This window comes from Kocuria sp. UBA5001 (assembly GCF_002398425.1).
GTDB classification, from domain to species: Bacteria; Actinomycetota; Actinomycetes; order Actinomycetales; family Micrococcaceae; genus Kocuria; species Kocuria salsicia.
Window position 1 is genome coordinate 98,509 of the sequence record NZ_DGYR01000001.1, and the last position, 56,976, is coordinate 155,484.

At 70.6% G+C, this 56,976-nt stretch carries 50 protein-coding genes, 1 pseudogene and 1 riboswitch; of the genes and pseudogenes, 24 read left to right on the forward strand and 27 right to left on the reverse strand.

What is annotated here, in order from left to right; genetic code table 11:
- Window positions 1–530 (reverse strand): annotated as a pseudogene (locus B3G12_RS00480) (glycine--tRNA ligase); the annotation flags it as partial.
- A gap of 244 nt (window positions 531–774) precedes the next feature.
- Window positions 775–1,968, reverse strand: coding sequence for an acyl-CoA dehydrogenase family protein (locus tag B3G12_RS00485; protein ID WP_290498567.1), 1,194 nt, complete (start codon window positions 1,966–1,968; stop codon window positions 775–777).
- A gap of 204 nt (window positions 1,969–2,172) precedes the next feature.
- On the opposite strand from B3G12_RS00485, the gene B3G12_RS00490 reads away from it, so the two are divergent.
- Window positions 2,173–2,721, forward strand: coding sequence for a MarR family winged helix-turn-helix transcriptional regulator (locus B3G12_RS00490; RefSeq protein WP_145010501.1), 549 nt, complete (start codon window positions 2,173–2,175; stop codon window positions 2,719–2,721).
- Here B3G12_RS00490 and mmsB read toward each other — a convergent pair.
- Both mmsB and B3G12_RS00500 read right to left on the reverse strand, forming a co-directional pair.
- A complete protein-coding gene (gene mmsB, locus B3G12_RS00495) occupies window positions 2,675–3,619 on the reverse strand; it encodes a 3-hydroxyisobutyrate dehydrogenase (protein WP_144942300.1) in 945 nt (314 codons plus the stop codon). The genes B3G12_RS00490 and mmsB overlap by 47 nt on opposite strands.
- Window positions 3,620–3,715: 96 nt before the next feature.
- Window positions 3,716–5,212, reverse strand: coding sequence for a CoA-acylating methylmalonate-semialdehyde dehydrogenase (locus tag B3G12_RS00500; protein ID WP_144942301.1), 1,497 nt, complete (start codon window positions 5,210–5,212; stop codon window positions 3,716–3,718).
- A 200-nt stretch (window positions 5,213–5,412) separates the two neighbouring features.
- Between B3G12_RS00500 and B3G12_RS00505 the strand changes: the two genes are divergently transcribed.
- Window positions 5,413–5,649, forward strand: a complete 237-nt coding sequence (locus B3G12_RS00505; protein WP_144942302.1) for an RNA-binding S4 domain-containing protein — start codon at window positions 5,413–5,415, stop codon at window positions 5,647–5,649.
- Window positions 5,650–5,714: 65 nt separating this feature from the next.
- Here B3G12_RS00505 and B3G12_RS00510 read toward each other — a convergent pair whose 3' ends face one another.
- Window positions 5,715–6,359 carry an alpha/beta hydrolase gene (locus tag B3G12_RS00510; protein WP_144942303.1) on the reverse strand — a complete coding sequence of 215 codons (645 nt, stop codon included), beginning with the start codon at window positions 6,357–6,359 and terminating at the stop codon, window positions 5,715–5,717.
- 72 nt (window positions 6,360–6,431) lie between these two features.
- On the opposite strand from B3G12_RS00510, the gene B3G12_RS00515 reads away from it, so the two are divergent.
- Window positions 6,432–7,307: an SGNH/GDSL hydrolase family protein gene (locus B3G12_RS00515; RefSeq protein WP_244944766.1), complete on the forward strand. Its 876-nt coding sequence runs from the start codon at window positions 6,432–6,434 to the stop codon at window positions 7,305–7,307.
- A gap of 133 nt (window positions 7,308–7,440) precedes the next feature.
- Here the strand turns inward: B3G12_RS00515 and B3G12_RS00520 are convergent, their stop codons facing one another.
- The 3 genes from B3G12_RS00520 to B3G12_RS00530 form a co-directional block, all read right to left on the reverse strand.
- Window positions 7,441–8,256, reverse strand: coding sequence for a GNAT family N-acetyltransferase (locus B3G12_RS00520; RefSeq protein WP_144942304.1), 816 nt, complete (start codon window positions 8,254–8,256; stop codon window positions 7,441–7,443).
- Between the two features lie 127 nt (window positions 8,257–8,383).
- Entirely contained in the window at window positions 8,384–9,550 is a 1,167-nt protein-coding gene (gene metX, locus B3G12_RS00525; RefSeq protein WP_144942305.1) for a homoserine O-acetyltransferase MetX, read from the reverse strand.
- A complete protein-coding gene (locus B3G12_RS00530; RefSeq protein ID WP_144942306.1) occupies window positions 9,547–10,989 on the reverse strand; it encodes a bifunctional o-acetylhomoserine/o-acetylserine sulfhydrylase in 1,443 nt (480 codons plus the stop codon). The genes metX and B3G12_RS00530 overlap by 4 nt, the downstream gene beginning before the upstream one ends.
- A gap of 74 nt (window positions 10,990–11,063) precedes the next feature.
- Window positions 11,064–11,182: riboswitch (SAM riboswitch) on the reverse strand.
- A gap of 105 nt (window positions 11,183–11,287) precedes the next feature.
- Between B3G12_RS00530 and B3G12_RS00535 the strand changes: the two genes are divergently transcribed.
- Window positions 11,288–11,926: a VOC family protein gene (locus B3G12_RS00535; protein WP_126875036.1), complete on the forward strand. Its 639-nt coding sequence runs from the start codon at window positions 11,288–11,290 to the stop codon at window positions 11,924–11,926.
- A gap of 141 nt (window positions 11,927–12,067) precedes the next feature.
- On the opposite strand, the gene B3G12_RS00540 is transcribed toward B3G12_RS00535, so the two are convergent.
- Window positions 12,068–12,832: a CPBP family intramembrane glutamic endopeptidase gene (locus tag B3G12_RS00540; RefSeq protein WP_144942307.1), complete on the reverse strand. Its 765-nt coding sequence runs from the start codon at window positions 12,830–12,832 to the stop codon at window positions 12,068–12,070.
- 231 nt (window positions 12,833–13,063) lie between these two features.
- Here B3G12_RS00540 and B3G12_RS00545 point away from each other — a divergent pair, with 231 nt between their 5' ends.
- The 5 genes from B3G12_RS00545 to B3G12_RS00565 all read left to right on the forward strand — a co-directional run bounded on the left by B3G12_RS00545 (window position 13,064) and on the right by B3G12_RS00565 (window position 19,895).
- Window positions 13,064–14,335, forward strand: coding sequence for a sensor histidine kinase (locus B3G12_RS00545; RefSeq protein WP_144942308.1), 1,272 nt, complete (start codon window positions 13,064–13,066; stop codon window positions 14,333–14,335).
- On the forward strand, window positions 14,332–15,120 hold the full coding sequence (locus B3G12_RS00550) for a response regulator transcription factor (RefSeq protein ID WP_144942309.1): 789 nt from the start codon (window positions 14,332–14,334) through the stop codon (window positions 15,118–15,120). The genes B3G12_RS00545 and B3G12_RS00550 overlap by 4 nt, the downstream gene beginning before the upstream one ends.
- Window positions 15,121–15,242: 122 nt before the next feature.
- Window positions 15,243–16,127, forward strand: coding sequence for an ABC transporter ATP-binding protein (locus B3G12_RS00555; protein ID WP_144942310.1), 885 nt, complete (start codon window positions 15,243–15,245; stop codon window positions 16,125–16,127).
- A complete protein-coding gene (locus tag B3G12_RS00560) occupies window positions 16,124–17,263 on the forward strand; it encodes an ABC transporter permease (RefSeq protein ID WP_144942311.1) in 1,140 nt (379 codons plus the stop codon). The genes B3G12_RS00555 and B3G12_RS00560 overlap by 4 nt, the downstream gene beginning before the upstream one ends.
- Before the next feature lie 187 nt (window positions 17,264–17,450).
- A complete protein-coding gene (locus B3G12_RS00565; protein WP_144942312.1) occupies window positions 17,451–19,895 on the forward strand; it encodes a S9 family peptidase in 2,445 nt (814 codons plus the stop codon).
- Window positions 19,896–20,078: 183 nt separating this feature from the next.
- On the opposite strand, the gene B3G12_RS00570 is transcribed toward B3G12_RS00565, so the two are convergent.
- From B3G12_RS00570 to B3G12_RS00610, 9 genes are all read right to left on the reverse strand, one after another.
- Window positions 20,079–20,231, reverse strand: coding sequence for a hypothetical protein (locus tag B3G12_RS00570; RefSeq protein WP_153245906.1), 153 nt, complete (start codon window positions 20,229–20,231; stop codon window positions 20,079–20,081).
- A 75-nt stretch (window positions 20,232–20,306) separates the two neighbouring features.
- Window positions 20,307–20,507 carry a hypothetical protein gene (locus B3G12_RS00575; protein ID WP_144942313.1) on the reverse strand — a complete coding sequence of 67 codons (201 nt, stop codon included), beginning with the start codon at window positions 20,505–20,507 and terminating at the stop codon, window positions 20,307–20,309.
- A 288-nt stretch (window positions 20,508–20,795) separates the two neighbouring features.
- Window positions 20,796–21,992 carry an NAD(P)/FAD-dependent oxidoreductase gene (locus B3G12_RS00580; RefSeq protein WP_144942314.1) on the reverse strand — a complete coding sequence of 399 codons (1,197 nt, stop codon included), beginning with the start codon at window positions 21,990–21,992 and terminating at the stop codon, window positions 20,796–20,798.
- Window positions 21,993–22,140: 148 nt separating this feature from the next.
- Entirely contained in the window at window positions 22,141–22,863 is a 723-nt protein-coding gene (locus B3G12_RS00585) for a LysM peptidoglycan-binding domain-containing protein (protein ID WP_144942315.1), read from the reverse strand.
- A 429-nt stretch (window positions 22,864–23,292) separates the two neighbouring features.
- A complete protein-coding gene (locus B3G12_RS00590) occupies window positions 23,293–24,150 on the reverse strand; it encodes an inositol monophosphatase family protein (RefSeq protein WP_144942316.1) in 858 nt (285 codons plus the stop codon).
- Window positions 24,151–24,157: 7 nt separating this feature from the next.
- Entirely contained in the window at window positions 24,158–26,446 is a 2,289-nt protein-coding gene (gene ligA, locus B3G12_RS00595) for an NAD-dependent DNA ligase LigA (protein ID WP_144942317.1), read from the reverse strand.
- A 226-nt stretch (window positions 26,447–26,672) separates the two neighbouring features.
- Window positions 26,673–27,743: a MaoC family dehydratase gene (locus tag B3G12_RS00600; protein ID WP_290498577.1), complete on the reverse strand. Its 1,071-nt coding sequence runs from the start codon at window positions 27,741–27,743 to the stop codon at window positions 26,673–26,675.
- Window positions 27,744–27,747: 4 nt separating this feature from the next.
- Window positions 27,748–29,130 carry a 3-oxoacyl-ACP reductase gene (locus B3G12_RS00605; protein WP_144942319.1) on the reverse strand — a complete coding sequence of 461 codons (1,383 nt, stop codon included), beginning with the start codon at window positions 29,128–29,130 and terminating at the stop codon, window positions 27,748–27,750.
- A 49-nt stretch (window positions 29,131–29,179) separates the two neighbouring features.
- Window positions 29,180–30,544, reverse strand: a complete 1,365-nt coding sequence (locus tag B3G12_RS00610; RefSeq protein WP_290498578.1) for an acetyl-CoA C-acetyltransferase — start codon at window positions 30,542–30,544, stop codon at window positions 29,180–29,182.
- 70 nt (window positions 30,545–30,614) lie between these two features.
- Between B3G12_RS00610 and B3G12_RS00615 the strand changes: the two genes are divergently transcribed.
- Window positions 30,615–31,295 carry a TetR/AcrR family transcriptional regulator gene (locus B3G12_RS00615; protein WP_244944767.1) on the forward strand — a complete coding sequence of 227 codons (681 nt, stop codon included), beginning with the start codon at window positions 30,615–30,617 and terminating at the stop codon, window positions 31,293–31,295.
- A gap of 90 nt (window positions 31,296–31,385) precedes the next feature.
- Complete coding sequence (locus B3G12_RS00620) at window positions 31,386–33,500, forward strand: acyl-CoA dehydrogenase (protein ID WP_145010532.1); 2,115 nt, start codon at window positions 31,386–31,388, stop codon at window positions 33,498–33,500.
- Window positions 33,501–33,575: 75 nt separating this feature from the next.
- On the opposite strand, the gene B3G12_RS00625 is transcribed toward B3G12_RS00620, so the two are convergent.
- The 4 genes from B3G12_RS00625 to B3G12_RS00640 form a co-directional block, all read right to left on the reverse strand.
- A complete protein-coding gene (locus B3G12_RS00625; RefSeq protein WP_144942323.1) occupies window positions 33,576–34,493 on the reverse strand; it encodes a PP2C family protein-serine/threonine phosphatase in 918 nt (305 codons plus the stop codon).
- A complete protein-coding gene (locus B3G12_RS00630) occupies window positions 34,490–35,644 on the reverse strand; it encodes an adenylate/guanylate cyclase domain-containing protein (protein ID WP_144942324.1) in 1,155 nt (384 codons plus the stop codon). The genes B3G12_RS00625 and B3G12_RS00630 overlap by 4 nt, the downstream gene beginning before the upstream one ends.
- A 65-nt stretch (window positions 35,645–35,709) precedes the next feature.
- Entirely contained in the window at window positions 35,710–36,252 is a 543-nt protein-coding gene (locus B3G12_RS00635) for a hypothetical protein (protein ID WP_144942325.1), read from the reverse strand.
- Entirely contained in the window at window positions 36,249–37,283 is a 1,035-nt protein-coding gene (locus B3G12_RS00640; RefSeq protein WP_144942326.1) for a biotin--[acetyl-CoA-carboxylase] ligase, read from the reverse strand. Before B3G12_RS00640 ends, B3G12_RS00635 begins: the two co-directional genes overlap by 4 nt.
- Window positions 37,284–37,527: 244 nt before the next feature.
- Here B3G12_RS00640 and B3G12_RS00645 point away from each other — a divergent pair, with 244 nt between their 5' ends.
- The 3 genes from B3G12_RS00645 (at window position 37,528) to B3G12_RS00655 (ending at window position 39,927) form a co-directional block, all read left to right on the forward strand.
- Complete coding sequence (locus tag B3G12_RS00645; RefSeq protein ID WP_055084542.1) at window positions 37,528–37,821, forward strand: YciI family protein; 294 nt, start codon at window positions 37,528–37,530, stop codon at window positions 37,819–37,821.
- Between the two features lie 229 nt (window positions 37,822–38,050).
- Window positions 38,051–39,634 (forward strand): acyl-CoA carboxylase subunit beta, encoded by a 1,584-nt coding sequence (locus tag B3G12_RS00650; protein ID WP_055084544.1) that lies wholly within the window; start codon window positions 38,051–38,053, stop codon window positions 39,632–39,634.
- Window positions 39,631–39,927, forward strand: a complete 297-nt coding sequence (locus B3G12_RS00655; protein WP_144942327.1) for an acyl-CoA carboxylase subunit epsilon — start codon at window positions 39,631–39,633, stop codon at window positions 39,925–39,927. The genes B3G12_RS00650 and B3G12_RS00655 overlap by 4 nt, the downstream gene beginning before the upstream one ends.
- 13 nt (window positions 39,928–39,940) lie before the next feature.
- Here the strand turns inward: B3G12_RS00655 and B3G12_RS00660 are convergent, their stop codons facing one another.
- A complete protein-coding gene (locus B3G12_RS00660; RefSeq protein WP_153245901.1) occupies window positions 39,941–40,081 on the reverse strand; it encodes a hypothetical protein in 141 nt (46 codons plus the stop codon).
- 356 nt (window positions 40,082–40,437) lie between these two features.
- On the opposite strand from B3G12_RS00660, the gene B3G12_RS00665 reads away from it, so the two are divergent.
- On the forward strand, window positions 40,438–41,568 hold the full coding sequence (locus B3G12_RS00665; RefSeq protein WP_144942328.1) for a MauE/DoxX family redox-associated membrane protein: 1,131 nt from the start codon (window positions 40,438–40,440) through the stop codon (window positions 41,566–41,568).
- Window positions 41,569–41,583: 15 nt separating this feature from the next.
- Here B3G12_RS00665 and B3G12_RS00670 read toward each other — a convergent pair whose 3' ends face one another.
- Genes B3G12_RS00670 through B3G12_RS00680 form a run of 3 tightly spaced genes read right to left on the reverse strand, consistent with a single transcriptional unit; the run spans window position 41,584 to window position 42,743 of the window.
- Entirely contained in the window at window positions 41,584–41,838 is a 255-nt protein-coding gene (locus tag B3G12_RS00670) for a hypothetical protein (protein ID WP_222128305.1), read from the reverse strand.
- A gap of 18 nt (window positions 41,839–41,856) precedes the next feature.
- Window positions 41,857–42,300 (reverse strand): hypothetical protein, encoded by a 444-nt coding sequence (locus B3G12_RS00675; RefSeq protein ID WP_055084550.1) that lies wholly within the window; start codon window positions 42,298–42,300, stop codon window positions 41,857–41,859.
- 50 nt (window positions 42,301–42,350) lie between these two features.
- The gene (locus tag B3G12_RS00680; RefSeq protein WP_186366716.1) at window positions 42,351–42,743 is read right to left on the reverse strand and encodes a hypothetical protein; all 393 of its coding nucleotides are present in this window, start codon (window positions 42,741–42,743) and stop codon (window positions 42,351–42,353) included.
- Here B3G12_RS00680 and B3G12_RS00685 point away from each other — a divergent pair.
- The 6 genes from B3G12_RS00685 to B3G12_RS00710 all read left to right on the forward strand — a co-directional run bounded on the left by B3G12_RS00685 (window position 42,736) and on the right by B3G12_RS00710 (window position 49,940).
- Window positions 42,736–43,470 carry an IclR family transcriptional regulator gene (locus B3G12_RS00685; RefSeq protein WP_244944768.1) on the forward strand — a complete coding sequence of 245 codons (735 nt, stop codon included), beginning with the start codon at window positions 42,736–42,738 and terminating at the stop codon, window positions 43,468–43,470. The two genes, B3G12_RS00680 and B3G12_RS00685, sit on opposite strands and share 8 nt — an antisense overlap.
- Window positions 43,471–43,545: 75 nt before the next feature.
- Entirely contained in the window at window positions 43,546–45,282 is a 1,737-nt protein-coding gene (locus tag B3G12_RS00690) for a DUF885 domain-containing protein (RefSeq protein WP_290498590.1), read from the forward strand.
- A 115-nt stretch (window positions 45,283–45,397) separates the two neighbouring features.
- Complete coding sequence (locus tag B3G12_RS00695) at window positions 45,398–46,834, forward strand: dicarboxylate/amino acid:cation symporter (RefSeq protein ID WP_290498591.1); 1,437 nt, start codon at window positions 45,398–45,400, stop codon at window positions 46,832–46,834.
- Between the two features lie 161 nt (window positions 46,835–46,995).
- Window positions 46,996–48,519: an aldehyde dehydrogenase family protein gene (locus B3G12_RS00700; RefSeq protein ID WP_290498592.1), complete on the forward strand. Its 1,524-nt coding sequence runs from the start codon at window positions 46,996–46,998 to the stop codon at window positions 48,517–48,519.
- Between the two features lie 291 nt (window positions 48,520–48,810).
- Entirely contained in the window at window positions 48,811–49,311 is a 501-nt protein-coding gene (locus B3G12_RS00705; RefSeq protein ID WP_144942332.1) for a DUF779 domain-containing protein, read from the forward strand.
- A 464-nt stretch (window positions 49,312–49,775) separates the two neighbouring features.
- Window positions 49,776–49,940 carry a hypothetical protein gene (locus B3G12_RS00710; protein WP_290498595.1) on the forward strand — a complete coding sequence of 55 codons (165 nt, stop codon included), beginning with the start codon at window positions 49,776–49,778 and terminating at the stop codon, window positions 49,938–49,940.
- A gap of 92 nt (window positions 49,941–50,032) precedes the next feature.
- Here B3G12_RS00710 and B3G12_RS00715 read toward each other — a convergent pair whose 3' ends face one another.
- Entirely contained in the window at window positions 50,033–51,682 is a 1,650-nt protein-coding gene (locus B3G12_RS00715; RefSeq protein WP_290498597.1) for a sugar transferase, read from the reverse strand.
- A gap of 1,148 nt (window positions 51,683–52,830) precedes the next feature.
- Here B3G12_RS00715 and B3G12_RS00720 point away from each other — a divergent pair.
- The 3 genes from B3G12_RS00720 (at window position 52,831) to B3G12_RS00730 (ending at window position 56,942) form a co-directional block, all read left to right on the forward strand.
- Window positions 52,831–53,484 (forward strand): Maf family protein, encoded by a 654-nt coding sequence (locus B3G12_RS00720; RefSeq protein ID WP_144942334.1) that lies wholly within the window; start codon window positions 52,831–52,833, stop codon window positions 53,482–53,484.
- A gap of 104 nt (window positions 53,485–53,588) precedes the next feature.
- Window positions 53,589–55,406, forward strand: a complete 1,818-nt coding sequence (locus B3G12_RS00725; protein WP_144942335.1) for a biotin carboxylase N-terminal domain-containing protein — start codon at window positions 53,589–53,591, stop codon at window positions 55,404–55,406.
- 132 nt (window positions 55,407–55,538) lie between these two features.
- Window positions 55,539–56,942, forward strand: coding sequence for an MFS transporter (locus B3G12_RS00730; RefSeq protein ID WP_144942336.1), 1,404 nt, complete (start codon window positions 55,539–55,541; stop codon window positions 56,940–56,942).
- Window positions 56,943–56,976 lie beyond the last annotated feature (34 nt).

Below are 56,976 nucleotides of genomic sequence, written 5' to 3' on the forward strand. Positions count from 1 at the left end.
GTCACCACGTTGAGGAAGTTCACGAAGATGCCCTGGGCGGTCTCCGGGCGCAGGAAGTGCTTGCCCTCCTCGTTGTCCACGGGGCCCAGGAAGGTCTTCATCAGACCGGAGAACTGCTGCGGCTCGGTCCACTTGCCGTCCTGGCCCGTCTCCGGGTCCTTGACGTCCGCCAACCCGTTGACCGGCGGGTGCCCGTGCTTGGCCTCGTAGGCCTCCAGCAGGTGGTCCGCGCGGTAGCGCTTGTGGGTGTGCAGGGACTCGACCAGCGGATCCGTGAACGTCTCCACGTGCCCGGAGGCCTGCCACACCGCGGACGGCAGGATGATCGAGGAGTCCAGGCCCACCATGTCCGCGCGGCCGCGCACAAAGGTCTGCCACCACTCGCGCTTGATGTTCTCCTTCAGCTCCGCGCCCAGGGGCCCGTAGTCCCACGCGGAGCGCGAACCCCCGTAGATCTCACCCGCCTGGAACACGAAGCCCCGGCGCTTGGCCAGGGAGATGACATTGTCCAGGGTGGATTTCGGGGCCATGCGGTCTCACTTCCGTTTCTCGCGCGGACCTCGCGAGGGCTCGCGCGTGGGGAATCGGTCTGGGGTGCGCTGCCCGTGGGCGCGGGCGCGCGGTTCGGGGACAAGCGTAGCGAGGTGCCGCGACGCTCGCCTAAACACGCTCTGTCCCTGCCGCCGCGCACACGTCCGGCCACGGCGACGTCGCCCGTTCCCCTGCTCGCCGCGGGTCCCGTTCCGCGCCCGCTGCGGGACCGCTACCAGCCCGCTACGAGACGAACGCGGAGATCCCCGTCAGCGCGCGGGCCACGATGAGCGAGTTGATGTGGTAGCTGCCCTCGTAGGTGTGGATGGCCTCGACGTCCGCCATGATCTTGGCGATCCCGTGGTCACTCAGCAGCCCGTTTCCACCCAACGCGTCCCTGGCCTGCGCGGCGGACTGGCGGGATAGTCGCGTGGCCGTGGACTTGGCGAGTGCGGCGTGCATCATCTCCAGCTCGCCGTCGTCCTGCACACGGGTCACCTGTGCCATCAGGCCGGAGCTGGCCGCGAGGTTGCCGGCGACCTCAGCAATCACCTGCTGGATCAGCTGGAAGCTCGCGATGGGCCTGCCGAACTGGACGCGCTCAAGGGTGTAGTCGCGCAGGATGTCGAGCAGCGCCTGCTGCGCGCCCACCGCCTGCCAGCCCACCCACGCGCGCGAGTCCTTGAGCAGGTCGTTGGTGGCCGCGAAGTCCGCGGCACCCGGCAGCAGCGCATCCGCTGGCAGACGCAGGTCGGTTAGCTCCACGTCAGCGTTCTGCATGATCCGCAGCCCGATCTTGTGCTCGATCTTGGTGGCCGAGTACCCCGGCAGAGCGGTGTCCACGGCAAAGCACTTGACGAGTCCGTCGGCGGTGTCCCGGGCCCACACGAGCGCGAGATCCGCCACGGTGCCGAGCCCGATCCACCGCTTGGAGCCGTTGAGCACCCAGCCGTCCCCGTCCCGGGTGGCGGTGGTGGCCAGCCCACCGGCGATGTCCGAGCCGTGCTCCGGCTCGGTGAGGCAGAACGCGCCGAGCTGCCGCAGCTCCTTGAGCCCGGGCAGCCACGTCTGCTTCTGCTCCTCGGAGCCGAACGCCTCCAGGGTTCCCACAATCAGCTCGTTGTGGATGCCCAGCAGCGCGGAGAGGGAGAGGTCCGCCCGGGCGACCTGCACGTGCACGAGGTTCTGGAACAGCCGGGACCCGCCGCTCTCGGCCAGCCGCCCCAGGCTCAGGTCTGCCAGCCCGGGCAGCAGCTCTCGGGCCAGTTCCTCGCGGTTCCAGTAGCCCACGCTCTGGTGACGCACCTGGGTCTGGAGATGATCCGTGATGCCCCGCAACCGTTCGCGCTCCTGCGCGCTGAGCAGGTGCTCCAGGTGGAGGAGGTCAGTGCTGGGAAGGTGGGCGGTGGCGCGCTGGGGTGATGCGGCTGGGCTCATGATCCTGATCCTCGGGGTAGTGGGCAGGTCGAAAGTAGTACGTCCGACTATATCCGAGGAATGCACCTGCTGGTGGTGCGGATCACACTCCCCGGTCGGGTGCGCGGCAGTCGCGGCAGACCCGGCGGACGGAAACCCGCCCGGGGCAGGGTCGACGACGCCGTCCGCCACGGAGTGCCTGCGCCGGGCACGTAGAATGCGGGCATGCCCCAGCACGAGCCCCTCCCCCGCGACCCCGTTGCCGAGGCACGGCGCAACTGGGAGCGCGAGGGCTGGACGCAGGCCGCCGGACCCATGGCCGCGGTGACGTCGATCATGCGGGCGCAACAGCTGCTGCTGGCCCGGGCGGACCGGATCCTCAAGCCGTTCCGACTCACGTTCTCCCGCTACGAGGTGCTGGCCCTGCTGAGCTTCACCCGGGAGCACAGGATGCTCATGAAGAAGGCGAGCGCACTGCTGCAGGTCCACCCCACCTCCATCACCAACGCCGTGGACCGCCTGGAGGGCGCAGGCCTGGTGCGCCGCGAGCCTGTCAGCACGGACCGCCGCGCCGTGAACGTGACCCTCACTCCCGAGGGGCTGGAGGTCGTGGCCCAGGCCACCCGGGCGCTGAACAAGGACCTGTTCCTCACCACGGGCTTCGAGGACCACGAGGTGGAAGCGGTCGTCGGTGCGCTGAACGGTTTTCGCGCGCGCTGCGGGGACTTCACTCCTCCCGAGAGCTCTTCCGACCCCCGTCGCGCAGGGTCGTGATGATCCCGGAGAAGTCCTTGCCCGCGTGGCCGTCCGCGACGAACTGGTTGTAGAGCTCCGCCGCCAGGCGCCCCATCGGTGCCGCGGCCCCGGTCTCGTCCAGTGCGGTGGTGGCGAGGTTGAGGTCCTTGGCCATCAGGGCCCCGGCGAAGCCGGGTTCGAAGTCCTTGTTGGCGGGACTGGTGGGCACGGGGCCGGGAACCGGGCAGTTGGTGGTCAGCGCCCAGCACTGCCCGGAGGCGTTGGAGACGACGTCGTACATCGCCTGGTGCTCCAGCCCCAGCCTCTCGGCCAGCACGAACGCCTCGCTGACCGCCACCATGGACACACCCAGGATCATGTTGTTGCAGATCTTGGCGGCCTGACCCATGCCGCTGCCGCCGCAGTGCACCACGCGCCCGCCCATGATCTCCAGCAGGGGTCGCACGCGCTCGAAGACCTCGGGTTCCGCACCCACCATGAAGGCCAGCGTCCCGGCGGTGGCGCCCACCACACCCCCGGAGACCGGGGCGTCCGCGGCGGTGAACCCCGCCGCCCGTGCCAGCTCCGTGGCCTCCTGCGCCTCCGAGATGTTGATTGTGGAGCAGTCCAGGAACGTGGTACCCGCGGGAGCTGCGGCGAGCAGGCCCACGGCGCCGTCGATCCCCACGTAGGCGTCCACCACGTGCTTGCCGGACGGGAACATGGTGATCACCACGTCTGCGGACCGCGCCGCCTCCTGCGGGGTCTCGACCACCTCGATTCCCTGCTCGAGGGCCGCAGAACACGCCTCAGGGACGATGTCGTAGCCGGTGACCTGCACCCCCGCCGCCGCGAGGTTCGCGGCCATCGGGCCGCCCATGTGGCCCAGGCCCAAGAAGGCGACGGCGGGGAGCTGCTGGCTGGGGGTCTCGGTCATGACGTTCCTTGTTCCAGGGGTGGGCGGCGGCTCCACGGGTCGCGGAGCTGCGGTAGTGCCGGGGCGCTGGGACCCCGCCGGTCGTCGTCGTGCGGCTCAGCTACCGGCGGGCATCACGAAGCTCGCGCCCTCCTTGGTGCCGGAGGGCCAGCGCGTGGTGACCGTCTTGGTCTTGGTGTAGAACTTCAGCCCGTCCGTGCCGTGCTGGTTGAGGTCCCCGAAGCCCGAGGCCTTCCAGCCACCGAAGGTGTAGTACGCGATCGGCACGGGGATGGGGACGTTGACGCCCACCATGCCCACCTCCACGCGGGTGGTGAAGTCCCGGGCCGTGTCCCCGTCCCGGGTGAAGATGGCCACGCCGTTGCCGAACTCGTGCTCGCTGGGCAGGCGCAGGGCCTCCTCGTAGTCCGCGGCGCGGGCAATGCACAGCACCGGGCCGAAGATCTCCTCGCGGTAGATACTCATGTCCGTGGTGACGTGGTCGAACAGGGTGGCACCCACCCAGAACCCGTTGGGGTGGCCGTCCACGGTGGCGCCGCGGCCGTCCACCACCAGTTCCGCACCCTCCTTCTCACCGGCGGTGATGCAGGACTCGATGCGCTGCTTGGCCTGGGCACTGACCACGGGACCGAAGTCCGAGGACTCCTCCAGGGACGGGCCGAGCGTGAGCATGGCGATCCGCTCCTCGAGCAGCGCGCGCAGCCTGTCAGCGGTGGCCTCCCCCACGGGCACGGCCACGGAGATGGCCATGCAACGCTCGCCGGCGGAGCCGAAGGCCGCCCCGATCAGGGCGTCAGCGGCCTGCTCGAGGTCCGCGTCCGGCATGATCACCATGTGGTTCTTGGCGCCACCGAAGCACTGGGCGCGCTTGTTCTGCGCGGCGGCCGCACTGTAGATGGCCTGGGCGATGGGCGAGGAGCCCACGAACCCGATCGCCCGCACGCGCGGGTCCTCGACCAGGGCGTCCACGGCCGTCTTGTCACCGTGGACCACATTCAGCGCACCGGCGGGCATGCCGGCTTCCACGGCCAGCTCCGCGAGCCGCACGGGCACGGAGGGGTCCCGCTCGGAGGGCTTGAGAACGAAGGTGTTGCCGGCGGCGAGCGCGATGCCCGCCTTCCACAGCGGAATCATCGCGGGGAAGTTGAATGGGGTGATACCCGCGACCACGCCGAGCGGCTGGCGCAGCGAGTGGACGTCGATCCCGGTGCCCGCGCCGCTGGAGAACTCGCCCTTGAGCAGGTGCGGTGCTCCGGCCGCAAACTCCACGACCTCCACGCCGCGCTGGATGTCGCCCTTGGCGTCCGGGAAGGTCTTGCCGTGCTCGTTGGAGAGCAGGGTGGCCAGCTCGTCCATGTTCTCGGTGATCAGGTCCACCCACGTGAGCAGGATCCGCGCGCGGCGCTGGGCGTTGAGCCCCGACCACTGCGGGAACGCCTCCTCGGCGGCGGTCACGGCCTGCGCGACCTCCTCCGCCGATGCCAGCGGCACCTGCGCGCTGACCTCCCCCTCCACGGGGTTGAAGACGTCCTGCGTGCGACCGGAGTCGCCCGGGGTCCTCCGGCCTGCGACGAAGTGGGGAACGAGGGTCATGGCTGCTCCTGGGGTGGGGCTCGGGTGTGATGCACGTCTCCCCCGAACGTATCCCCACTTCGTTGGACGTGCAACTACTTGGGGTCACGACGCCGCCCGGATGCGTTTCCGTCCCTCCGCACCCCACCCCGGCCAGGCACGTCCGGGCACCGAGCAGCGTTCCCAGTGATTCGCCCGGGCGCACCTGAGACAATGGACGCATGAGCGACACTGCGTACGAAGAGATGCCCATCCGGGACCAGATGATCCGCCTGGGACAGGCGTTGAAGCTGGCCAACCTGGCCGAGGACGGCCACCACGCGAAGACCCTGGTGTCCGAGGGCGCGGTGCAGGTCAACGGAGAGGCGGAGACCCGCCGGGGCGCGCAGCTGCACCCCGGTGACGTGCTGGAGGTCCCGGCCTCCGGCATGCCGCCCGTGCGCATCGTCAGCGCGTAGTGCGTTCCACTCCCCCGCCGCAGTGGACGCGCCGGAGCGGAGGACGGTGCGGGTGGGCGGTGCGCTCAGTCCGTGAGTGCCCGCAGGTATTCCGAGACGTGTGACAGCTCCTGGGGCGAAACCCCGTGACCGATGCCCCGGTACTGCACCTTGGTGGCCTCCGCGTGCTGCTGGGCCCACTCGGCGGTGAGGTCCACCAGTGCGGGCGGTATCACCGGGTCCTCGGGGTCGCGGCCCCAGAACATCCGCAGGGGATCCTGGCGCAGGGCTGCGTCGTGGAAGAAGTCCGCCTGGGCGTCGTCGTCGGCCACCGGGACCACGAAACCGGACAGCCCCACCACGGCGTCCACCAGATCCGGGGCGTGGCGGGCCACCGTGGTGGCGATCGCCATCCCCTGGGAGAAGCCCAGCAGGATCACGTGAGTGTGCTGCAGTGCCTCGTCCCGCAGCCACGGCACCACGGGCTCGGCGGCGGCCACCACGGCGTCCGTGGTGAAGCCGAGCTCTGAGGACAGCGGGAACCACTGGAAGCCCGCGCCAGCCCGCTGCGGCGCGCGCACGGAGGCGATGCTGAGTCCACCGGGGAGGGACGCGCTGAGGGCCATGAGGTCGCCCTCGTGGGAGCCGTAGCCGTGGAACATGACCACCAGGGGTGTCCCGGCGCGCTCCTCGGCCTCGTTGTTCCAGATGACGTGGGGTGCTGGTTCCATGGCTCCATCCTCACACGCGGCTGTGACGGACAGTGACGACACAGCTCTGCAATACGTGTTAGTAATTTTGGTATGGATGAGAGCACTCCGCCCCTGACGACGCCCCCCGTTCCCGCCGCGGACAGCACCGCGCAGCCGCCGCACCCCTGGCACCGGATGGTGTCCATCGGCGACTCCTTCACGGAGGGTGTGGGCGACCCCGACGACTCCGTCCCGGGCGGGTTCCGGGGCTGGGCCGACCGCGTGGCCGAGGAGCTTGCGCGCAACACGGACGACTTCGCCTACGCGAACCTGGCCATCCGCGGCCGGTTGTTCCAGCCCATTGTGGACGAGCAGCTGGAGCCGGCCCTGGAGCTGCGACCGGACCTCGTGACCATCAGCGCGGGTGGCAACGACATGCTGCGCCCCGCTGCGGATCCCGACGACATCGCCTCCCGCCTGGACGCGGTGATCGAGCAGATCAGGGCCACCGGTGCCACCGTGGCCATGTTCGACGGTCCGGACATCGGCAACACCCCCGTGCTGCGCAGCATCCGCGGGCGCGTGGCCATCTGGAACGAGAACGTGCGCACCGTGGCCGCCCGCCACGACGCCGTGATGGTGGACCTGTGGGGTCTGCACCAGCTGGGCGATCCGCGCATGTGGGCGCCGGACCGGCTGCACTTCTCCCCGCTGGGCCACCAGCTCATCGCGTGCGAGACCCTGGACTGCCTGGGCGTGGACCACGGCCTCACCCCGGGCCACCCCGAGGAGCGCCCCGAGCGCACGTGGCGCGAGGCCCGCCGGGACGACATGGTGTGGGCCCGCAAGTACTTCGTGCCGTGGGTGGGCCGCCGCATCCGCCGCCGCAGCTCCGGCGACTACATCACCGCCAAGCGTCCCGCGTTCGGCCAGGCAACGATCCCCGGAGCGGGCGAGCAGATTCCAGAGCAGACCGAGGGGGCCTGAGCACCCCCGCTCCGCTCAACCGCACGACGACGGCGCCCGCCCCTTTCCGAAGTGCGGGCGCCGTCCTGCACGGACCGCCGCCGAGCCGCCCGCGTGGGAGGGCCACCAGCACGGAGGCGAGGACTCGTCCCCGTCACGGTGAGGCGCACGTGCGCGTGGCCGATCTCACCGTGGTGACGGGCACGAGTCCCACCCGCTGCAGGATGGGCCGCGAGTACTCGCTGCAGTCGACGTGGAGCAGTGTCCGCCCCCGGTCCCGGGCCGAGCGGGCTCTCCGGTCCACCAGGGCCCGGTACAGCCCGCGTCCACGGTGCTCCTCCAGGCACGCGCCGCCCCAGAGCCCGGCGAAGTCAGTGTGCTCGAGGAACTCGATGCGCCCGGAACAGACCACCTGGCCGTCCCCGTCGCGTACCGCCCACATCTCGAACGACTCGGGGGCACTGCGCCACCGCTCGACCAGTTCGTCCTGCTGGAGCCGGATGCGTTCTGGCGAGTCCTCGAAAACCCGTCCTGCCAGGTGCTCCGCCTCCCGCAGCTGCGCCTCCCTGGCTGCCCGCTCCACGGCGTACCCCCGGAGGGGCTCCTGCCCGGCGAGGGCGGCGAGGACTGCATCCGCCTCACCCACCATGACCGTCTCGGGCTCCCCGAGAGCGAAACCGTGGTGCTGGAGTCGGCTCAGCAGGTGGGGCAGCGGGTCGTGCGACCGGGTCTTCCACGAGATGTGGTCCACGCGGGGGTCCGCCTCACATGTTGTGATCACGTGGGCGATCAGGTCGTCCAGTTCTGCCCCGCCCATCGAGAAGGGCGCGGAGGAGACGAAGGCCCGCCGCCGCGCCGGGAACACCCCGGCGAGCAGGGGTCCGAGACGCAGCACGTCGGGTGCGTCGAGCATCTCGGCATCACCTCGCAGCTGCGTGTCGTAGGCGTCGAGCAGTGTTCGGGTCCGCATGCGGGAGAGTGTGACACCGACCACCCCGCGTGGCAAGGCCTCCCCACCCCTGCGCATCCAGGCCACACGGCGGGATGGGACGGATGCTGCGCCGCCCGTCCCGCGCCGATCTCACGTCATCCGGGCCTCAGTCCGGCAGCACCGTCCGCAGCAGCCGACCCACCTGCGGGGTCTCCAGCAGGAAGCCGTCGTGCCCGCTCGGTGACGTGATGGTGCGCGCCTCGTGCTCACCGGGCAGTGAGGCCGCGAGCTCGGCGGACTCCTCGGGCAGGAACAGCCGGTCGGAGTCCACCGCGGCCACGAGCCACTCGCACCGGGTTCGCGCGAGGGCCTGCCGGAGGCTGCCGCGGCCGCGGGCGACGTCGTGGGACATCAGCGTCTCGTTGACGCTGAGGTACGCGTTCGCGTCGAAGCGCGCGGCAAGCTTCCCCGCCTGGTGGTCCAGGTAGCCCTCCACCCGGTAGCGGCCCCGGGTGCCCGGGTGCGTGCCCGCAGGGTCCTCCCGCGGCTGGGCCTCCCGGTCGAAGCGGGCGGCGAGCTCGTGGGCGCTGCGGTAGGTGATGTGCGCGATCCGGCGTGCCAGCCCAAGCCCCTCGACGGGGTGCGGGCCCGCGTAGTAGTTGCCGTGGCAGAACCGAGGGTCCTGCCGGATGGCGAGCGCCTGCGCGTGACCCCACGCGAGCTGCTCCGCACTCACGCGGGCGTTGGCGGCGATCACCGCGCACGCCGCCACCCGCTCGGGGTGGCACACGGCCCACTCCAGCGCGCGGGCACCGCCCATCGAGCCGCCCACAACAAGCCTCCATCGCCGGATCCCGAGCCGGTCCGCGAGCCGCGCCTCCGCAGCCACGGTGTCCCGCACGGTGATGCGCGGGAAGCGCGAGCCCCACGGCGTGGCGTCCGGGGCGAGGCTCGCGGGGCCCGTGCTGCCGTGGCAGCCGCCCAGGATGTTCGCACACACGACGAACCAGCGGTTGGTGTCGATGGCCGCGCCCGGTCCAATGAGACCGTCCCACCAGCCACCGGCGTCCGCGGCGGCACGGCGGCCGTCCATGTCGAAGGGCGCTGTGTCCCCATAGCCCACGGTGGTGCCGCGCGCCGCGTGCGAGTCACCCGTGAGCGCGTGCTCGACAAGCACCGCGTTGGAACCGTCCGGGGCCAACTCGCCCCACGTCTCGTACGCCAGGCGCACGTCAGGCAGCCGGAACCCGGACTCCAGGGTGAGCTCCCCGATTTCCGCGGCCCGCACCACACCGTCCCGGCGCACCGCCGGGTCCGTCTGCCTCACGGTCATGCCGAGGGCTCGGCGTCCGCGCCCGCACGCGCCGTCGAGCCACCGTCCGTGCCAGCGGCGGGGTCCGCGCCTGGCCCGGTGCGGGTGGGCGCGCTCGACTCCGTGGCGGCCAGCGCCGAGAAGCCCGCCTCGAGGTCCGCGAGGATGTCCTCGATCCCCTCGGTGCCCACCGAGAGCCGCACGAAGCCGGGCTCCACGCCCGCCGCGCGCTGCTCGTCCTCGGAGAGCTGCGCGTGCGTCGTCGACGCCGGGTGTATCACCAGGGACCGCACGTCCCCGATGTTCGCCACGTTGGAGTGCAGGCTCAGCGCGTCCACGAACGAGATTCCCGCCTCCTTGCCGCCCTCCAGCACGAAACCGAGGACGGAACCGGCTCCTCGGGGGGCGTACTTGCGAGCCCGCCCGTGCCACGGCGAGGACGACAGCCCCGCGTAGGACACCGAGCGCACTTCGGGGCGGGCCTCGAGCCACTCCGCCACCCGCTGGGCGTTGTCAACGTGGCGTTCCACGCGCAGTGACAGCGTCTCGATCCCCTGCTCGATGAGGAAGGCGTTGAACGGGGAGATGGACGCGCCCAGGTCACGCAGCAGCTGCACACGGGCCTTGAGCACGTAGGACAGGTTGACGCCGAAGGCTCCGCCCTCCCCCAGATCCCGCGCGTACACCAGGCCGTTGTACGTAGGGTCCGGTTGACTGAAGCCCGGGAACCGCTCCGGGTCCGCGCCGTAGTCGAAGCGCCCCGCGTCCACGATGAATCCGCCGATCGCCGTGCCATGACCGCCCAGGAACTTGGTGCCCGAGTGCAGCACGATGTCCGCGCCCCACTCGATGGGCCGCACCAGGTACGGGGTGGCCACGGTGTTGTCCACGATCAGCGGCACCCCGGCCTCGTGGGCGATCCCGGCAACGGTCTCCACGTCCAGGACGTCGTTGCGGGGATTGGGGATCATCTCTCCGAAGAACGCCACGGTGGAGGGCCGCACGGCATCCCGCCACTGCTGCGGATCGTCCGGGTCCGCCACGAACGTGGTCTCCACTCCCAACCGCGGCAGCGTGTGGCGCAGCAGGTTGTACGAGCCGCCGTAGAGGGACGGGCTGGCCACCACGTGCGTGCCCGCCCCGCCCAGGTTGAGCACGGCCAGGGTTGCGGCGGCCTGCCCGGAGGAGACCATCAGCGCCCCCACTCCCCCTTCCAGGGAGGCGAGGCGGTTCTCCACCACCTCGGTGGTGGGGTTGGTCAGGCGGGAGTAGATGGGGCCCATGTCCTGCAGCGCGAACCGGGCCGCGGCGGTGTGCGCGTCAGGGAACACGAAGGACGAGGTCTGGTGGATGGGCAGGGCCCGTGAACCCGTCACGGGGTCCGGGTTCTGCCCCGCGTGGATCTGCCGTGTCTCGAACGCCCAGTCCTGGGGGTTGTCGGGGGTGGGTGCTGTGCTCATGGCCATTCGCCTTCTCGGAAGGATCAGGGGCCAGGCGCCCGTCCGCACGGTGCCCGCACGAACGGGCGACCGGTGGCCCGCGCTTGCCGTGGGCGTCGGACGACGTCCCGGCCAGGTCTTCACCCAGGGCACCCCGCCGCGGTGGGAGGGTTGCCGGTCAGCAAGCTGGGGCTTGACGCTGACTCTCGTGACCTAGACCTCCAGTTTGGGAACCCGGCCGCTGCCACGTCAAGTCCGGTGTCCGCAGTGTTGCACCCGAGGATTTGGAGGCCCGTGTGACGGGTGCCACGATGACTGCATGAAGCTGGACCACGTTTCCTTCGCAGCACAGCCGGACGGCCTGGAGGCCACCACCGAACGCATCGCGGACCGGTTGGGGATCGAGCCGGTGAAGGGCGGGGTCCATCCCCGCTTCGGCACCCGGAACATGATCCTGCCGCTGACAGACCACCAGTACGTGGAGGTCGTGACCGTGCTGGAGCACCCCGCCGCGGACAAGGCGCCGTTCGGGCAGGCCGTGCGTGCACGTTCGGAGGCCGGCGGCGGCTGGCTCGGGTGGGTCGTGGAGGTCCCGGACCTCGCCCCGTTCGAGCAGAAGCTGGGCCGACCCTCCGCGCCAGGCGGCCGGATCTTCCCGGACGGCCGCCGCCTGGACTGGCACCAGATCGGCGTCAAGGGCCTGATCGCGGATCCGCAGCTGCCGTTCATGATCCACTTCGACTCCGCGGACGAGATGCACCCCTCGCAGGCGCGCCTCACGGACGTCAGCCTGACGGGCATGGAGATCGCCGGTTCCCCCGAGCGGGTGACGGACTGGCTCGGCGGCCCCGTGGAGGACGTCCTGCGCTCGGTGGACGTCACGTGGTCCGCTCCCCACGGCACGCCCGGTCTTCTGGCGGTCACCTTCGGCACGCCGGACGGGCCCGTCACCATCTGATCCGGGGCACCGAGCCCTCCGGGTTCGACGACGCCGCTCGCACGGCCCCGCGACTCGGTTCGTCGTCGGGGCGAGCCACGGGGGGCACCATGATTGCGGACCCCATCAGCCTCGCCCCCGGGCTGGTGCTCGCGGTGGCGCTCAGCCGCCCAGGAGCTGGGGCACCAGGAACCCCACGGCGTCCAGCAGGAAGTGGCAGAGCAGCAGCGGGGCGAGCCGCCCACCGCGGCGGTAGCACCACACGAACACGAGCCCCATCACCAGGTTGCCGAGTGCCGGACCGATGCCCTGATACAGGTGGTAGCTCGCGCGCAGCATCGAGGACACCACTGCCACCGTCCACCACGAACGCCCCAGCCGCCGCATCCGGTCCGCGAGGAACGCCACCACGATGATCTCCTCCACCAGCGCGTGCCGCAGGGCGGTGAGCAGCAGCAGGGGGACGGTCCACCACGTGGTCTCCAGCGTGGACGTGGTGATCTCCGCCGTGATCCCAAGCGCGCGACCGGCCTGGTAGAGGGCGAGCGTCCCACCGCCCATCAGGACGAACAGCACGAGGCCCCACGCGGCGTCGTGCCCCGGGCGCCGGGTGTCCACGCCGATGCAGTGCAGCACGGCCGGGATCCGGGAGGTGGTGCCCGCGAGCAGGTGCAGCGCGAGCGCCACGGGCACCAGGGCAAAGCAGATCCCGGTGAGCCGGCGCAGGGCATCCAGCACGGGCAGCGGGCTCAGAGGCTGGTTGAGCGTCGTGGAGCTCTCCGCGATCGACGAGCGCAGCGCCATCTCCGCGAGGTCCAGCACGGAGTACACGGCGGAGGCGCCCAGGGAGACCCCGAGCACCAGGAGGATCTGCATCCGCAGGTCGGCGCGGGGCACACGGGGCGGTGGCTCGAGGGAATCGGTCACCCCACCATTGTGCGCGCGGCGGGACCGGTGCGCGCGTCGGCAGTTCCCGGGAGCGTCCCGCCGCAACCGTGCGGGCACGCTGCGCCCCGCGCCGAGCACGCGCCCTCCCTGCCGCCGCCCCGTCGGTGGATCCGTTGTCGGGCGGACCCATCGTGAAGGTGGCCGTCGTCGGGTCCACCCGCGAGACGGCGCGCCCCGCCGTTCGGGTCGCTCCGTCGGTAGTGGGAAGCCATGCGCCCGAGCCCCGTCGCCACGGACACCTCCCCGCCCCACCGAGCCCTGCAGCCGGGGTGGCGTCGGCGGGATGCCCTGGGTGCCGGCGTGCTGGCACTGGCCGGCGTTGAACTGGTCTACCTCTCCGACTTCGTGCAGTCGGTCCCGTGGAAGGCGGACGTCGGGTGGGTTGCCATGGGCGCCGTGGTGCTGGCCGCCCCGCTCGCCTGGCGGCGTCGCTTCCCTGTGGCCGTGATGGTGGCGGTGTCCTTCGTGTACTTCGCGCTCGGCACGTGGGCCGGGATCGAGATGTACGCCTCCCAGGTGGTGCTGTTCCTGGGCTTCTACTCCGTGGGGGCCTGGTGCCCGGACCGCCCCCGCGCCACGTGGTCCCGCGCAGCCGTGGCCGTGGGGATGGCGGTGTGGCTGGGCTGGAGCACCGTGGACCAGTTCACGGATCCGAAGGTGGGTGAGCACGGCGTCAACGCCTACATGGCCATCGCCGCGATCCAGTTCCTCGTGAACATCGCCTACTTCGCCGGGGCGTGGGTCTTCGGCGACCGGGCGTGGAACGCGGCCATCGAGCGGCAGGAGCTCGAGGCCGCCCACGCCGAGATCCGGCAGCAGCAGGAGCGGCTTGCGGAGCAGGCCGTGAGCCTCGAACGGCTCAGGATCGCCCGGGAGCTGCACGACGTCGTGGCCCACCACGTCACGGCCATGGGCGTCCAGGCCGGGGCCGCGCGGCTGAGCATGGCGCGGGATCCCGAGGCCGCCACCGCACACCTGCGCGGCGTGGAGTCCTCGGCGCGTGACGCCGTCACCGAGCTCAAGACCATGCTCCACACGCTGCGCGACGGCGAGGAGGCCCCCGATTCCCTGCCCCGCCTCCCGGACCTCGACGCGCTCGTGGCGGAAGCACGGGCCATCGGTCAGCGCGCGGAGCTGCACCGCATCGGTCCCGAGCCGCATCTGCCGCCCCCGGCCCAGCTGGCGCTGTACCGCACCGCCCAGGAGGGGATCACGAATGCCCGAAAGCACGCCGGCCCGCGGGCCTCGGTCGCGGTGCGGCTGCGCACCGGGGCCGACCGGGTGGAGCTGGAGGTCAGCGACGACGGACGCGGCGGCCGCGCGGGGGCTCCAGCATCCGACAGCGCAGGCATGGGGGTGCCCGGCATGAGAGAACGGATCACCTCGGTGGGCGGCACCCTGGAGGCGGGCCCGAAATCCGGAGGTGGCTGGCTCGTGCGCGCCACCGTTCCCACCCGCAACGACCGGGAGAAGCAGCGGTGAGTCTGCGTGTGCTGCTGGTGGACGACCAGCCTCTGATCCGCGTGGGATTCTCCGCGATCCTCACCTCTCAGGAGGACATCGAGGTGGTGGGCGAGGCCTGCGACGGCCAGGAGGCCCTCGAGCTCGCCGCCGCCCTCGCACCGGACGTCGTGTGCATGGACGTGCAGATGCCGCGGCTGGACGGCATCGAGGTCACCCGTCGGCTGCTCGCCGCAGGCTCCCGCGCTGCGGTGCTCGTGCTCACCACGTTCGACACGGACGAAGCCCTGTTCGCCGCGCTCTCCGCCGGGGCCTCCGGGTTCCTGCTCAAGTCCGCCGGACCGGAGGAGCTGATCCAGGCCGTCCGGGTGCTGGGGCGCGGGGACGCCCTGCTGGATCCGCTCGTTACGCGCAAGGTGCTGGCCCGCACCGCGGGGGCGTCCGCACTGGCCGGGGAGACGACGCCGCCCTCCCCCGCTCCGGCGGGCGACGCCGCGGCACCTGCCCCGGGCTCGCCCGCCCGGGAGCGCGACGCGGCGACGTCGTCACCCGGTGCGCCCGGTGCCGTGGCCGGGACGGCAGCGCGGCCAGGCGAAGACGCTTCCCGCGCGGGGCTCACTACCCGGGAGACCGAGGTGCTGACCGCCATGGCCCGGGGGCTGTCCAACGCGGAGATCGCCCGCGAGCTGGTGGTGGGCAGGGCCACGGTGAAGACCCACGTGTCCAACGTGCTGCAGAAGACGGGCGCCCGGGACCGGGTCCACGCGGTGATCTGGGCCTTCGAGCACGGGCACTCCGGCACCTGAGCGCACGGCCCGCCGCGGACGGAACCCGTGCCCGGCTCCGCCCGCCGGCGGAGGTGGTCACGGCGCGGAAGATCCACCCCGAGGGGGAGGTGGACGCGCCCGGGCCTTCCTAGGCTCGGACCATGATCACAGTGAACGGGGTGAACAAGTCCTTCGGGTCGGCGCACGTGCTCAAGGATCTGACCTTCAGCATCCGCCCTGGCCTCATGACGGGGTTCGTGGGCGGCAACGGCGCGGGCAAGACCACCACCATGCGCATCCTCCTGGGCGTGCTGTCGGTGGAATCGGGGCAGATCGAGGTGGACGGCTCCCCCATCACCGCGGACTACCGTGCTGGCATCGGGTACATGCCCGAGGAGCGTGGGCTCTACCCCAAGATGACCGTGCTGGACCAGCTGGTCTACCTGGGCCGGTTGCACAGCATGACCGGCGCGGACGCGAAGGCCCGGGCCATGGCGCTGCTCGAGCGCCTGGGGCTCCGCGACCGCGCGGGCAGCAGGCTCGAGGAGCTGTCCCTGGGCAACCAGCAGCGGGCCCAGATCGCCGCCGCCCTGGTGCACGATCCCGTGGCCCTCGTGCTGGACGAGCCCTTCTCCGGGCTGGACCCCCACGCCGTGGAGACCACGGTGCAGGTGCTGCGCGAGACCGCGGACACCGGGGTTCCTGTCCTGTTCTCCTCCCACCAGCTGGACGTCGTGGAGCGGCTGTGCGACGAGCTCGTCATCCTCGCGGACGGGCGGGTGCGCGCCGCGGGCTCGCGCTCCGAGCTGCTGGCTGCGCACACGCAGCCCGAGTGGGAGCTCGACGCCGCCGCGGACACCGGCTGGGTGCGCGAAGCACCCGGCGTGGAGGTGCTCTCCTTCGACGGCGGGCGCGTGCACTTCCTGGCCGACTCCGAGGCCGCCGCCCACGCCGTCCTTGCCCACGCCGTGGCCCGGGGTACCGTCCACCGCTTCGGACCTGTCACCCGCACCCTGCACGAGATCTTCACGGAGGTCACCCGATGAGCACCGTCACCAGCACCCCTGATCGCACCACGCAGCCGCGCAGCCCGCGGCGCACATCCTTCTGGACCGCGGTGGGCACCGTGGCCGCGCGCGAGATGAAGGTGAAGGCCGCCTCCAAGCCGTTCATTATCACCACGCTGATCCTGCTGGCCGCCGCACTGGCCGCCACGCTGCTCGTGCCACGCCTGGGCGACCTCTTCGCCGGGGGCGCTACCCGCGTGGCCGTGGTGGAGCAGACCGTGCCGTCCGTCCAGGCCCTCGGCGAGGACTACGCCCCGCAGACCGTCGGTTCCGAGGATGCGGCCCGGGAGGCGGTGCTCTCGGGTGCGGCCGACGCCGCCGTGGTGCCGGATCCGGACAGTCCGGCCGGTGTGAGTGTCCTGGCCATGACGGACGCCCCCTCGGATCTGGTGCAGGCGCTGTCCACGCGCCCGGGAGTGGAGCTGCTGGATCCCACCGCGCCGAACCCCGCGCTGCGATACCTCATGTCTTTCGGCTTTGGGCTCGTGTTCTTCATGGCCTCCGTGACGTTCGGCCAGCAGATCGCGGTGTCCGTGATCGAGGAGAAGCAGTCGCGGGTCGTGGAGATCCTGCTCGCCGCGGTCCCGGCGCGGGCCATGATGGCCGGCAAGGTGCTGGGCAACGCGGCCATGGCCATCCTGCAGGTGGCCCTGCTGGCTGGTGCGCTGCTGCTGGGCCTGCAGATCAACGGGGACGTGCTGCCTCTGGACGGGATGGGCGTACCCATCCTGTGGTTCGTGGTGCTGTTCTCCACCGGGTTCGTGATGATCGCGGCCCTCTATGCCGCCGCTGCGTCCATGGTGTCCCGGCAGGAGGACATCGGCTCCACATCCATGCCCGTGATGATGCTGATCATGCTCCCCTACTTCGGGGTCATCTTCTTCAACGACAACCCGGAGGCGCTGCGCATCATGAGCTGGATCCCGTTCTCCGCCCCGGTGGCCGTGCCGCTGCGCATCTTCCTGGGGCAGGGGCAGGGGTGGGAGCACGTCGGTTCGCTGGTGCTGCTGGTCGTGACAACCGCCCTGGCCATCTGGCTCGCCGCGGTGATCTACGAACGCTCCATCCTGCGCACCGGCAGAGCGCTCAAGTGGCGGGAGGCCCTGCGGGGCTGAGGGCCGCGCCACCGGTCGCGGACCCCGGTCCCGGAGCGCGCGGGCCGGCGTCCGCCGGTCCTGGGGCACGCGGGGACGGGGCGCAGCACCCGGCGCGACGAGCCGGAGCTGGAAGGCAACACCACCCCGGCGGGCCGTGCGGTCGGGCACCCGCACGGCCCGCCGGCACGTCCCTAGACTGGGGCGCATGACTTCCGAGCAGCAGACCTTCCCCGTGGCCCCCCGCAGTCCCGTAAAGCGCACTTTCCACGGCCACACGTTCTGCGACCCCTACGAGTGGCTGCGGGAGAAGGACTCCCCCGAGGTCCGGGCACACCTGGACGGTGAGAACGCCTACGCGGAAGCGGTCACTGCAGACCTCGCCCCGCTGCGGGAGCGCATCTACACGGAGATCAAGGACCGCACCCAGGAGACGGACCTCTCGGTCCCCAACCGCCACGGGGACTGGTGGTACTTCGCGCGCACCGTGGAGGGCGGCGCCCACCAGGTGTTCTGCCGGGTACCCGCGGCGGACCCTGCAGACTGGACCCCGCCCGCCGTGGAGCCCGGGACGCCCCTGGACGGTGAGCAGACCCTCCTGGACGCGAACGCCGCGGCGCAGGAGCACGACTTCTACGCGCTCGGCGCGTTCAGCGTGGCCGAGGACGGCTCCCGGCTCGCGTGGTCCGAGGACACCGCCGGGGACGAGCGGTTCACCGTCCACGTCAAGGACCTCACCACCGGGGCGCTGCTCGCGGACCGGATCCCCCAGACCTCCTACGGTGCGTTCCTCACCCCGGACGCCTCGCAGGTGGTCTACACCGTGGTGGATGAGTCCTGGCGCCCGTACCGCGTGTACCGCCACGTGATCGGCACGGACGTCTCCGCAGACCAGCTGCTGTTCCAGGAGGATGATCCCGGCCTGTGGCTCGGTGCGGAGCTCTCCGCGGACAAGCAGTGGCTCATGCTCTCCTCCTCGTGCTCGGAGTACAGCGAGTACAGCGTCCTGCGCCTGAGCGAGCTTTCCGCCGCCGACGCTGCCGCGCGCGGTTCACACACCCCGGAGCACGACGCCGCCGCGCCGGGTTCCCGTGGCCCGTCCTCCGGAGCGGCGCCCTCCCCCGCGCACCAGGACGCGCCCGACGAGCGCATGGGGGCGGACCCCGGTCGTAGTGACGGCACGGAGGAGGCACACCCCGAGGCCCCTGTGGACCTGCCGTGGCGGGTTGTGCTCTCCCGCGAGGAGCGGGTGTTCTACGAGGTGGAGCCGCTCACCGTGGCCGGCACCGATGTGCTGCTGCTCTCCCACGACGCGCACGCCCCGAACGGGCGCGTCAGCCTCATGCCGATGGAGCACGCTGGGCGGGGCCTCACGGAGGTGGAGCTGGTGGACGTGGTCCCCGCCTCGGACACCGTGCGCGTGGAGTCCGCAATCCCCACGGCCACCCACCTGGTGGTGGCCCTGCGTGAGGACACCACGCCCCGGGTGCGCCTGATCCCCCGCACGGCCCTGGAACCACTGGTGACCGGGATGGCGCACGACGGAACGGACGCACGGGCGGGCGGTGCGGCGCCGTCGTCTGCGGGCACCGGCACGGCGGCGAACGCCGGGCTGCTGACCGGGACACAGGCCGCGTTCGACGAGGACCTCAGCAGCACCGGCGTGCTCTCCGCCGAGTACGAGAACTCGGTGGTGCGCTTGTCCTACACATCCTTCGTGACGCCGCCGCGCGTGTACGACATCCCCACGGGCGAGCCCGGGGCCGGTGCGCTGGACGCGTTCGGCGTGGGTGAGCCCGCGCTGCGGCGCGAGGCCACTGTGCTGGGCGGGTACCGCAGCGAGGACTACACCGTGGAGCGGGACTGGGCGGTCGCGGAGGACGGCACGCGGATTCCCGTGAGCATGATCCGCCGCGCAGACCTGGACCCCGCGGTGCCCGCGCCCGTGCTGCAGTACGCGTACGGCTCCTACGAGATCAGCACGGACCCGGCGTTCTCCATCTCGCGGCTGTCCCTGCTGGACCGCGGTGTGATCTGGGCCGTGGCCCACGTGCGCGGCGGCGGTGAGCTGGGACGCGCGTGGTACGAGGACGGCAAGAAGAACACCAAAACCAACACCTTCACCGATTTCGTGGCCGTGACCCGGCACCTGGCCGCACGCCAGGACGTGGATGCGCGGCGAATCGCGCTGATGGGCGGTTCGGCGGGCGGTCTGCTCGCGGGCGCGGTGCTGAACCTCGCCCCCGAGCTGTACTGCGGCGGGCTGGCCGCGGTGCCGTTCGTGGACGCGCTGACCTCCATGCTCATGCCCGAGCTGCCACTGACCGCCCTCGAGTGGGAGGAGTGGGGCAACCCCGTGGAGTCCGCAGAGGTCTACGAGTACATGCGTTCCTACTCCCCCTACGAAAATGTGCGCGATGCCAACTACCCGCCGATCCTCGCGGTGACGAGCCTCAACGACACCCGCGTGCTGTACGTTGAGCCCGCGAAGTGGGTTGCGGAGCTGCGCACCAAGGTTGCGCACCCGGAGACCGTGCTGCTGCGCTGCGAGATGGCCGGCGGTCACGGTGGTGCCTCCGGCAGGTACGCCCAGTGGAAGGACACCGCGTGGGAGTACGCGTGGCTCATGCGCTGCCTGGGCGTCGCGGACTGAGCACCCCGGGACCGGGCGGCGTCGCCGCAGGTCGGGCCGGGCGTGACAGACGCCGTGGCCTGGACCGAACTCGTCCGTCCTGGTGAGCTGGACCGGGCGCACCCGGCGCGTCCCCGACAGGGCCACGTCCCGACCGACGTCGACGGTGAAGCGGCCGCTCCCGCCGCGGCGGCGCCGTCGTGTCTACTGGTAGTTCTCGAACTCGAGCAGCAGGTCCGGGTCCTGCCTCGCGCACTCCAGGTGCTTGAGCCGCCGCGGGTGCAGGACCCCGCCGAGGAGCCGGGTCCAGGAGACCGGGCAGCCCACAAGTTTGAGGTCTTCCGGCAAGCGAGTCACGCCCCCTGCTGCTGCCTCGGCACAACCCGTCAACCACGCCTCCGGGTTCCGTTCCGCGCGGACAAATGCGTCCTGTCAACCCGCCGCCGACGCCTTAAGGTCGCAGTAGCCGCCCCCGTGGTGGTGCGTCAGGGACGCGCGCAGGTAGTTGGAACGGCAGACCAGGGAGAGGTTCTCGTAGGCCCGGTGGAGCGGGTGCTGGGGCAGCATCCAGTCGCTCAGGTTCTCCGGGGTCACCAGCTCCACCGGGAGCCCGATCCATTCCCGCAGAACCACCAGTTTCTCCCGTCGACGCGGTGTCAACGGGCTATCCCCGAGCCACGGCACGAACACACTGCGAGGCAGCTTGCTCTCCCCCGTGGCCCCGGTCGGGTGCGTCCGGCGGCAGGAACGAGCGGTGATACCGCGACGGGTCGAACGTGTGCGGGCTCATCGCGGCGTGGCGCGGTCCCACCCGCCTCACCGTGGCGAACACGATGGTGCTCCACAGCCGCAGGGCACGCTTGCCCGTCACGAACGCGGCGTGCTTGAGCTTGCGGGCAGGCAGCAGGAGATCGGGGCGGTCTACAACGCCGCTCCCCCGGTAGCGGGGTTCCCGTCAGTGCCGGTGGGGCACCGCAGGACGACGTCCGCGTCCCTGGCCGCCGGGCGAAGCGCCTCGACCGTGTCCGCGCTCAGCCACCAACCCACCCGCCCCTGAACGACGAGTTCCGCGGTGGCCCGTGCGAGCGCAGAGCTGGTCTGGAAGCCGTAGCCGCCCTGGCCGGCCAGCCAGAAGAACCCGGGAGCGGCGGTATCCCAGCCGCACACTGGCACGTCGCTCGGGCGGGAGGTGCGCAAACCGGTCCACTCCTTGACCGTGCCGGTGATCCGCAGGGCAGTCTCCCGTTCAAGGGTCTCGATCAGAGCGGCAACAGCGCCGTCGTGGGGAGTGGCGTCGCAGGGCTCGCTCGGTTCCGCCTCACCCCAGGAGATCATGGCCCCCACCGGGTCGGGGCGGTAGTACCAGTCCTGGGCGGCGTCGTCGACCATCGGGTGCTCGGGCACGAACGGCTCGGCGAGGCTCACCAGCGCGGCCGTGCGGCGGTAGGGCTGGAGCCCCTGCGGGGTGGCGCCCGCCAGCGCGCCGACGTGCTCGGCCCACGAGCCCGCGGCATTGACGACCGTACGGGCCCGCACCGCCGTCTCCGACCTCGCTGCCGTCTTGCCGGAACCGACGACGTCGACCACCCAGGTCTCTCCTTCTTGCGGGGAAAGTCCCACCACGCGCGCGTCCGTGCGAATCTCCACCCCGGCGGCCTCGGCCCGAGCACGGTGCCACGCCACGAGGGCCGAGGCATCCGTCCGAACGGCGGAGTCGTCCACGGCCGCCGAGGGGTACCGCTCCGGGTTCGCCGCAAGCTCGGGGCAGAGCAGAACGAGGTCTTCCCGGCTGAGTGACCGCATCCCCGGGGCCGCCATGGCTGCGACGTCCTCCGGGCGACCGGCGACCACAAACGCACTAGGCCAGGCGAGCGGCGCCGCCAGTTCCTCACCCGCCCGCAGGATCTGGTCGATGCTCCAGCGCGTCAGCTCAAGCACCGGTCCCGGGCCGTAGCCGGGGATCAGTTGCTGCGCCGACCGGGAGGAGCTGTGCAGTGCGACGTCCTCCTCGGCCTCCAGGACCAGGATGCCGTGTCCTGCCCCCCGCAACCGGGCGAGTTCGGACGCCGCGGACAGTCCGGCGATCCCGCCACCGATGATCACAATCTCCTGGCACATGGACCCATTCTCGCACCCCTGCCTGCAACTGAACGGCAACGCAGAAACCCCGTCCCCGCCACGAGGGCGGGAACGGGGTTCCGAGTGGGCATTCTGCTGATCAGTTCAGCGTCACGACCGGCTCGTCCCGGGGGACGAGTGCCTGAAATCAGGCGGGGATGTTGAGAACCTGGCCCGGGAAGATCAGGTTGGCATCGGCCACGGAGCCGGAGTTGGCCGCGTACAGGGCCTCCCATCCGCCGTTGACGCCCAGCTTGTTGGCGATCGTGCCCAGCGTGTCGCCGGCCTGCACGGTGTAGGTGCCGGCGGCCGGAGCAGCCTGCTGCACGGGGGCAGCGGGGGCGGAGTACTCCACAGCCGGTGCCTGGGCCACGGGAGCGGACTCCTGAGCGGGCGCGGTCTCCTGCACGGGTGCGGTCTCCTTCACCGGCGCGGCCTGCTGCGCGGCGGGGGCAGCCTGCTCGACCGGGGCGGCCTCCTGCACGGAGGAGGACTGCGTGGACACCGACGCGGCGGCGGCGGGGGCCGAGTAGGAACCCGAGGAGATCATGGAGGAGCACTCCCACTGGCTGGCACCGGAGCGGGCCATGAGCTCGGCGGCAGCAGCGTCCTGGACGGCGGCAGGCGCATCCGCGGCGTGGGCGTAGCCCGCGGACTGGGACATGCCGGCCCAGGTGCTGTCGAGGAACTGGTAGGCGCCGGAGGCACCGGAGGAGGCGTTGACGGCCTGGTAGTTTCCGCCGGACTCGCACTGCTTGATTGCGTCGAGGCTCGGAGCGGCGTTGGCGGGAACGGCGAAGGCACCGACGGCCACACCACCCATCACGACAGCAGCGGCACCACGGCGAATAGCGGTTGAAGTCTTCATCATGCTCCGTAAGGCCACCTACGCTCGCTCCCGTCCCCGGGGGTCTTCGCGCCGTCGTCTACCCTTGACAGTTGGTGTTAGGGGTAGAAACTACGGAATGCTGCCATACAGACGACGTACGGTGTTGCAGCAGCATCCAGCACAGTCCAGACCACGGATCAGTGGTCCGGTAGCGAACTTCCGCTCACGAAAGTCCGCTGAGGAAGTTGTTGATAACGATAGCGTAACATTCCGCGTTCAGCCAAGTGCAGCGTTACGTTTTCGTTATACCAATTCTGGGGACAACCCCAGTCTTGGGCGCATATCACGGCCCGCAGGGCCCTTCAACTCGTGACACGCTAGGGCACCCCCGTCGCAGAGGTCAACCTCGCACATCGGCCACGCCACGGTAACGGACTGATAGCCAGTGCATAACGGTCTGATATCTCCCGCTCAGTTGGCCGCCCACGCCGCGATGACGCTGGCCACACGGGCCTTTTCGTAGACGTTCACAATCGCACTAGGATCCGTGTGCTCTTCCTCACACAGCGCCGGCGGCGGGGGCAGATCGGGGCGTTCCACCACCGCTCCGGCCTCGTGGGCGATCAGCGCACCGGCCGCCCAGTCGTGCTCGTGCAGCCCCCGTTCCGAGTACCCGTCCAGGGTCCCCTCCGCCACCATGCAGAGGTCCAGTGATGCGGCTCCCAGTCTGCGCATGTCCGAGAAGTTCTCCATGGTCTCGAGGAAAGCGCCGAACTGCTCGCGGCGCACCGCGGGGTCGTACGAGAACCCCGTCCCGTAGAGCGCTCCCCGTCGCAAAGGCACCGGGCCCGTCAACCGGGTGTCCCTGCCGTTGCGGCGCACCCAGGCGCCAAGCCCCGCCACGGCGTAGTAGATCCGCCCCAGGGCGGGAGCGTTCACAACCCCCACGAGCCAGTTGCCGTGCTCGTCGCACGCAGCCACCGAGGTGGAATAGTAGACGATGTCCCGGATGAAGTTGGTGGTGCCGTCCAGGGGATCCACGGACCAGCGCACGCCGGAACGCTGGCCCGGCACATAGGTCCCGGACTCCTCCCCGGTGATCGCGTCGTACGGCCTGGCCCCGCGCAGCACCTCGCTGACGGCGTCCTCAGCGGCGACGTCGAAGGCCGTCACCCAGTCCCCCTCCGAGGACTTGTTCACGGCATGCAGCTGCGCAGTGTCCCTGCCGCGAAGCACCTGTGCCCCTGCCTCGGCCGCCTCCAGCGCAACCGCCAAAAGGTCCTCCAGCTCGTCCGTCCCGGGGCCCAGCCCCTCCAGTGCGTCAGCCATGTCCGGTCTACTCCTCATCTGCCGCGGCCGCGGCGTCCTCGAACGCCGCCGGGCCCCGCGCGAGCAGCAGGTCAAAGCCCGCCTCGTCCAGGACGGTCAGACCCAGGGACTCGGCCTTGTCCAGCTTGCTGCCCGCGTTCTCGCCGGCCACCACGAAGTCCGTCTTCTTGGAGACCGATCCGGCCGCCTTGCCGCCGCGCGCCAGGATGGCCTCCTTGGCGGAGTCGCGGCTGTAGCCCTCCAGCGAGCCTGTGACCACCACGGTGACCCCCTCCAGGGTGCGGGGCGTGGACTCGTCCACCTCTTCCTCCATGCGGACCCCGGCCTCGGCCCAGGTCTGCACCACGTTGCGCCGCCACGGCTCCTCGAAGAACTCGATCACCGCCTGGGCGATCACGGGCCCCACGCCGTCGGTGCCGGCGAGGGTCTCCTGGTCCGCCGCGCGGATCGCATCCATGCTGCGGAAAGCGACCGCCAGTGAGCGAGCCGCCGTGGGTCCCACGTGCCGGATGGACAGGGCCACCAGCACGCGCCACAAGTCTGTGTCCTTAGCTTTCTCCAGCTGCGCGAACATCTGCTCCGTGGTCTTGGACGGGGCGCTCGGCCTGGCCTTCGTGGGCTTGGTCCAGAAATAGGGGACGAGCTCGGGCGTGACCCGCTGCACCTTCTCGCCCGTCTCGGGGTCCTTGACGGTGCGCCGGGAGTCACGCCACACCATGACGTCCCGCAGGTCCTGCGGGCTGAGGTCGAACAGCCCGGCCTCGTTGCGCAGCGGCGGGGCCGAGAAGTCGGTGCCGTCCGGGGCGTCCAGCGGGACGGGCTGGGTCAGGGCCTTCGCGGCCTCCTCCCCGAGCGCCTCGATGTCGAACGCACCGCGCCCGGCCGCGTGGTTCACGCGCTCCTTCAGCTGGGACGGGCAGGTCTGCGCGTTGGGGCAGCGAATGTCCACGTCCCCCTCCTTGGCGGGGCGCAACGGGGTGCCGCAGGACGGGCACTCGGTGGGCATCACGAACTCGCGCTCGGAACCGTCCCGCAGGGCAACGACGGGTCCCACGATCTCCGGGATCACGTCCCCGGCCTTGCGCAGCACCACGGTGTCCCCGATCAGCACACCCTTCGCCTTCACCACGTCCTGGTTGTGCAGTGTGGCCATCTCCACCGTGGAACCGGCCACCCGCACGGGGTCCATGAGCCCGAAAGGAGTGACCCGCCCGGTGCGCCCCACGTTCACGAGGATGTCCAGGAGCTTGGTGTTGACCTCCTCCGGCGGGTACTTGTATGCCACCGCCCAGCGGGGCACGCGGGAGGTGTAACCGAGGCGGAACTGCGTGCGGCGGTCGTCCACCTTGACCACGATGCCGTCGATCTCGTGCAGCAGGCTGTGCCGCTTGTCCCCGAACTCGGCGATGAACTCGAGGACCTCGGGCACCGAGGCCAGCACTCGGGAATATGGGCTCACGGGCAGCCCCCAGCCCTTGAGGACGTCGTAGGCCTCGGACTGCGTGGTCAGCTCGACGCCGCGCACGTAGCCGATGCCGTGCACGAACATGGACAGCGGTCGCCGCGCGGTGACCTCCGGATCCTTCTGGCGCAGCGAACCCGCGGCCGCGTTTCGGGGGTTGGCGAACGGCGCGCGCCCCTCCTCCACCATCGTCTCGTTGAGCGCGCGGAAGTCCTTGGAGGAGATGAACACCTCGCCACGCACCTCCACCTCCTCCGGGAAGTCCTCACCGGTGAGCCGCTGCGGGATGGTTTTGATGGTGGCCACGTTGTGCGTGATGTCCTCGCCCGTGGTGCCATCCCCGCGCGTGGCCGCGCGCACGAGTACGCCGTCGCGGTAGAGGAGGTTGACCGCGAGACCGTCGATCTTGACCTCGCTGAGCCACGCGACCTCCGGTGCCCCCGGCAGCTGCTCGACCTGCTGCTGCGCGCGCTCGAGCCACGCCACGAGCTCGTCCGTGGAGAAGACGTCCTCGAGCGAGTACATCTTCTCCAGGTGCGTGACCGGGCTGAACGCCACACCGACCTCGCCGCCGACCTCCTGCGTGGGTGAGTCGTTGGCCTTCAGCTCCGGGTGCAACGCCTCGAACTCCTCGAGTTCGCGGTACAGGGCGTCGTACTCCGCGTCCGAGATCACGGGCTGGTCGTGCACGTAGTAGGCGGCGCGCGCCTCGCGCACCCGGTCAGAGAGCTCGGCGTACTGCTCCCGCAGTGCCTCGCTGGGCTCCTCCGGGTTGAGGTCCTGGCCGTTCACGTCCGTGGCCCGCTGGGCGGTCTTGGCTGTCTCTGTGCTCACCGCACCATTGTGACCCACGACGCCGACACGCTGAGTCCGCGGTCCCGGCACGGTCCCACAGTGGGCCCCGTGCCGCACCGGGGACGACGCCGAGCCGTCGAGCCCGCGCCCAGAGGCCCGCGCCTGCGGGCCCACGCTGCCCGAGCCGAACGACGACGAGCGCCGCCCCCGGACCTCGTGCAGTGGTCCGGGGGCGACGCTCGTCGCAGCTGTGCGCTGGGTCCCGCTACAGGGCGGTCACCCGCAACTGCGCATGGGGGCGGTTGCGCTTGGGGTCCCACACGTCCACGGTGGAGCCGCGCCAGGAGTGGCCGCGACCGTCGTCGTCCACCGCCACGGCCACCGTGGCAGGAAGCCGCACGGGGGTGGCGAAGTCCACCGACCACACGAACGGGACCTCGGCGGGCACACCGGTCATCGCGAGGGCGCGCGACGCCGTGTACATGCCGTGCGCGATCGCGGACTTCATGCCCAGGGCCCGCGCGGACGGGTCCGAGAGGTGGATGGGGTTGTAGTCGCCGCTGACCGCCGCGTACTCGCGTCCCGTACCGGCCCCGAGGCGCCACTCGCCTGTGGGGTGCGGAGGCGTGAACTCCTCGCGCTTGTCGGTCTCCCCGGAGTCACCGCTGCTCGGTGACTGCCCGGCGATCGCGGTGTGAACCCCCTTGGCGAGATACGTGGAGCGCCCGGCCCACACGACGTCGCCGTCCTCGCGGCCCAGCGTGACCATCGCATCCACCAGGGTTCCGGAGCGGTGCGCTTGCAGGTTGTCCACCCACGCCGTGGCGGTGACGGGCTCGCCGACCGCCACGTCCGTGATGTGGTGGACTGTGTTGCTCAGGTGCACCATGCCGAGCACGGGCAGCGGGAAGTCCGGGCGTGTCAGCACGGACATGGCCACGGGGAACGCGAGGGCGTGCAGCGCGCCCGAGTACACGGCGCTGAGCTCCGAACCGGGTGCCACCGGATGCGGACTTGCATGCACCACGCGGCAGAACTTCCAGTGCCACTCGGGATCCGCGCTCAGCCCGCGCACCTGGTGTGCCACCCGCGGCAGTTCCAGGGACGCGTCCACGCGCTCCGGTGCCTCCCCGCGCAGCGACGCCGGCAGCACCTTTTTCGCGGGCGAGTTGCGCAGGGCGGGCAGCAACCTGCGGGTGGCCGACGCCGCCGCGCCGCCCAGTGCCGACGCCGCCGCGTGGGCGCCCGCCGAGGCGTAGAGCCCCGGGAGCTTCACGGGTCCGCGGAGCAGCTCGACCTCGTAGTCGCCGGGCAGCCCCGGCAGTTCCTCGCTCATGCGATCACGCCCCCACCAGGCTCTGGCCGCACACGCGCAGCGTCTGGCCGTTGATGCCGCCGGCGGCGTCCGAGAGCAGGAACGTGATGGCCTGTGCAACGTCCACGGGCAGCCCGCCCTGCTGCAGCGAGTTCAGGCGGCGAGAGATCTGGCGGCGGGCCGCGGGGATCTTGGCCGTCATGTCCGACTCGATGAACCCGGGCGCCACCGCGTTGATGGTGCCGCCCTTGGCCGCGATCAGCGGGGCCGTGGCCGCGACGAGACCGATCACGCCCGCCTTGGAGGCGGCATAGTTGGTCTGGCCGCGATTGCCCGCAACGCCGCTCGTAGACGCGAGGCACACGATTCGCGGGGCCGGTCCGAGGTCCTTCGAGGCGAGCAGCGTCTCGTTGATCCGCAGCTGCGACTCGATGTTCACCGCGAGCACGGAGTCCCACTTGGCGGCGTCCATGTTGGCGAGCATCTTGTCCCGCGTGATCCCGGCGTTGTGGACCACGAGATCCAGACGACCGTAGCGCGCGGTGACGAGGTCCAGGATCTTCTGCCCGGCCTCGGGATCGGTCACGTCCAGCTGCAGGGCGGGAACGCGCAGCTCGTTGGCGAGCGTGCTGAGCGCGTCACCGGCCATGGGGACGTCCACAGGGATCACCGTGGCGCCGGAGGCTGCCAGCGTGCGGGTGACCTGCTCGCCGATGCCGCGGGCGGCACCGGTGACCACGGCGATCTTGCCGGCGACCGGGTGATCCCAGTCCACTCCGGCGTCGCCGCGGTCGTCGCTGACGGTCAGGAACTGGCCGTCCACGTACGCGCTGCGCCCGGAGAGGAAGAAGCGGATGGCCCCGGTCACGCTGGCCACGTCCGGGGAGACCCCGTCAGCGATCAGCACGCCGTTGGCGGTCACGCCGCCGCGCATCTCCTGGGCCACGGAGCGCAGGATGCCGACGACGCCCTGGCGGGCCGCGGAGACGGCGGGGCTCAGGGGCTCCGCGTTCGCCGCAGTGCCCGACGCCGCGCCGGTCCCGATCCCGAGCGCCGGACGGGACAGCGTGATCACGCGGCCGCCACGACGCAGCTTGCGCAGCGCGGAGGCCAGCTCCAGCGCGGGCCCACCCAGCTGGGAGGGGGTCTCCGCCTCGGTGTAGTCGATGACCACGGCCCCCACGCGGTCCACGTCCTGCGCGGTGCGCCGGACGTCGAGGTCCCACGCGAGCAGGTCCTTCGCGGCGGCGTCGGCGGCCCGGCCCTTGCCGAGCACCAGCACGGAGCCCTCGGGGAAGTCCGCACCGGCCTTGAAGCGGCGCAGGGTCACCGGGCGCGGCAGCCCGAGCTTGCCCGCGACCTGCTTCCCCAGCCCCGAGTTGACCATGTCCAGGTATGTGTCAGTCACTGTTCGTCTCTCCCAGATCTCGTGTTGTCTCGCGGTTGCCGTGCGGTGCTCAGGCCGAGCGCAGCAGCATGGCCACGCCCTGGCCGCCGGCGGCGCACACCGAGATCAGTGCGGTCTGCGGCTTGCCCTCCGCCTTGGCGCGCGCCGCGAGCTCCTTGGCTGTGGAGGCCACGATGCGACCACCGGTGGCGGCGAACGGGTGGCCGGTGGCCAGCGACGAGCCGTTGACGTTGAGCTTGCTGCGGTCGATCGAGCCCAGCGGCTTGTCCAGGCCCAGGCGCTCCTTGCAGAACTCGGGGGACTCCCACGCCTTCATGATGGACAGCACGGTGGAGGCGAATGCCTCGTGGATCTCCACGAGGTCCAGGTCCTGCAGCGTGAGGCCCTGGCGGGCGAGCAGCCGCGGCACGGCGTAGGCCGGAGCCATCAGCAGGCCTTCGTTGCCGGTCACGAAGTCCACCGCGGCGGCCTCGCTGTCCACGACCTCCGCGAGCGGGGTCAGGCCGTGGTCCGAGGCCCACTCGTCCGTGGTGATGAGCACTGCGGAGGCACCGTCCGTGAGCGGAGTGGAGTTACCGGCGGTCATGGTTGCCTCCCCCGCAAGCTTCTTGCCGAAGACGGGGTTCAGGGCGCCGAGCTTCTCCACGGTGGAGCCCGGACGCATGTTGTTGTCCTTGGACAGGCCCTTGAACGGGGTGACGAGGTCGTCGAAGAACCCGCGGTCGTACGCTGCGGCGAGGTTGTTGTGGGACGCGGCGGCCAGCTCGTCCTGCGCGAGGCGGGTGATCTCCCACTTCAGTGCGGTGATCGCCTGGTGCTCACCCATGCTCAGACCCGTGCGGGGCTCTCCCGAGGTGGGGACCGAGGGGGCCAGGTCACCGGGGCGCAGGCCCTTGAACGCCTTGATCTTCTCGGCGGTGGTCTTGGCGCGCTGCAGGCGCAGCAGCGCGTGGCGCAGCCGCTCGCTCACGGCGATGGGCGCGTCCGAGGAGGAGTCGACACCACCGGCGATGCCGGCCTCGATCTGACCCAGGCGGATCTTGTTGGAGATCGAGTTGACGGTCTCCATGCCCGTGGCGCACGCCATCTGAACATCGTAGGCCGGGGTGGCCGCGTCCAGGGCGGAGCCCAGCACGGACTCGCGGGTCAGGTTGAAGTCCCGCGAGTGCTTGATGACGGCGCCGGCGGCCACGGCACCCAGGCGCTCACCGGCGATCCCGGTGCGTGCCACGAGGCCGTCGAGCGCGGCGGTCAGCATGTCCTGGTTGGACGCGTTCGCGTACGCACCGCCGGCCCGGGAGAAGGGAATGCGGTTGCCAGCGACCACCACGGGGCGGGGACCGGCGGCGTTCGAGGCGTGCTTGCCCGCGGCGTGCGTGGACGTGGAGTTCGGCTTCTGTGTGTTCTCGGACATGGGGGTTGCTCCTGAGGGTTTGTGCGATGTGGATCACTTGAAGCCCACAGTAGCTGATACTCTCGGTATCGTGAAACAGGTCACGAACCCCGTCGATGGCAGAAACAGCCGCTGGCAGCGACACCGCGCCAGGCGGCGCATAGAGCTGATCACGGCCGCGCGCGACGCCGTGGCCGCGCACGGCGCCGCCATCTCCATGGAGGAGATCGCCACCGCGTGCGGCACCTCGAAGTCCGTGTTCTACCGGTACTTCAAGGACAAGGCCGGCGTGCAGGCGGCCGTGGGCGAGTACTTCGTGACACGGATGCGCCGCCGCATGGTGGCCGCGGCGAGCGAGGCGGACACCTTCGCCGCCATGATCCACGCGCTGGTCTCGGAGTACCTTCGCTCCGTTGCGGGCTCGGCCGAGGTCTACCGCTTCGTCGTGACCGCCCCGGATGAGCAAGATTCCACCATCGAGCGTTTCGTCGACTCAGTGCGGGACCTGCTCGTGGAGCAGCACCTGCGGCTCCACGGCGACGAGGCCATGAACACCGCGGTGCTGCGGTGCTGGGCCGCCTCGACCGTGGGCATGGTTCGCGGCGCCGGGGAGGCGTGGCTCGCGCAGGGCGACGCCCCGGGACTTCCGGACCGTCACGACATGAGCAGCACCATCACCGCATGGGCCGTGGAGGGTCTGCGCCCCCTGGGCAGCGGCGGCCCGCCGGGAAGGCCCGACGTCGCATCGCCCCTCTCGTCGACCCACCCCTAGTTCTGCATCCCCTCACCCTTTTCCTCTTCCCGCAACCATGACCCTCACCCCGGACGGACCAACCGTCCACGAGAAAATTCAGGAGTCACCATGTCCACCACTTCGGTCAGCGGAACCATTCCGGACACCGATCGCATCGAGGACCTGCCCGAGGAGGGTGCCACCGCGCCGTCGGGCATCGACACCGCCGAGCTCGGCGCCATCCTGCTCGGGCGCTGGCCCGAGGCCCGCCTGGCTGCCCGCAAGCGCGCCGAGGATCCCCGCTTCCAGTCCAAGTACGACCAGACGGTCGCGGACCAGCGCGCCACCACGCTGGAGCAGCTCAAGCTGCTCACCGAGGCCGGGCCGCAGTACCTGGGCATGCCCGAGAGCGTGGGCGGCGCCATGAGCCCCGGGGCGAACCTCTCCGCGTTCGAGGAGCTCGTGCTGGCGGACCCCTCTCTGCAGATCAAGTCCGGCGTGCAGTGGGGTCTGTTCGGCTCCGCGGTGCTGAACCTGGGCACCGAGGAGCACCACAAGAAGTGGCTGCCTGCCATCCTGGACCTCAGCATGCCCGGCGCGTTCGCCATGACGGAGATCGGCCACGGCTCGGACGTCGCCTCGATCGGCACCACCGCCACGTACATCCCCGAGACGGACGAGTTCGAGATCCACACCCCCTTCAAGGCGGCGTGGAAGGACTACCTGGGCAATGCCGCCCTGCACGGCCGAGCCGCCACCGTGTTCGCGCAGCTGATCGTGGACGGCATGAACCACGGCGTGCACTGCCTCTACGTGCCGCTGCGCGACGAGAACGGCGAGTTCCTGCCCGGTGTGGGCGGCGAGGACGACGGCCGCAAAGGCGGGCTCAACGGCATCGACAATGGCCGCCTTCACTTCGACCACGTGCGCGTGCCCCGCACCAACCTGCTCAACAAGTACGGGGACGTGGACGAGAACGGCGTCTACTCCTCCCCCATCCCGTCCCCGGGCCGCCGCTTCTTCACGATGATCGGCACCCTGGTGCAGGGCCGCGTGTCCCTGGACGGCGCGGCGACGATCGCCAACCAGGCCGCACTGAGCATCGCCGTGCGCTACGCGGAGCAGCGCCGCCAGTTCACCTCGGACTCGGACATCCGCGAGCAGACACTGCTGGACTACCAGCGCCACCAGCGCCGGCTGATTCCCCGCATCGCGGAGACGTACGCGATGGCGTTCGCCCACCAGCAGCTGCTGGACAAGTTCCACGAGGTCTTCTCCGGGCAGGACGAGTCCGACGGCAACCGCCAGGAGCTCGAGACCCTCGCGGCGGCGTTCAAGCCCATGTCCACCTGGAGCGCCCTGGACACCCTGCAGGAGTGCCGCGAGGCGTGCGGCGGCGCAGGCTTCATGGCCAAGAACCGCTTCGTGGAGCTGCGTGCGGACCTGGACGTGTATGTGACCTTCGAAGGCGACAACACCATCCTGCTGCAGCTCGTGGCCAAGCGCCTGCTCAACGACTACTCGGCCGAGTTCAAGAACGCGGACGTGGGAGTCATGGCCCGCTACGTGGCGGACCGTGCGACCGAGGCGGGGTTCAACCGCTCGGGGCTGCGCAAGCTCACCCAGGCGTTCTCGGACACCGGGGACTCCCGCAAGTCCGTTAACGCCCTGCGCGATCCCGCCGCCCAGCGCGCGCTGCTCACGGACCGCGTGCAGACGATGGTCGGGGACGTCGCGGAGGAGCTTCGCGCCGTGGCCCGCAAGTCCCGCACCGAGCAGGCCGAGGCTTTCAACCGCAACCAGAACCGGCTGCTGGAGGCAGCGCGTTCCCACGCGCAGCTGCTGCAGTGGGAGGCGTTCACCTCCGGTCTGGAGAAGATCGAGGACCCGGACACCAAGCGCGTGCTCACGTGGCTGCGGGACCTCTTCGGCCTGCACCTGATCGAGCAGGACCTCGCCTGGTACCTCTCCTACGGCCGCCTGTCCATGCGCCGCGGCCGTGCACTGGAGTCCTACATCAACCGCCTGATCGCGCGGCTGCGGCCGTACTCGCTGGAGCTCGTGGACGCCTTTGGGCTCTCCCCCGAGCTGCTGCGCGCGGAGATCGGTGGCACGGTGGAGGCCGAGCGTCAGCAGGAGGCGGAGGACTACTACCGCCGGCTGCGTGCCAGCGGTGACGCCCCCGTCAAGGAGCCCAAGCCCGCCAAGGACCCGGGAGCCCAGACGCGCGGCCACCACGCCTGACCGGCGCGCTTGACGCACGCGGCCCCGGGGCATCGTCGGACGACGACGCCGCGGGGCCGCTTCAGCGCGCGGGTCTCAGCGGACGCGCGGGATGGTGCTGGTGTGGGCCGCTGGATCCTCGGCGTCGAGGGCGTCCGCGACCACCAGCGTCACGTTGTCCCGGCCGCCGGTGCGCAGGGCCGCCTGGACGAGCACGTCCGCCGCCTCCTTGGGGTGGCGCACCGAGTGCAGGACGCGCGCGATGTGCGCCGGGGAGAGCTCGCCGGTGAGACCGTCCGAGCACATCAGCAGCCGCTGGCCCGGCACCGCGGGCACCACGACCACGTCCGGTTCCCAGATCTGTCCCGTGCCCAGTGCCCGGGTGATCACGTTGCGGCGCGGGTGCACGAGCGCCTGCGCGGGAGTCAGCTGCCCGATCGAGACCAGGTACTGCACCTCCGAGTGGTCCACAGTCAGCTGGGTGACCCCCACCGGGCCGGAGGCCTCCGTGACCTCCTCGCCCACGAGCGGACCCGTGAGCTGGTAGGTGCGGGAGTCCCCCACGTTGAAGATGATCCACAGCCACGCGCCCTCGATCTCCACGAGCCACGCACCGGTGACCGTGGTCCCGGCCCGGGTGCCGCACTGCGCCTGGATGGCCTGGTCCGCCTCCCACAGCACCGAACGCACGCGGTGCACGGCGTCCAGCGCCCCGTTGGGGACGTCCGGGTCCAGCTTGAGCTGGCGGTCGATGGTCGCGCGGAAGCGGGCGACGTCGGAACCCGGCTCGGGCTCCGTGATCCGGTAGTCGCGGAAGTCGTCCAGGGAGAACAGGTCCGAGGCGCCGAGGGTCGCGACGCACAGTGCACTGGCCACCTCGCCGGCCTCGTGGCCGCCCATGCCGTCCGCGACGGCGCACATCGTGTCGGTCACGATCAGGGCGTCCTCGTTCGTCTCGCGGCGCAGGCCACGGTCCGTGACTCCGCCCGACCGGATCGTGAGTGCTTCGCTCATTCGACCTCTTCCTCGAGGAGGGGCCCACGGCCCTGGCTGATCGACACCGGGCGCACGTCCCCGAAACCGCGCACGTTACGAGTGGGTTGGGGGGTGAGGACGAAGCGCTCGTCCCCCTCCAGGACCTTGGCGGTGGAGGCGTCCACCATCACGCCGCCCGGTTCGGTGAGGGCCACCAGCCGGGAGGCCAGGTTCACCGTGGGCCCGTAGAGGTCACCGAGGCGCGGCAGTACGCGCCCCCACACGAAGGCCACGCGCGCCTGCGGGAGCAGGGGGTCTTCACGAATGATCCGCGCGAGCGCCAGGGAGATCTGCGCGCCACCATCCGGGGTCTCCGCGAGGAACATGACCTCGTCCCCGATGGTCTTGATCACGCGCCCGCCTCCGATCGAGATGACCTCCGCGCAGCGCTTCTCGAAGCGCTGGACGAGGTTCGCGAGCGTGCGCTCGTTCATCTGCCGGGACAGGGAGGTGTAGGAGACGAGGTCCGCGAAGCCGACACCGCGGGCCAGGGGCAGCGCGCCGCCGCCGGGATCGACGTCGTTGAGGCTCACGGTGGAGCCGTCTGCGCGCTCGCCCCTCATGGCCAGCCGCTGCACGGCCGCCGAGAGCTGACGGCGCCACGCGTAGCCAAGCAGTTGCTCGAGGGGCTCCAGCAGCTCGGGCAGCAGCCGCAGCAGCTCGCGGCGGGCAGCGGCGTCCGTCATGTCCCGGTGGGCGACCATGTCCTCCACGAGTGCCTCGATCTGCCACACGACCATGCGGTCCGTCAGCTGGGCCACGGAGCGGGCCAGGGACAGGGCCGCCTCCTCGCTGAGCTTTTCCTCCTGGACGAGGTTGGAAACCACGCGCAGGGCGCGGACGTCCTCGCCCGTGAAGTAGACGTCGTCGTCGCTGAGGTTGGGGAAGCCCAGGGCGCGCCAGATCTTCTGGGCCGACGCCGTGGACAGACCGGCTTCGCGCGCGGCTTCACGACGGCGCAGGTTGCGCTGGGAGCCCAGCAGCAGGGAATCGAGGTGGCGCACGGCCGCCTGGGACTCATCCGAGCCGTACAGGTTGGACTGCACAGGGTTGTTCAGGTTCAGGTTCAGCTGCTCTGTCTGGGGACCCGTCGCGTACCGTTGCGGGTCGTCAGAGGGGGCATCGGCCACCCGGTCCTCCTTGCTGGCTGTTGTACTACCGGCGGTACCGGCACGACGGTGTTGTCTGCACCACTCTAGGCCCACGAGTTGGACGCGCCCGCCGCGGACTCGCGCACCAGCTGCGCGAACCGGGCCGGCTGGGGGCAGCCCGAGAGCTTGAGACCTCCCAGGTGGCCGAAGTCCGCGAGCACCGTGCCCCGGTCCAGGCTCTCCCGTGCCTCGCCCGGCGTCGCGGCTCCGCGGGTCACCCGCACGGAGCGCAGGGCCTCCAGGGGCAGGGCGACCTCACCGTTGCGCACGGGCGGGCCAACGAGTGCGAGCCGCCGGGTGGTCAGCACGAAGCGCGTTCGCAGCCACCGCCAGACCGGCGCCACCACGAAGTGCCACGCGGCCAGCAGCGCGGCGAGCGCGAGCACCCATCCCACGACGGTGTGCACGGTGGTCCAGGGGGTGTCCGTGGGCCGCCAGGTCAGGTCCAGGACGCGGCTCAGCGCGGAGTAGCACAGCACGATCAACCACGCGGCGAGCGCAGGGCCTAGGAGTTTCAGGGGGTGCGCGCGGGTGTACACCACCGTCTCCTCCCCGGGCGCCAGGGCCAGCGCGCCGGCACGGCTCACGCGCGGGCCGCCTGCCCGACCGCGGGACGTACGTGGACGACGTCGCCGGCGGAGAACTCTCGCAGGGCGCCGTCCTGTCCCCGCACCACCAGCTGACCGGCGGCGCCGAGGCCCACGGCGGTTCCCACGGCGGGCTGGTCCGTGCCCGGCAGCTGCACCGCGACGCGGCGGCCGATGGTGTCCAGCCGCGCCTCGATCTCCGTCCGCACGCTTCCGTGGGGGCCGAGCTCGCGGGCGGGGTCCTCGCCCACGCGCGACACGAGGTCCGCGAGGCGCTCCAGCACGGCGGTGAGAACGGCGGGCCGGTTGGGGACGGCGGCGTCGCCGCTGGAGGTGTCGGCGGCGGTTTCCAGGCGCAGGGACGTGGCGGTGGGCACCGGCAGCTCGGTCTGCGCGACATTTATGCCCGCGCCCACAACCACCGTGGGGGCGCTGCTTGCTCCTGCACCGCCGGTTGCCGCGGCTGGGACCATGGTGGCCAGGATGCCGCAGAGCTTGCGGTCGTGGACCAGGACGTCGTTGGGCCACTTGATGGTGGCAGGTGCGCCGGTGAGGTCCCGCACCGCACCGGTGACGGCGTGCGCCATGAGCAGGGTGAGCCACGGGACGAGTTCAGGACTCCAGGCGCGTCCGGCGTGGTCCACCGGCACGCACGCCACGGAGAAGGTCACCGCGGTGCCGGGCGGTGTCACCCACTGGCGGTTCAGCCTGCCCCTCCCGCCGGCCTGGAACCCGGCCACCACCGCACGGGGCGCGGACCCTGCGGGCGCGGCGTCTCCGGGCGCTGGCGCGCAGGGCGCGGAATCTCGGGGCGCTGCCCGTCGGGGCGAGGACTCTGCGAGGGTGGCCCCGTGGGACGCTCCCCCACCAGTCTGGTCCCAGGCCGCCGCCGCGATCCGCTCCGCGAGCCACGCGTTCGTGGAGGCCACCGTGTCCAGCACCTCGACCTCGCCCCACCCGGCACCCCGCAGAGCGCGCGCCGCGTCCTCGGCACGGTAGTCCGCGGCGGGCTGGTCGGTGGTGGCGTCCATGGGTCCTCTATTTCTGCTCTTCTGCTGCGGTCCTGGGCACGGGGGCATGCCCGCACCCGTGACATTTTAGGTGGGGTCCCCGACCTCCACAGCGGCCACCACCTGCGAGTTCGCCCGGCACCGCGGGCGAACCGAACCGGTCCCGGCCCGAGCCCCGGTTCGGCTCCCTGTTCGCGTCCCCGGTCCGCGCACGAGGGACCCACCTATGCTAGGGCGCACCACGAGAGTCCACGAGAGGAACCCCATGAGCATCTTTGCCCTCACCTACATCTACGGCGGCCCACAGGAGGTCCTCGCCGAGCACCGCCCCGCGCACCGCGCCTACCTCCGTGAGCTGAACGAGCAGGGACGCAATCTCGCCTCGGGGCCGTTGGGGGACGACGCGGCCCTGATCATCTTCTCAGCGGATTCCCAGCGGGAGGTCGAGGAGATCGTGGCGAAGGACCCCCTGGTGGTGCACGGCGCCGTCACCGAGCACGAGATCCAGCCGTGGAACGTGACCATCGGCTCCGTGGGCGGGGCGCCGCAGGGCTCCTGAGACGCGCAGGGGTGGAGTGGTGCGCGCGGAGGCCGGCGCTGCGGCGTCGTCGTCCGGAGGAATCCACCGGAGGCCCGGACGGGAACAGCGTGCCCACGGGCAAGAAAAGCCGCACAGATTGTGGGACCTCTACAAACATGCCCGGGAGTGCTGCAACTACACTGGAACCCGATCCTGGGCACCCGCGCGGCTGCCCGCCCCGTCATCCGTCTCGACAACGCGAGGTCCCATGAGCCACGACCTGTCCACCACCGCAGGCAAGATCGCCGATTTCCGGCAGCGCCGCGAGGAGGCCGCCGTGCCTGCAGGACAGAGCGCGGTGGAGAAGCAGCACTCGCGCGGGAAGAACACCGCGCGCGAGCGCATCGAGATGCTGCTGGACCCCGAGTCCTTCGTGGAGTTCGACGCGCTGGCCGTGCACCACAGCACGATGTTCGGCATGGAGAAGAAGAAGCTGCTCGGGGACGGTGTGGTCAGCGGCTACGGCACCGTGGACGGGCGCCTCGTGGCGGTCTACTCGCAGGACTTCGGCGTGTTCGGCGGCTCCCTCTCCCAGGTCAACGGAGAGAAGATCGTCAAGGTCCAGAAGTTCGCGCTGCGCAACGGCTGCCCCGTGATCGGGATCAACGACGGCGGCGGCGCACGCATCCAGGAGGGTGTGGCCTCCCTGGCGATGTTCGCGGACATCTTCCGCATGAACGTGCGATCCTCCGGCGTGGTCCCGCAGATCTCGCTCATCATGGGCCCGTGCGCCGGCGGTGCCGCCTACTCCCCCGCCCTGACCGATTTCGTGGTGATGGTGGACAAGACCTCCCACATGTTCATCACCGGCCCGGACGTCATCAAGACCGTCACGGGCGAGACCGTGGACATGGAGACCCTGGGCGGCGCCCGCTCGCACAACGAGCGCACGGGCACGGCGGCGTACCTGGCCTCGGACGAGCAGGACGCCTTCGACTTCGTGCACGAGCTGCTCGAGTTCCTGCCCGGCAACAACCTGCAGGACAGCCCCGTGCTGGAGCACGACCAGGTGGAGGAGACCACGGACGAGGACCTCGCCCTGGACGAGCTCATCCCGGACTCCGCGAACCAGCCCTACGACATGCGCACCGTGATCGAGACGGTCGTGGACGACGGCCACTTCATGCAGGTCCAGGAGCTCTACGCGCCCAACGTGATGGTCGGCTACGCCCGGGTGGAAGGCCACACCGTGGGGATCGTGGCGAACCAGCCCATGCAGTTCGCCGGCACCCTGGACATCGCCGCCTCCGAGAAGGCTGCCCGTTTCGTGCGCCACTGCGACGCGTTCAACATTCCCATCCTCACGTTCGTGGACGTCCCCGGGTTCCTCCCCGGCACGGACCAGGAGTTCAACGGCATCATCCGACGCGGCGCCAAGCTGCTGTACGCCTACGCGGAGGCCACGGTGCCGCTGGTCACCGTGATCACCCGCAAGGCCTACGGCGGTGCGTACATCGTGATGGGCTCCAAGAAGCTCGGTGCGGACATCAACCTCGCATGGCCCACCGCGCAGATCGGCGTGATGGGCTCGCAGGGGGCGGTGGAGATCCTCTACCGCCGGGATCTCAAGGCCGCGAAGGAGAACGGCGAGGACGACGACGCTCTGCGCTCGGAGCTGGCCCAGAAGTTCGAGGAGGACCTCCTCAACCCCTACCAGGCCGCTGAGCTCGGCTACGTGGACGCCGTCATCTGCCCGTCGGAGACCCGCGAGCAGATCATCAAGGCGCTGCGCGGCCTCGCGGACAAGCGTGCGTCCCAGCCAGCCAAGAAGCACGGGAACATCCCGCTGTGAGCGTCCCCAACGCGCCGGCGCTCCCGGGCGTCGATCCCCGCACCGCGGCCGTGGCCTCACTGCCCGAGGCCACGAGCCAGCAGGAGCCGCTGTTCACTGTCACCCGCGGCAACCCCACGCCAGAGGAGCTCGCAGTGCTCGTGGCACTGTTCAGCGCCCAGCCGGCCGCGGAGGAGAAGAGCGGCGGGGCCACGCCCCGCAAAACCCCCAAGGCGCAGTCCCGCCGGCTGCGGCTGGGTCTGCGGCTGCGCCCCGGCCGGGGTGCGTGGCGGAGGGCACAGCCGGAGCGGTGACCGTGGAAGCCGTTCACGCGTGGGCAGGAACAACCACGGCGACCGGGTTCTGGCCCGCAGGAAGCTGGTACGCACTCGACTTGTCCACAGAGATGGTGGAGGAGTCGTTGCCGTTGTTGTCTCCACAACGGGCAACCTCCATCGCGCTCAGCACGCTGTCCAGGATCTCGGGGAACTGGGACTGGATGCCCGGATGCCGAGCGAGACCACCAGCATCTGGTAGTTGACCGTTCCTGACCCCTGTTCGAGGCTACGCTCGTAGCCGCCACAGACGCCCGCGAGGCGGCGTCGGCGGGCGCCGCTACCGCCAGGGCTATCGTTGGCACCGCCCACACCGCGTCCTTGGCGAGGGTCCGGCGCCCGAACCCCCGACGGATCGGACGCGTCGAGGGGCACCTTCTCGGGGACTCCGTTTCTGCTGCGCGCCACGCTGCATGACATGTCATGGAACACACAGCGTTGGTGGCGGTGCCGGACCCGCCCGGGACACCTGCCTGGGACAATGGGCGCGTGACCGCCCTCCCCCTCTCCCTCCTCGTCTCCCTCGCCGCAGTCCTGCTCGTGAGCGGGACAGCCAAACTCGTGTCCCCCGGTGCGAGCCTGCAGCTCGTGGCGGGACTTCCCCTCCCCCGGTTCCTGCGTGGCCGATGGCTCCGTGAAGTGCTGCCGTGGGTGGAGATCTTCGTGGCCCTCGCACTGGTGCTCACCGCTGGCGCTCTACTGTGGCTCGCGAGCGCCGCGGCTCTGACACTGTTTGTCCTGTTCACTGCGGCGGTGGTGCCCGAGTCCCGCCGGCCCGATCCCGCCCCGTGCGGCTGCTTCGGCGCGCTGTCCCGGGCGCCGGTCTCCGCACGCACGGTCGTGCGCAACACGGCCTTCACGATGGTCGCCGCACTCGCCCTGCTCGCCGTGACGGTGACCGAGCCCCGCGGCCCGGTGGTCCCGCTGCCGTGGGGGACCCGACTCGCCCTGCTCGTCCCGGTCCTGCTGCTCCTGCTCTGCCTCTGGGCCGAGCGCGACGGCCGCGACCGCTCCGCGCCCGACGTCTCACAGCTGCCTCCGCTGCCGCCTCGACGCGGGTACGACGACGCCGAAACAACCTCCCTGCGTACGGCGCCGCTCACGGCGACGGGCCACGGTGCGGGGCCGGAGGAGGCCGCGGCGGCGGGCAACGGCGTCGTCGGCACGGACAGCACGGACAGCACGGACAACGAAGCAGATCTCGAAGCGGACTACGAGCGCGCCCCAATCCCCCACACAGTGCTGCGAAACCGCGAAAGTGGCTCCGTGACCCTGCGCGCACTGGCGGCCATCGAGGCGCGTGCCCTGTTCTTCGTGAACCCCACGTGCGGCGAATGCGTGCCCGTGATCGAGCGACTGGCAACCCTCGGCGACCATCTGGGCCCTGTGGCCCTGCACACGGTGGTCTCCCGCGAGGAGAGCCTCGACCTGCTCCCCGCCCCACTGCGGGCGGCGGGGCTCGTGGACGCGGATTCCTCCGCCGCCGTCGTCTTCGAGCAGACCGCAACCATATGGGCCGTGGTGCTCGGCGCGGACGGCCTGCTCGCGGGCGGGCCCGTGGTGGGTGGAGGCGTTGTCCTGGAGCTGCTGCAGGAGCTGCAGGACCGGTTCACCGCTTGAGTCAGCGGACGCGGACTACCGGGTGAGCGCCTCCCCGGCCTGCGGGTGGTGGACGCCGCGGCCCAGCCGGTCCAGGGGCGTGCGGTAGGTCTCCCGCGCCCACAGCGCGCCCACGATCGCGATGGTCGAAGAGCCCGCCACGATCCATGCCGCAGGGACCCAGTTGGCGGGATCCCCGCCCACCAGAGCCGTGCCAGGGGAGGGCGTGAAGCCCGCACACAGAATGCCGATCTGCAGGCCGATCGCCATGCCCGAATACCGCACGCGCACGCTAAAAAGCTCTGGAAATTAGCCGGGGTACACGGAGTTGGACAGCACGTAGTTGCCCGCCGTGATCAGCGTGCTTGCCAGGAACACCACGGGGATGTTGCCTGGAGAGAGCACGGTGAAGGACCCGAAGATCAGCACGGCGGAGCCGGTGACACCCGCAAGGAACACGGGTTTGCGATCGAACCTGTCGGAAAACCTGGCGAACAGCGGCTGCGTGGCGATCGCGCACACGTTGCCCACGCTGCTGACCCACAGCATGGCCGCGGTGGGGATCCCCACGACCTGCGTGGCGCATGCCAGGCCGAACGCCTGCATGAAAGTGTTGGTGACTGTCTGGAAGGACATCAGGGCGACCTGCGCGAACGGCGCGAAGTGGGTCCGGAACATCACGAGGCCGTCGGAGATGCCGCTCCTCGCGAAGCTCGGGAAGAACGCACGGTGCCCCACCGGGGACTCCTCCATGGCCAACGACGACGCTCCGGCTGTCTCACCCCCGGCGGAGAGACCCGGAATCACGCGCAGCCGCACGAAGAGCGCGGGCGCCCAGTGGCCAGGCTGTGGAAGTCCGGGAGCATGCCGATCAGGAAGATGGCCGCGCCCATCAGCACGAGCGTGATGACCAGATGTTCTTGCGCCCGATCTTCTCGCCCAGGTGTCCGAAGACGAATGCGCCCGGGGGACGGAAAAGGTCGCCCACGCCGAAGATCGCGAAGGACTGGGATCAGCGCGATCGTGGCATCGCAGGCCAGGAAGAAGATTTGGCTGAAGACCACGGAGGCAGCCGTCGCGCAGCCGAAGAAGTCGTGGTACTCGAGCACCCCGCCCAGGAACGCGGCGACGTCGGGCGGACCCACAACCACCAGGGGCAGGGGCGGAACCGGCCACCAGGCCGGCACCGTGGTCAAGGCCCTCGACGCCCTCGCCCTGCTCGGAGAGCACCCGGACGGCGTTACTGCGGCCCAGATGGCGCGCAAGACGTCCCACCCCTTCAGCACGTGCTACCGGCTGCTGAACACGCTCGTGTCCACCGGCTTCGCCCGATACGACGCGCAGGACAAGCGCTACCACCTGGGACTGCGCGTGTTCCAGCTGGCGCACACCGTGGCGGCCCCCCAGGGTTTCGAGAGCTCCGCCGTCCCCGTGCTGCAGCGGCTCACCGAACGCACCCGGGAAAGCTCCGTGCTCCATGTGCCGGACGGCGACAGGGCCCTCACCGTGCGCACGGAGGACGGTCCGCAGTTCCGCGCCACCACGGATCCGGGTGACCGCGCGGCACTGCACAGCACGGCATCAGGCAAGATCCTGCTCGCCCTCTCCGAGCCCGCCGCTCGCGAGCAGCTGCTGCGGGACATCGAGTTCGAACCGCGCACGGCGCACTCGCTCACGGACCGGGACGAGCTCGCCCGCCAGGTCGTCACCGCCCGCGAGGGAGTCTGGACGTCCCAGAGCGAGGAGAACGACCTCGGCATGGTGGCGATCACGGCCCCCGTCCTGGCCCCGTCCGGGCGGCTGCTGGGTGCCGTGGCACTTGCGGCTCCCCTGTTCCGCAGCACGGCGACCCAGCTCGAGGAGCACGTTCCCCCACTTATCGACGCCACGCGTGAGCTCGGACCGGTCCTGCCGGCACGGTGATCCGCCGCTGGCCGGTGGTGCCGACCAGCGCGGCGATGCTTGTCCGTGTCGGCAGTGTGACTAGGGTGACATTCCGTGACTCACTCCGACACCGCACCCCATTCCCACGAATCCCTCGCACCCCTGGGTTCCACGCAGCGCACGGCCACGGCCGCCGACCGGCTCGCCGAGGCCTACTTCCACGAGACCCTCGCCCTGGATCCGAGCGGCGCCACCTTCCTGGGCCTCCCGGGGCACGAGACCGAGTACCCTGACTTCGGTCCCGCCGGCCGTGCGGCCCGTGCCGAGCTCGTCCGCTCCACCCTCGCACGCCTGGACGACGTGACCCCCGAGGACGACGTGGACCGGGTGACCCTGCACGCCATGCGCAACGAGCTCGAGCTGGAACGGGACCGCCACGCGGCCAACCTGGATGTCGCCGTGGTCAATAACATCGAGTCCCCCGTGCAGGGCATCCGCCAGATCCTGGACGCAATGCCACGCGAGACCGAGCAGGACTGGCGCCACCTCGCGGGGCGCATGGCCAACATCCCCGCCGCGCTGGAGCAGTACCGCGAGGGCCTGCGCGAGGCCGTCTCACTGAACCGGCCACCGGCCGCGCCGCAGATCGTGGAGGCCGCCACGCAGGCGGAGCAGTACGCCTCCGACGAGGGCTCCTTCGCCACGCTCGCCTACGATCCCTCCGCACCTGAGCACGTGCGGGAGGACCTCGCCCGTGCCGCCGACGCCGCCCGCGCGGCCTACCGGGAGATCGCCCGGTCCCTGCGCGAAGAGTTCGCCCCTGGCGCCCGGGAGAGCAGCGCGTGCGGACTCGAGGACTACCGACTGCACCTCGCCTCCTTCCTCGGCGCCCGCCGGGACCCCCGTGAGGTCTACGACTGGGCCGTGCAGAAGTTGCTGGAGCTGGACGCCGAGCAGCGCGCCGTCGCGGACCAGATCTTGTCCGGGGCCACCGTGCAGCAGGCCATGGCCGCGCTGAACGAGGACCCCGCGCGCCAGCTGCACTCCCCCGAGGAGCTTCAGGCGTGGATGCAGCAGCTCTCGGACACCGCCCTGGCGGAAATGTCCGGAACGCACTTCGAGATCACCGAACCCATGCGCACGCTGGAGTGCCGCATTGCCCCCACACACGACGGCATCATCTACTACACCCCGCCGAGTGCCGACTTCTCCCGCCCCGGACGCATGTGGTGGTCCGTGCCGGAGGGCGTGTCCCAGCACAACACGTGGGAGGAGACCACCACCGTCTACCACGAGGGCATTCCGGGCCACCATCTGCAGTGCGCCACCGCCCTGGCCAACGCGGGCGAGCTCAACGAGTGGCGCCGCATGGGCATCTGGGTGTCCGGTCACGGCGAGGGCTGGGCCCTGTACGCAGAGCGTCTCATGGACGAGCTCGGCTTCCTCGACGACCCCGGGGACCGCATGGGCATGCTCGACTCGCAGCGGCTGCGCACCGTGCGGGTGATCTTCGACGTGGGATTCCACTGCGGCTTCGAGATCCCCTCGGACCTCGGGGACCTGCTCGGCGGGGCGCGCGCGGGTGAGACCTGGACCCCCGGGGACGGCTGGAAGTTCCTGCGCCACAACGTCGCCATGGCCGAGGGCACGCTGCGCTTCGAGTGGCTGCGCTACATGGGCTGGCCCGGGCAGGCCCCCTCCTACAGGATCGGGCTGCAGATGTGGCTGGACGCCCGCGAGGCGGCCATGTCGCGGGAGGGCGAGGACTTCGACCTCAAGCGCTTCCACAGCCGCGCTCTGCGGCTGGGCTCCGTGGGCTTGGACACACTCACCTACGCCCTCGCCCTGTGAGGCCCCGTGTTCCCGGGGATTCCCCCGGGAACACGGGGTTTATTCCCGGGTCTCTGCGTAATATTTCGTCACGGGCCGCGTGCAGTTTATGATTCGTCGCCCTATTGTTTCCGGTATGAATTCCGCAGAAAGTACCCGCCGTCTCCCGCGCTGGATGACGTCCTTCGGGTGGCAGATCCTCATTGCCCTCGTGCTGGGTGTCCTCCTCGGGTCCGTGGCGGCAGCCATGGGCGGGGACGCCGAGGAGAGCCCCAACTGGCTCATGACCACCCTGGACACCATCGGTTCCAGCTACGTCACGATCCTCAAGGCCGCCGTGGTGCCGCTGGTCGTGACCGCCGTCATCTCCTCGATCGCCAACCTGCGTGACGTCTCCAACGCGGCCCGCCTTGCGTGGAAGACCCTCATGTGGTTCGCCATCACGTCACTGATCGCCGTGGTGATCGGCATGGTGCTCGGCGTCGTCGCCCAGCCCGGCGTGGGCACGGGCCAGGCGCAGCCCGGGGCGTACTCCGGCACCGAGGGCTCCTGGCTCGCGTTCCTCAAGGGCCTGATCCCCGTGAACGTCCTGGGCCTGGAGACCACCTCCAAGGTCCTGGACCCGGAGACCGTGAAGACCTCCGTGAACTTCAACATCCTGCAGATCCTGGTGGTCTCCCTGGTGGTCGGCATCGCCGCGCTGAAGACCGGCAAGGCCGCCGCCCCGTTCCTCACCTTCATGCAGTCCGGCCTCGCCATCATGCAGAAGGTCGTGTGGTGGATCATCCGCCTCGCCCCCCTCGGCACGCTCGGCCTGATCGGCACCGCCGTGTTCGAGTACGGCTGGACCTCCATGGGCTCGCTCGTGAAGTTCGTGCTGACCATCTACGTGGGCCTGCTGCTCGTGGCGTTCGTCGTCTACCCGGTGCTCGTGAAGCTCAACAGCCTGTCCGTGAAGCAGTTCTTCACCGGTGTGTGGCCGGCCATGCAGATGGGCTTCGTCTCCCGCTCCTCGCTGGGCACCATGCCCGTGACCCAGCACGTCAGCGAGCGCAACCTGGGCGTGCCCACGCACTACGCGTCCTTCGCCATCCCGCTGGGCGCCACCACCAAGATGGACGGTTGCGCGGCGATCTACCCCGCGGTCGCGGCCATCTTCGTGGCGCAGTTCTACGGAGTTGACCTCACGCCCATGCACTTCGTGCTGATCGCCCTGGTCTCCGTGCTCGGCTCCGCCGCCACGGCCGGGACCACCGGCGCCACCGTGATGCTGACCCTGACGCTGTCCACCCTGGGCCTGCCCCTGGACGGTGTGGGCCTGCTGCTCGCCGTGGACCCGATCATCGACATGGGCCGCACCGCCCTCAACGTGACCGGCCAGGCGCTCGTGGCGGCCATCGTCTCCAAGCGCGAGGGCATCCTCGACATGGACCTCTACAACGCCCCGCGCCACGGCGACTTCGGCAACGACGACGACGCCGCGTCGTCGGATCCCGAGCTCGCCACCGCCTCGGCGTCCGGAGCCTCGGCCTACGCCCCCGCGGGCCCGTCCGACGGCCAGCGCACCGAGTAGGTTCCCCAACCCGCGACTGTCGGTACGGCGACGGTGCGGAAGGGCGGTCCGGAGTCTCCCGGGCCGCCCTTCCGCGTCCCACAAAGGGGGGCGTGTACGCGGGCACCGATGACCGTTAGGATGTGGTGCACATCACTTCCGCAGACAGGACGGTCGGTTTCATGAGCGTGTACACACAGCCCGGCAAGGACGGCTCGGTCGTCACCTTCAAGCCCCGCTACGAGCACTTCATCGGAGGCCAGTGGGTGGCGCCGGTCAAGGGTCAGTACTTCGAGGACGTCACCCCGGTCACGGGCCAGGCGTTCACAGAGGTCGGGCGCGGAACCGCGGAGGACATCGAGGCCGCGCTGGACGCGGCCTGGGCCGCCGCACCGTCGTGGAACGCCTCCACGCCCACGCAGCGCGCGATCATGCTCAACAAGATCGCGGACCGCATGGAGGAGAACCTCGAGCTGATCGCCGTCGCCGAGACCTGGGACAACGGCAAGCCGGTCCGCGAGACCCTCAACGCGGACATCCCCCTGGCCATCGACCACTTCCGGTACTTCGCCGGTGCGATCCGCGCGCAGGAGGGCCATCTCTCGCAGCTGGACGAGGACACCGTGGCGTACCACTTCCATGAGCCCCTCGGTGTCGTCGGCCAGATCATCCCCTGGAACTTCCCCATACTCATGGCCGTGTGGAAGCTCGCCCCGGCGCTGGCCGCCGGCAACTGCGTGGTGCTCAAGCCCGCCGAGCAGACTCCCGCCTCGATCCTCGTGCTGATGGAGCTGATCCAGGACCTCGTCCCGGACGGCGTGGTCAACATCGTCAACGGCTTCGGCGTCGAGTGCGGCAAGCCGCTCGCGTCCAACAAGCGCATCCGCAAGATCGCGTTCACCGGTGAGACCACCACGGGCCGACTCATCATGCAGTACGCGTCCGAGAACATCATCCCGGTCACCCTGGAACTCGGCGGCAAGTCGCCCAACATCTTCTTCGAGGACGTCGCCCAGCAGAAGGACGGCTTCTACGACAAGGCGCTGGAAGGCTTCGCGTTCTTCGCTCTGAACTCCGGCGAGGTCTGCACGTGCCCGTCCCGCGCCCTGATTCAGGAGTCCATCTACGACCAGTTCCTCGCGGACGGCATCGACCGCGTGTCCAAGATCGTGGCGGGCAACCCCCTGGACACCGACACCATGATCGGCGCGCAGGCCTCCACCGACCAGCTGGAGAAGATCCTGTCCTACCTCGACATCGGCAAGAAGGAGGGGGCGAAGGTGCTCATCGGCGGCGAGCGCGCGGAGCTCGAGGGCGACCTCGCCGGCGGCTACTACGTGCAGCCCACCGTGTTCGAGGGCACCAACAACATGCGCATCTTCCAGGAGGAGATCTTCGGGCCGGTGCTCTCGGTGGCGAAGTTCGGCTCGTACGACGACGCCATCTCGATCGCCAACGACACCCTCTACGGTCTGGGCGCCGGTGTGTGGGCTCGTAGCGGCAACACCGCCTACCGCGCAGGCAGGGCCATCCAGTCCGGCCGCGTGTGGGTGAACCAGTACCACAGCTACCCGGCGCACTCGGCATTCGGCGGGTACAAGTCATCCGGCATCGGCCGCGAGAACCACCTGATGATGCTGGACCACTACCAGCAGACGAAGAACATGCTCGTGAGCTACACCGAGTCGCCGCAGGGCTTCTTCTAAACCCCACTGAGACAGCGGTTAGACCCGGGGCGGTGTCCACACAGTGCCCGCCCCGGGTCGTCGTCCCGGCGTCCCTGGACGGTCCGGGTCAGGGCGAGAAGGTCAGCAACGCCAGCATGAGGCCCGAGGCGACGAGGAGATTGCCGACCAGCGCCACGTAGCGGCGAGCCCGTCCGCCGCAGGCGGAACAATTGCCAGCCATCTCTTCCCCCGGCCGCACCTCCACGACCATGCTGGGGGCACACGCGATGCGCCCCATGGGGCGTCCCCGACCACGAACAGAGGCCGCACATGAGCATCGGAGCACAGACCACCGCGTCGGTTCCCGCCGGACCCGAAAACGGGCCCCATGGCGAGCAGGAGTCCGCGGTCGAGTTCCCGCCCGGGATCGACGTGGCCCTCACCGCCACCGCCACCGTGGCCGGGGAGACGGAGTCGCGGGTGGGGTTCACCCCGGCCGCCGTGGAGCTGATGCGACAGCTGTGGGAGAGCCACGGGGCGCTCATGTTCCACCAGTCCGGTGGGTGTTGCGACGGGTCCGCTCCCATGTGCTTCCCGGCGGGCGAGTTCCGCACCGGGGATTCGGACGTCCTGCTCGGCGTTGCCGATCTCACGGCACAGGACGGATCCGCGCTGGGCCCGGTGGAGTTCTGGATCTCCGCCGAGCAGTTCGAGGCGTGGCGCCGCACCCGTCTGGTGATTGACGCGGTCCCGGGCCGGGGCTCCGGATTTTCCCTGGAGACCCCCACGGGCAAGCGCTTCCTCACGCGCAGCGAACTGTGCTCCGTCTAGGACACACATGGCGGTGACCTGGGACCATCCGGCGTTCGGAGATCCCTTTCTCGGCACGCGTGGAGCTGGCACACGCCGAGGTTCAGTTCCTTGCGCGTAACACGCACGCGGACGCCCTGCGGGTCAAGGGCTACGCCACGGACCCCCGGCTGCTCCACCCATGCGGGCACAGCACAGACGTTGACGTTCTCGTGGGTCCCCGGCTCGTGGCGCGGCTGACGGTCCTCCGTACGGGCCAGAGGAACCACGATGCGCTGCACGGCCCCTGGAACCTCGGCCCCCGACGTGAGCAACTGTGTGAGCAGCAGGCGAGAGGCCAGGGCCAGCAGGTCCAGAAGGGATGTCGCCCCCGGCCACGAGAAGCATCACAACGATGCGGGTTTTCATGGGCCGGGGTGCCTGGGTCGATGCGGGGCGGAGATCCCGGAGGGCTCCCCCACATCCTGCGCCCTGCACTCTCAGCCATGCCCCACCTGCTCTTCGACTGCCACGGCACCGTGGCCCGCTCCCCCGCCGTGCCGGACGAGGGCGTCCGAGACCCCCACCTGCGCGGCATCCACGCCGCACGGGCCACGGTGCAGCGCCTGGAGCGCGGCGTCGCCACCATCCTCCCGCTGCTGGCACCGTGAGTAGCCCGAAGACCGCCCCCGTGAAGCCGGGGAAGAAGATGCGCCACGGCGCGGCCCGACGAGGCGGCCGCCTGGTTCGGTGGTCTCACGGCTCAGTACGCCGCGTCACGGGTGAGCACGGCCCTGACGGTCTTCAGCACGATGATGGCGTCCCCCGCAAGGGACCAGTTCTCCACGTAGGCCAGGTCTGGGCACACGCTCTCGTCCGCGGAGAAGGAGGAGCGTTCACTCACCTGCCACGGCCCGGTGATCCCCGGCTTCACAGTCAGCCGGGGCTGGTGGTTCTCCGGCAGCTGCGCCACCCCGCTCGCGAGCTGGGGGCGCGGGCCCACCACGCCCATGTCCCCGCGCAGCACGTTGAGCAGCTGGGGCAGCTCGTCCACGGACCAGCTGCGCAGCACACGGCCCACGGGCGTCACGCGCGGGTCGTTGTGCAGCGTGAGGAGAGACCCGTGGCCCTGGTTGTCCGCACGCAGCCCCGTGACCTCGACCTCCGCGCCCACGCGCATGGAGCGGAACTTGTACATCGTGAACGCCGCGCCGTCGATCCCCACGCGCTGCTGCCGGTAGAGCACGGGCCCGCCGTCCTGCAGCTTGACCGCGAGCGCCGCGAGCACGAGCAGAGGGGAGCAGAGCAGCCCCCCGAGCACCGCGACCACCAGGTCGAAGCCGCGTTTGAGCACGTACTTGGCACCCGTGAGCCGAGGGGCGTCCACGGTTGTCAGCGGCAGGCCCGCCACGGGGCGCCAGTGGATGCGGGGACCCACCACGTCGGTCAGGCGGCTGGTCAGCACGAGGCGCACGTCCGAGCCCTCGAGCTGCAAGGAGAGGGAGCGCAGGAACTGGCGGTCGGTGTCGGCGTCGTCGGCCACGATCACGGTGCGCAACCCGGTCTCGTCGAGCACCTCCTGGGTGCCTTCCCACGAGCCCAGGTTGCGCAGCACCGTGCCGTCCATCAGCTGGATCTGATCGGGAGCGTCCGGCTCCGCGCAGAGCACGGCGGCCACCCGGTAGCCCGCCGCGGGGATCCGGGCGATGTGCCCGGCCGTCCACGTGACCGTCGGTGTGGAGCCGATCAGCAGCGCGTGCTCCATCATGGTTCCGGCGGCCCTCCGGCTCACGAGCACCTGCCGCAGCAGCCAGCGCCCCAGGATGAGCAGCCCGAACCCCAGCGGCAGCGCGAGCGCCAGGAAGCCGCGGGCCACATCCAGCTGGAAGACCACGGCGGCCAGGGACAGCCCGCCCAACAGCACGAATGTGGCATTCGCCACCACCCGGTACTCGACGTCGCCGAAGCCCAGGTGGTGGCGCGAGTACGCTCTGCGCACGGCGAGCGCCGCGATCCACGCGAGCCCAATGAACGCGGAGATCGCGGGGCAGCTCAGCCACGGCGCACCCACCACCGTGGCGGTGTTCGCGCGCCCGAAGCGCAGCCCGGTGGCCACGCCCATCGCCGCGCCCACCGCGAGCAGGTCGCACAGCAGCGCCGCGGCCCGGTAGGGCACCCACCACGGGGTGCCGAGCGGACCGTGTACGGGTGCCGGTTCTGCGATGTCGCGCACCAGCCCGGGGCGGTGGGCGGGGGCGACGTCGCCCGCGGGCGGCCCTGCCCCGGCAGGCTCCTGGCGCGCCGTTCCCGGGACCAGCGTGTGCGCGGCACCGGGTGCCAGCTGAGAAGACGCCCCGGATGCCGCCCGGGCAAGCGCCTCGGGAGCCGAACGCGCCTCCGTCTCGGGCGACACTGATGCCTGGGGAGACGCCTGATGCGTTCCACCGCGTACGTGCACCAGCGATCACCTCCTGCCCCGGAATTTCTCGCGTCATCGTAGCAAGATGCATGCGTCTGCGTGGATTCGTCCCCAAGTCAGAGGCGCATGCGGGACTCGTCGCGGACTGACTCGCGCGGGCAGATCCCACCCCCGACCGGCCGCGATCCGGCTGAGCGGCTCCATGGAAAGGCGACCGATGCATCCATGTGCGACGCGTCACAGGCCGTGCGACTGAGCGTCAGGGGCACGGGCATGGACGTGACGCTGGCCGGGGCCCTCGGACCCTTCTGGGCCGAGCGCAGGCACGGGAAAGACCACCGTCGCCGCGACCCTCGGGCGCGCTCTGGAGTACCTGGCCAACGACACGGTGCGCGTGGACCCGAGTGACCTGCGCGCCCCTGTCCGAAGCCGCTGTCGGTCGTCACGCGCAAGGGCGGCTCCCAACGGCAGGTCGCCCCCGGGGACCTCGGCCTGCGGCCGGTCACCAGGCAGGTGCGGCTGGGCTCGTTCGTCCTGGTGGAGCGGCAGACGACGGATGCCGCAGATCCTGCCCCCCGCCGGACTCAGCGAAACCCTGCCCCTGGTGGTCGCGCTGTCGAGCCTCGCGCCCAGCATCTCCGCGCTGCCCTCGGTGCCCGCACCGCTGAGCACCCTCGTGCGGACGGTCGCCGGGTGCGCGGGGTGCGGGCCGCACGCTACCGGTAGGTCGACGACGTTGCCGCCCTCCTCACGGGCCCCGCCACCGCACCGCTGCCGCCCCGCCCGCTCCCCGGCCCCTCGGTCGAGGACGCGCCCTCCCGGACTGAGAATCAGGAGTCCTCCGTGCTTGCAGTCCACAGACACGGAACCCTGATCCGCACCCTGCCGGACCAGCTGCCCCCGCTCCGTCCACGAACTGGCCGCTGCACTGAGGGAGGAGCACGGCGAGGACCCCCGGGCGGAGGAGTTCACACGTCGCAGCATCCGCAGCCTGGTGCAGCTGGGTGTCCTGCGCTCGGACGAGGACCGCGCGGCGCAATCAGGGACGGACCGAACCGATGCGAGCGGGCAACGGATGGCGCTGACCGGAGTGGATGGAACATGCGCGGGCGCAACCGATCCTGCCGCCGTACAGTTGCAGCGTGGAACCTTCCCTGATCCTCGCCTCCCAGTCCCCGGCCCGCGCGGGCCTGTTGCGCAGGGCCGCCATCCCGTTCGACGCAGTCGTCTCCCACGTGGACGAGGACGCCCTGGTTCGCGCCGAGGGGCCGTTCACGCCGGCGGAGACCGCGCTGCGCCTGGCCCGCGCCAAGGCGGAGGCCGTCGCCCAGCTGCCGCAGGCGCAGGGCCGCCTGGTGCTCGGCTGCGACTCCGTGTTCGAGCTGGACGGGGAGTCGTACGGGAAGCCGTACGAACCGGACGTCGCGCTCAAGCGCATCACCGCCATGAGCGGGCGGGCGGGCACGCTGCACACCGGCCACTGGCTGGTGGACGCCCACGACGACGCGGCCCACCCGGCCGGACACGGGGCCCTGAGCTCGGCGACCGTTCACTTCGCGCAGATGTCCCCCGAGGAGATCCGGGACTACGTGGGCACCGGAGAACCACTGCAGGTGGCCGGCTCCTTCACGCTGGACGGGCGCGGATCCGTGTTCGTGGAACGCGTGGAGGGGGACCCGAACGCGGTGGTCGGACTGAGCCTGTCCACGCTGCGGGCACTGCTGCGCGACGCGGGCGTGTGCGTCACCACGTGGTGGGACGCCCAGCCGGAGGGCGCACAGCACAGCGCGCAATGATTTGTAGAACTTCTACAGTTCACGCGGTTCTCGGCGCCGACACTTAGGCGTTCCCCCCGGCGGGGCACTAATCTTTCGGAGAGATGTCGACAAGGAGTTATCACGTGACCACCACCTCGCGGCAGCACGAAGAGGCCGCCACCGCACCCCGTCCGCTCACCAAGGTCCTGGTGGCCAACCGTGGGGAGATCGCGGTCCGTGTCATCCGCGCCGCGCGTGACGAGGGCATCGCCTCGGTGGCCGTGTACGCGGACCCGGACCGGGACGCCCTGCATGTGCGCATGGCGGACGAGGCCTACGCCCTCGGTGGCACCACCGCCGCGGACTCCTACCTGCAGATCGACAAGATCCTCGACGCCGCCGCCCGCTCCGGCGCGGACGCCGTCCATCCCGGCTACGGGTTCCTCTCCGAGAACGCGGACTTCGCGGCGGCCGTGCTCAACGCCGGTCTCACGTGGATCGGCCCTCCCCCGGCGGCCATCCGCCAGCTGGGGGACAAGGTGGCCGCCCGCCACATCGCGGAGAAGGTCAACGCCCCGCAGGTGCCCGGCACCGCGGACCCCGTGACGAGCGCCCAGGAGGTCCTGGACTTCGCGGACGAGCACGGCCTGCCCATCGCCATCAAGGCGGCCTTCGGCGGCGGCGGACGCGGCATCAAGGTCGTGCGCGAACGCGAGGCCATCCCGGAGCTGTACGAGTCCGCCGTGCGCGAAGCGACCGCGGCGTTCGGCCGCGGTGAGTGCTTCGTCGAACGCTTCCTGGACGCACCCCGCCACGTGGAGACCCAGTGCCTCGCGGACCAGTTCGGCAACGTCGTCGTCGTCTCAACCCGCGACTGCTCGCTGCAGCGCCGCAATCAGAAGCTCGTGGAAGAGGCTCCGGCACCGTTCCTCACGGACGAGCAGAACCAGCGTCTCTACGAGTCCTCCAAGGCCATCCTGCGCGAGGCCGGGTACCAGGGCGCGGGCACGTGCGAGTTCCTCGTGGGCCAGGACGGCACCATCTCCTTCCTGGAGGTCAACACGCGCCTGCAGGTGGAGCACCCCGTCTCGGAGGAGGTCTCCGGACTGGACTTGGTGCGCGAGCAGTTCCGCATCGCCCGCGGCGAGGCGCTCGGCTACGAGGACCCCGAGATCCGCGGCCACAGCTTCGAGTTCCGCATCAACGGCGAGGACGCCGGGCGCAACTTCATGCCCTCCCCCGGCACGCTCACCACGTTCACCATGCCCTCCGGGCCCGGGGTGCGCGTGGACTCTGGTGTGGAGGCCGGAGAGACGGTGGGCGGCAGCTTCGACTCCATGCTCGCCAAGCTCATCGTCACGGGCGCGAACCGCACCCAGGCCCTGGAGCGCTCCCGCCGTGCCCTGCAGGAGCTGAGCATCGAGGGCATGCCCACGGTGGTCCCGTTCCACCGTGCCGTCGTCTCCGATCCGGCCTTCGCCACCCCTGAAGGCACCCCGTTCACCGTGCACACCCGCTGGATCGAGACCGAGTTCGACAACCAGATCGAACCCTTCAGCGCTGCCCCCGAGCCCTCGGAGGAGGAGCCGGAGCGGCAGAGCATCGTGGTGGAGGTGGGCGGCAAGCGCCTGGAGGTGACCGTCCCGCAGCAGCTCGCGGGCCCCCGCTCGGCCGCCCCCACCGCGCAGAGCAAGCAGCGCAAGCAGCGGGCCACGCGTGGTTCGGCCGCGGCCCGCGGTGCATCCGGGGACTCACTGACCTCACCCATGCAGGGCACCATCGTGAAGATCGCCGTGTCCAACGGGGATGAGGTCTCCGAGGGCGATCTGATCGTGGTGCTCGAGGCCATGAAGATGGAGCAGCCCCTCACGGCGCACAAGTCCGGGGTCGTCAAGGACCTGGACGTCTCGCAGGGGGACACCGTCTCCGCCGGGACCGTGCTCGCCTCCATCACGGGCTGAGCGGATAGGGGCAGCGCGACGACGCCGCCGCGGTCAAGACGGCGTCTCAGAATGTGAACTCCCCAGTTCACGATGTGGTATCCGGCGCTCTATCTTGAAGACATTCAGACCACCTGTCCTGTGAGGTTCACCATGTCTTCGCCCGTGTCCACCGTGGACCCCGGTTCTGCAGCGCAACGCCCCGCCGTTCCGCGCAGCCGCGTGATCCTGGCCTCCCTCGTGGGGACCACGATCGAGTTCTACGACTTCTACGTCTACGCCACCGCCGCCGTGGCCGTCTTCCCCGCCCTGTTCTTCACGGGCGAGAACGACACCGCCAAGCTGCTGGCCTCCATGGCCACGTTCGCCGCCGCGTTCTTCGGCCGCCCCATCGGTTCTGTGATCTTCGGGCACTACGGTGATCGCATCGGACGCAAGGCCACCCTGATCGGCGCGCTGCTGACCATGGGTGTGGCCACGTTCCTGATCGGCATGCTGCCCACCTTCTACCAGATCGGCATCTGGGCGCCTCTGATCCTCACGATCCTGCGCTTCTGCCAGGGTCTGGGCCTGGGTGGCGAGTGGTCCGGCGCATCCCTGCTGGCCACCGAGTACGCGGAGGAGGGCAAGCGCGCGCGGGCCGCCATGTGGCCGCAGCTCGGGGCCCCGTTCGGGTTCATCCTGGCCAACGGCTTCTTCCTGCTGCTGACCGTGGCCATGCAGTTCGGCACCGCCGGTCACGAGCTCGGCGCGAACCACCCGTTCCTGGTGTGGGGCTGGCGCATCCCGTTCCTGGCCTCCGTGGTCATGGTCCTTCTGGGTCTGTGGGTGCGCGTCAAGCTCGAGGAGACCCCCGTGTTCCAGCGGGCGGAGCAGCAGGGTGAGAAGGTGAAGGCCCCGGTCATCGACGTCTTCAAGACCTCGTGGGTGCAGATCGTCCAGGGCACGTTCATCATGCTGGCCACCTACGTGCTCTTCTACCTGATGACCGCGTGGATCCTCTCCTACGGCATCGGCAAGCCCGCCGCCGGGGGGCTTGGCGTGCAGTACCGCACGTTCCTGATCCTGCAGCTGCTCGCGGTGCTTCTCTTCGCGGCCATGGTCCCGGTCTCCGGCTGGCTCGCGGACCGCTTCGGACGCCGTTCCTCCCAGCTGGTGATCACCTCCGCCATCCTGCTCTTCGGCCTGAGCTTCGGGCTGATCATGGACCCGGCGCACGTGGGCACGGGCACGGACGCGTCCCTGCCGCGCATCCTGTTCTTCCTCACACTCGGCATGACGCTGATGGGCCTGACCTTCGGCTCGATGTCCGCGATCCTGCCGGAGCTGTTCCCCACCAACGTGCGCTACACCGGTTCTGGCATCGCGTACAACGTGGCCTCCATCCTGGGCGCGGCCATCACCCCGTACATCGCGGTGATGCTCAACTCCTCGTACGGGGTGGGCTCGGTGGGCCTGTACCTGTCCTTCGCGGCGGTCATCACGCTCGTGGCCCTGTGGTTCTCCCCGGAGACCCGCCACGTGGACATGTACGCCGTGGGCACCCCCACGCCGTAGGGCCGCTTTCCCTCGCTACGACGACGCCGCGGTG

Bases quoted from the DNA above. Each gene is read 5' to 3' on its own strand.
- B3G12_RS00645 (WP_055084542.1), top strand. From the start codon at position 37,528: ATGAGCATCTTTGCCCTCACCTACATCTACGGCGGCCCACAGGAGGTC.
- B3G12_RS00520 (WP_144942304.1), bottom strand. From the start codon at position 8,256: ATGCGGACCCGAACACTGCTCGACGCCTACGACACGCAGCTGCGAGGT.
- B3G12_RS00535 (WP_126875036.1), top strand. From the start codon at position 11,288: ATGAAGCTGGACCACGTTTCCTTCGCAGCACAGCCGGACGGCCTGGAG.
- B3G12_RS00650 (WP_055084544.1), top strand. From the start codon at position 38,051: ATGAGCCACGACCTGTCCACCACCGCAGGCAAGATCGCCGATTTCCGG.
- B3G12_RS00485 (WP_290498567.1), bottom strand. From the start codon at position 1,968: ATGAGCCCAGCCGCATCACCCCAGCGCGCCACCGCCCACCTTCCCAGC.
- B3G12_RS00590 (WP_144942316.1), bottom strand. From the start codon at position 24,150: ATGGCTGACGCACTGGAGGGGCTGGGCCCCGGGACGGACGAGCTGGAG.
- B3G12_RS00675 (WP_055084550.1), bottom strand. From the start codon at position 42,300: ATGGAGGAGTCCCCGGTGGGGCACCGTGCGTTCTTCCCGAGCTTCGCG.
- B3G12_RS00500 (WP_144942301.1), bottom strand. From the start codon at position 5,212: ATGACCCTCGTTCCCCACTTCGTCGCAGGCCGGAGGACCCCGGGCGAC.
- B3G12_RS00610 (WP_290498578.1), bottom strand. From the start codon at position 30,544: ATGTCCGAGAACACACAGAAGCCGAACTCCACGTCCACGCACGCCGCG.
- B3G12_RS00555 (WP_144942310.1), top strand. From the start codon at position 15,243: ATGATCACAGTGAACGGGGTGAACAAGTCCTTCGGGTCGGCGCACGTG.
- B3G12_RS00730 (WP_144942336.1), top strand. From the start codon at position 55,539: ATGTCTTCGCCCGTGTCCACCGTGGACCCCGGTTCTGCAGCGCAACGC.
- mmsB (WP_144942300.1), bottom strand. From the start codon at position 3,619: ATGACCGAGACCCCCAGCCAGCAGCTCCCCGCCGTCGCCTTCTTGGGC.
- B3G12_RS00600 (WP_290498577.1), bottom strand. From the start codon at position 27,743: ATGAGCGAGGAACTGCCGGGGCTGCCCGGCGACTACGAGGTCGAGCTG.
- B3G12_RS00515 (WP_244944766.1), top strand. From the start codon at position 6,432: ATGGATGAGAGCACTCCGCCCCTGACGACGCCCCCCGTTCCCGCCGCG.
- B3G12_RS00560 (WP_144942311.1), top strand. From the start codon at position 16,124: ATGAGCACCGTCACCAGCACCCCTGATCGCACCACGCAGCCGCGCAGC.
- B3G12_RS00505 (WP_144942302.1), top strand. From the start codon at position 5,413: ATGAGCGACACTGCGTACGAAGAGATGCCCATCCGGGACCAGATGATC.
- B3G12_RS00510 (WP_144942303.1), bottom strand. From the start codon at position 6,359: ATGGAACCAGCACCCCACGTCATCTGGAACAACGAGGCCGAGGAGCGC.
- B3G12_RS00695 (WP_290498591.1), top strand. From the start codon at position 45,398: ATGAATTCCGCAGAAAGTACCCGCCGTCTCCCGCGCTGGATGACGTCC.
- B3G12_RS00625 (WP_144942323.1), bottom strand. From the start codon at position 34,493: ATGAGCGAAGCACTCACGATCCGGTCGGGCGGAGTCACGGACCGTGGC.
- B3G12_RS00530 (WP_144942306.1), bottom strand. From the start codon at position 10,989: ATGAGCACAGCACCCACCCCCGACAACCCCCAGGACTGGGCGTTCGAG.
- B3G12_RS00620 (WP_145010532.1), top strand. From the start codon at position 31,386: ATGTCCACCACTTCGGTCAGCGGAACCATTCCGGACACCGATCGCATC.
- B3G12_RS00580 (WP_144942314.1), bottom strand. From the start codon at position 21,992: ATGTGCCAGGAGATTGTGATCATCGGTGGCGGGATCGCCGGACTGTCC.
- B3G12_RS00640 (WP_144942326.1), bottom strand. From the start codon at position 37,283: ATGGACGCCACCACCGACCAGCCCGCCGCGGACTACCGTGCCGAGGAC.
- B3G12_RS00705 (WP_144942332.1), top strand. From the start codon at position 48,811: ATGAGCATCGGAGCACAGACCACCGCGTCGGTTCCCGCCGGACCCGAA.
- B3G12_RS00490 (WP_145010501.1), top strand. From the start codon at position 2,173: ATGCCCCAGCACGAGCCCCTCCCCCGCGACCCCGTTGCCGAGGCACGG.
- B3G12_RS00585 (WP_144942315.1), bottom strand. From the start codon at position 22,863: ATGATGAAGACTTCAACCGCTATTCGCCGTGGTGCCGCTGCTGTCGTG.
- B3G12_RS00565 (WP_144942312.1), top strand. From the start codon at position 17,451: ATGACTTCCGAGCAGCAGACCTTCCCCGTGGCCCCCCGCAGTCCCGTA.
- B3G12_RS00700 (WP_290498592.1), top strand. From the start codon at position 46,996: ATGAGCGTGTACACACAGCCCGGCAAGGACGGCTCGGTCGTCACCTTC.
- B3G12_RS00710 (WP_290498595.1), top strand. From the start codon at position 49,776: ATGCCCCACCTGCTCTTCGACTGCCACGGCACCGTGGCCCGCTCCCCC.
- B3G12_RS00545 (WP_144942308.1), top strand. From the start codon at position 13,064: ATGCGCCCGAGCCCCGTCGCCACGGACACCTCCCCGCCCCACCGAGCC.
- metX (WP_144942305.1), bottom strand. From the start codon at position 9,550: ATGACCGTGAGGCAGACGGACCCGGCGGTGCGCCGGGACGGTGTGGTG.